This is a genomic window from Pseudomonas putida, assembly GCA_041879295.1.
GTDB classification, from domain to species: domain Bacteria; phylum Pseudomonadota; class Gammaproteobacteria; order Pseudomonadales; family Pseudomonadaceae; genus Aquipseudomonas; species Aquipseudomonas putida_Y.
Genome location: CP047152.1, coordinates 3,437,617 through 3,495,287 on the forward strand (window position 1 = coordinate 3,437,617; position 57,671 = coordinate 3,495,287).

Annotated in this window: 44 protein-coding genes and 1 pseudogene (1 of these 45 running past the window's edge); 24 read left to right on the top strand and 21 right to left on the bottom strand. The window is 61.8% G+C overall.

Features of this window, described 5'->3' with window-relative positions; all coding sequences use genetic code 11:
• The first annotated feature begins 168 nt into the window (after positions 1-168).
• The 7 genes and pseudogenes from GST84_15780 (at position 169) to GST84_15810 (ending at position 9,551) form a co-directional block, all read left to right on the top strand.
• Complete coding sequence (locus GST84_15780) at positions 169-3,162, top strand: hypothetical protein (GenBank protein XGB13713.1); 2,994 nt, start codon at positions 169-171, stop codon at positions 3,160-3,162.
• Positions 3,162-4,055, top strand: coding sequence for a hypothetical protein (locus tag GST84_15785; protein XGB13714.1), 894 nt, complete (start codon positions 3,162-3,164; stop codon positions 4,053-4,055). The genes GST84_15780 and GST84_15785 overlap by 1 nt, the downstream gene beginning before the upstream one ends.
• A complete protein-coding gene (locus GST84_15790) occupies positions 4,052-7,042 on the top strand; it encodes a hypothetical protein (GenBank protein XGB13715.1) in 2,991 nt (996 codons plus the stop codon). Before GST84_15785 ends, GST84_15790 begins: the two co-directional genes overlap by 4 nt.
• A 4-nt stretch (positions 7,043-7,046) precedes the next feature.
• Positions 7,047-7,940 carry a hypothetical protein gene (locus tag GST84_15795; protein ID XGB13716.1) on the top strand — a complete coding sequence of 298 codons (894 nt, stop codon included), beginning with the start codon at positions 7,047-7,049 and terminating at the stop codon, positions 7,938-7,940.
• A gap of 32 nt (positions 7,941-7,972) precedes the next feature.
• Positions 7,973-8,401, top strand: a pseudogene (locus GST84_15800) (hypothetical protein).
• 2 nt (positions 8,402-8,403) lie between these two features.
• The gene (locus GST84_15805) at positions 8,404-9,297 is read left to right on the top strand and encodes a hypothetical protein (GenBank protein XGB13717.1); all 894 of its coding nucleotides are present in this window, start codon (positions 8,404-8,406) and stop codon (positions 9,295-9,297) included.
• Positions 9,294-9,551 (top strand): hypothetical protein, encoded by a 258-nt coding sequence (locus GST84_15810; protein XGB13718.1) that lies wholly within the window; start codon positions 9,294-9,296, stop codon positions 9,549-9,551. Before GST84_15805 ends, GST84_15810 begins: the two co-directional genes overlap by 4 nt.
• Before the next feature lie 132 nt (positions 9,552-9,683).
• On the opposite strand, the gene GST84_15815 is transcribed toward GST84_15810, so the two are convergent.
• Positions 9,684-10,454 (bottom strand): helix-turn-helix domain-containing protein, encoded by a 771-nt coding sequence (locus tag GST84_15815; protein XGB13719.1) that lies wholly within the window; start codon positions 10,452-10,454, stop codon positions 9,684-9,686.
• Positions 10,455-10,610: 156 nt separating this feature from the next.
• On the opposite strand from GST84_15815, the gene GST84_15820 reads away from it, so the two are divergent.
• The 5 genes from GST84_15820 (at position 10,611) to GST84_15840 (ending at position 16,761) form a co-directional block, all read left to right on the top strand.
• Positions 10,611-11,420, top strand: coding sequence for a shikimate dehydrogenase (locus tag GST84_15820; GenBank protein XGB13720.1), 810 nt, complete (start codon positions 10,611-10,613; stop codon positions 11,418-11,420).
• Between the two features lie 4 nt (positions 11,421-11,424).
• On the top strand, positions 11,425-13,158 hold the full coding sequence (locus GST84_15825) for an FAD-dependent oxidoreductase (GenBank protein ID XGB13721.1): 1,734 nt from the start codon (positions 11,425-11,427) through the stop codon (positions 13,156-13,158).
• Positions 13,143-13,463, top strand: a complete 321-nt coding sequence (locus GST84_15830; GenBank protein XGB13722.1) for an NIPSNAP family protein — start codon at positions 13,143-13,145, stop codon at positions 13,461-13,463. The genes GST84_15825 and GST84_15830 overlap by 16 nt, the downstream gene beginning before the upstream one ends.
• A gap of 41 nt (positions 13,464-13,504) precedes the next feature.
• Positions 13,505-15,193 (top strand): FAD-dependent oxidoreductase, encoded by a 1,689-nt coding sequence (locus GST84_15835; protein ID XGB13723.1) that lies wholly within the window; start codon positions 13,505-13,507, stop codon positions 15,191-15,193.
• Between the two features lie 242 nt (positions 15,194-15,435).
• Positions 15,436-16,761, top strand: coding sequence for an MFS transporter (locus GST84_15840; GenBank protein ID XGB13724.1), 1,326 nt, complete (start codon positions 15,436-15,438; stop codon positions 16,759-16,761).
• A gap of 148 nt (positions 16,762-16,909) precedes the next feature.
• On the opposite strand, the gene GST84_15845 is transcribed toward GST84_15840, so the two are convergent.
• The 3 genes from GST84_15845 to GST84_15855 all read right to left on the bottom strand — a co-directional run bounded on the left by GST84_15845 (position 16,910) and on the right by GST84_15855 (position 19,722).
• Positions 16,910-17,725, bottom strand: coding sequence for a TIM barrel protein (locus tag GST84_15845; protein XGB13725.1), 816 nt, complete (start codon positions 17,723-17,725; stop codon positions 16,910-16,912).
• Positions 17,726-17,754: 29 nt separating this feature from the next.
• Entirely contained in the window at positions 17,755-18,807 is a 1,053-nt protein-coding gene (locus GST84_15850; protein ID XGB13726.1) for a Gfo/Idh/MocA family oxidoreductase, read from the bottom strand.
• 138 nt (positions 18,808-18,945) lie between these two features.
• The gene (locus GST84_15855; GenBank protein XGB13727.1) at positions 18,946-19,722 is read right to left on the bottom strand and encodes a helix-turn-helix domain-containing protein; all 777 of its coding nucleotides are present in this window, start codon (positions 19,720-19,722) and stop codon (positions 18,946-18,948) included.
• A gap of 194 nt (positions 19,723-19,916) precedes the next feature.
• Between GST84_15855 and GST84_15860 the strand changes: the two genes are divergently transcribed.
• Positions 19,917-21,629 carry an FAD-dependent oxidoreductase gene (locus GST84_15860; GenBank protein XGB13728.1) on the top strand — a complete coding sequence of 571 codons (1,713 nt, stop codon included), beginning with the start codon at positions 19,917-19,919 and terminating at the stop codon, positions 21,627-21,629.
• 108 nt (positions 21,630-21,737) lie between these two features.
• Here GST84_15860 and GST84_15865 read toward each other — a convergent pair whose 3' ends face one another.
• The 4 genes from GST84_15865 to GST84_15880 form a co-directional block, all read right to left on the bottom strand.
• The gene (locus tag GST84_15865; protein ID XGB13729.1) at positions 21,738-24,644 is read right to left on the bottom strand and encodes a phosphohydrolase; all 2,907 of its coding nucleotides are present in this window, start codon (positions 24,642-24,644) and stop codon (positions 21,738-21,740) included.
• A gap of 152 nt (positions 24,645-24,796) precedes the next feature.
• Positions 24,797-26,290, bottom strand: a complete 1,494-nt coding sequence (locus GST84_15870; GenBank protein XGB13730.1) for an aldehyde dehydrogenase family protein — start codon at positions 26,288-26,290, stop codon at positions 24,797-24,799.
• Positions 26,291-26,487: 197 nt separating this feature from the next.
• Positions 26,488-27,870, bottom strand: a complete 1,383-nt coding sequence (locus GST84_15875) for an aspartate aminotransferase family protein (protein XGB13731.1) — start codon at positions 27,868-27,870, stop codon at positions 26,488-26,490.
• A 42-nt stretch (positions 27,871-27,912) separates the two neighbouring features.
• Positions 27,913-28,755 (bottom strand): LuxR family transcriptional regulator, encoded by an 843-nt coding sequence (locus GST84_15880; GenBank protein XGB13732.1) that lies wholly within the window; start codon positions 28,753-28,755, stop codon positions 27,913-27,915.
• Positions 28,756-29,037: 282 nt separating this feature from the next.
• On the opposite strand from GST84_15880, the gene GST84_15885 reads away from it, so the two are divergent.
• On the top strand, positions 29,038-30,420 hold the full coding sequence (locus GST84_15885) for an amino acid permease (protein ID XGB13733.1): 1,383 nt from the start codon (positions 29,038-29,040) through the stop codon (positions 30,418-30,420).
• Positions 30,421-30,655: 235 nt separating this feature from the next.
• Complete coding sequence (locus GST84_15890; GenBank protein XGB13734.1) at positions 30,656-32,029, top strand: 8-oxoguanine deaminase; 1,374 nt, start codon at positions 30,656-30,658, stop codon at positions 32,027-32,029.
• An 87-nt stretch (positions 32,030-32,116) separates the two neighbouring features.
• Here the strand turns inward: GST84_15890 and GST84_15895 are convergent, their stop codons facing one another.
• Positions 32,117-32,608: a GNAT family N-acetyltransferase gene (locus GST84_15895; GenBank protein ID XGB13735.1), complete on the bottom strand. Its 492-nt coding sequence runs from the start codon at positions 32,606-32,608 to the stop codon at positions 32,117-32,119.
• A 162-nt stretch (positions 32,609-32,770) separates the two neighbouring features.
• Between GST84_15895 and GST84_15900 the strand changes: the two genes are divergently transcribed.
• Complete coding sequence (locus GST84_15900; GenBank protein XGB13736.1) at positions 32,771-33,361, top strand: biliverdin-producing heme oxygenase; 591 nt, start codon at positions 32,771-32,773, stop codon at positions 33,359-33,361.
• 199 nt (positions 33,362-33,560) lie between these two features.
• Positions 33,561-33,935: a hypothetical protein gene (locus GST84_15905; GenBank protein XGB13737.1), complete on the top strand. Its 375-nt coding sequence runs from the start codon at positions 33,561-33,563 to the stop codon at positions 33,933-33,935.
• Positions 33,936-33,962: 27 nt separating this feature from the next.
• Here the strand turns inward: GST84_15905 and GST84_15910 are convergent, their stop codons facing one another.
• Complete coding sequence (locus tag GST84_15910; GenBank protein XGB13738.1) at positions 33,963-34,118, bottom strand: DUF2986 domain-containing protein; 156 nt, start codon at positions 34,116-34,118, stop codon at positions 33,963-33,965.
• 213 nt (positions 34,119-34,331) lie between these two features.
• Between GST84_15910 and cptA the strand changes: the two genes are divergently transcribed.
• Positions 34,332-36,086 (top strand): phosphoethanolamine transferase CptA, encoded by a 1,755-nt coding sequence (gene cptA, locus GST84_15915; protein ID XGB13739.1) that lies wholly within the window; start codon positions 34,332-34,334, stop codon positions 36,084-36,086.
• Between the two features lie 12 nt (positions 36,087-36,098).
• On the opposite strand, the gene GST84_15920 is transcribed toward cptA, so the two are convergent.
• Genes GST84_15920 through GST84_15935 form a run of 4 tightly spaced genes read right to left on the bottom strand, consistent with a single transcriptional unit; the run spans position 36,099 to position 39,503 of the window.
• Positions 36,099-36,629, bottom strand: coding sequence for a hypothetical protein (locus tag GST84_15920; protein XGB13740.1), 531 nt, complete (start codon positions 36,627-36,629; stop codon positions 36,099-36,101).
• A gap of 11 nt (positions 36,630-36,640) precedes the next feature.
• On the bottom strand, positions 36,641-38,281 hold the full coding sequence (locus GST84_15925; GenBank protein ID XGB13741.1) for an MCE family protein: 1,641 nt from the start codon (positions 38,279-38,281) through the stop codon (positions 36,641-36,643).
• Entirely contained in the window at positions 38,281-38,910 is a 630-nt protein-coding gene (locus GST84_15930) for a paraquat-inducible protein A (GenBank protein XGB13742.1), read from the bottom strand. Before GST84_15930 ends, GST84_15925 begins: the two co-directional genes overlap by 1 nt.
• Positions 38,907-39,503 (bottom strand): paraquat-inducible protein A, encoded by a 597-nt coding sequence (locus GST84_15935; GenBank protein ID XGB13743.1) that lies wholly within the window; start codon positions 39,501-39,503, stop codon positions 38,907-38,909. Before GST84_15935 ends, GST84_15930 begins: the two co-directional genes overlap by 4 nt.
• A gap of 150 nt (positions 39,504-39,653) precedes the next feature.
• On the opposite strand from GST84_15935, the gene GST84_15940 reads away from it, so the two are divergent.
• Entirely contained in the window at positions 39,654-40,124 is a 471-nt protein-coding gene (locus tag GST84_15940; protein ID XGB13744.1) for a hypothetical protein, read from the top strand.
• 44 nt (positions 40,125-40,168) lie between these two features.
• On the opposite strand, the gene GST84_15945 is transcribed toward GST84_15940, so the two are convergent.
• Complete coding sequence (locus GST84_15945) at positions 40,169-41,080, bottom strand: LysR family transcriptional regulator (GenBank protein XGB13745.1); 912 nt, start codon at positions 41,078-41,080, stop codon at positions 40,169-40,171.
• A gap of 150 nt (positions 41,081-41,230) precedes the next feature.
• Positions 41,231-41,416, bottom strand: a complete 186-nt coding sequence (locus GST84_15950; protein XGB13746.1) for a hypothetical protein — start codon at positions 41,414-41,416, stop codon at positions 41,231-41,233.
• A 161-nt stretch (positions 41,417-41,577) separates the two neighbouring features.
• Here GST84_15950 and GST84_15955 point away from each other — a divergent pair, with 161 nt between their 5' ends.
• Together GST84_15955 and GST84_15960 are read left to right on the top strand one after the other, a co-directional pair.
• Positions 41,578-41,964, top strand: coding sequence for a VOC family protein (locus tag GST84_15955; GenBank protein XGB15784.1), 387 nt, complete (start codon positions 41,578-41,580; stop codon positions 41,962-41,964).
• Positions 41,965-42,005: 41 nt separating this feature from the next.
• The gene (locus tag GST84_15960) at positions 42,006-42,575 is read left to right on the top strand and encodes a hypothetical protein (protein ID XGB13747.1); all 570 of its coding nucleotides are present in this window, start codon (positions 42,006-42,008) and stop codon (positions 42,573-42,575) included.
• 51 nt (positions 42,576-42,626) lie between these two features.
• Here the strand turns inward: GST84_15960 and GST84_15965 are convergent, their stop codons facing one another.
• The 3 genes from GST84_15965 to GST84_15975 all read right to left on the bottom strand — a co-directional run bounded on the left by GST84_15965 (position 42,627) and on the right by GST84_15975 (position 45,985).
• A complete protein-coding gene (locus GST84_15965) occupies positions 42,627-44,306 on the bottom strand; it encodes an MFS transporter (GenBank protein ID XGB13748.1) in 1,680 nt (559 codons plus the stop codon).
• A 257-nt stretch (positions 44,307-44,563) separates the two neighbouring features.
• Positions 44,564-44,983: a VOC family protein gene (locus GST84_15970; protein ID XGB13749.1), complete on the bottom strand. Its 420-nt coding sequence runs from the start codon at positions 44,981-44,983 to the stop codon at positions 44,564-44,566.
• A 75-nt stretch (positions 44,984-45,058) separates the two neighbouring features.
• Complete coding sequence (locus tag GST84_15975) at positions 45,059-45,985, bottom strand: alpha/beta fold hydrolase (GenBank protein ID XGB13750.1); 927 nt, start codon at positions 45,983-45,985, stop codon at positions 45,059-45,061.
• Positions 45,986-46,258: 273 nt separating this feature from the next.
• Between GST84_15975 and GST84_15980 the strand changes: the two genes are divergently transcribed.
• Positions 46,259-51,058: a hypothetical protein gene (locus GST84_15980; protein XGB15785.1), complete on the top strand. Its 4,800-nt coding sequence runs from the start codon at positions 46,259-46,261 to the stop codon at positions 51,056-51,058.
• A gap of 7 nt (positions 51,059-51,065) precedes the next feature.
• On the opposite strand, the gene GST84_15985 is transcribed toward GST84_15980, so the two are convergent.
• Positions 51,066-53,570 carry a UvrD-helicase domain-containing protein gene (locus tag GST84_15985; protein ID XGB13751.1) on the bottom strand — a complete coding sequence of 835 codons (2,505 nt, stop codon included), beginning with the start codon at positions 53,568-53,570 and terminating at the stop codon, positions 51,066-51,068.
• A 186-nt stretch (positions 53,571-53,756) separates the two neighbouring features.
• On the opposite strand from GST84_15985, the gene GST84_15990 reads away from it, so the two are divergent.
• On the top strand, positions 53,757-54,455 hold the full coding sequence (locus GST84_15990) for a hypothetical protein (protein XGB13752.1): 699 nt from the start codon (positions 53,757-53,759) through the stop codon (positions 54,453-54,455).
• Between the two features lie 206 nt (positions 54,456-54,661).
• The gene (locus GST84_15995) at positions 54,662-57,433 is read left to right on the top strand and encodes an amino acid adenylation domain-containing protein (protein ID XGB13753.1); all 2,772 of its coding nucleotides are present in this window, start codon (positions 54,662-54,664) and stop codon (positions 57,431-57,433) included.
• A gap of 35 nt (positions 57,434-57,468) precedes the next feature.
• Here GST84_15995 and GST84_16000 read toward each other — a convergent pair whose 3' ends face one another.
• Positions 57,469-57,671, bottom strand: the end of a protein-coding gene (locus tag GST84_16000; protein ID XGB13754.1) for an isochorismatase family protein. It continues 274 nt past the right edge of the window; the window shows 203 of its 477 coding nt (coding positions 275-477); its start codon lies beyond the right edge, outside the window; its stop codon occupies positions 57,469-57,471.

Here is a 57,671-nt window from a genome sequence, read left to right on the forward strand (position 1 = left end):
TTGATCACCCGCTCATCTCAGCAAATAAGTAGGAAACTTCTTACAGCATAGATTCGAGCCTGAAATCCAGCACAGTATGAATAACGGTATTTCAGTCTTGTCAGTACTGAAAGTTGCCGCAGTGCGTCTCTGGTTCGAAAAGACTGTCTCTCTGAGCAAGGAGCTCGCATGACCAATGCCTCCGTCAGCCGCGCCACCTCCGGCCCTGCCTGCAGCGCACGCATACCCATCCTGCCAGTGCGCTACGCCATCGTGCCCCGCACCGCCGACGCCCCCGCCTGCCGCTATGCCGATGCAGGCTTCAACCTGGAACAAGGCTTCCCCACGCTGCAGCACTCGGCCTATACCCTCCGCGCTTTGCGCCCAGGTTATGTCTACGTGTTCATGAAAGGCCCTCAGGGCGAAAAGCTGGTCATTCATGAGCACGTCGGCGCGGGCCTCTACAAGGAGCTGCGCTACCAAGGGCTGGAGGACTACCACCGGCGTGAGCGCTACCTGTCCGGCCAGAGCATGGGCTGGGTGTGGGCCGACACCTGTCAGGACTCCGCCAAGGAAGTGTGGATCGGCTACAGCCCGCACCTGTGGACCAACGCCATCACCGCCCGTATCACCGGTTCGCCAGCCCTGCGCAAACGGCACATGCGCCAGCTGGACATGGCCGAGCTGGTGAGCGGCAACCAGGCGCCGTCCACCCAGCCCCATATGTTGCCAGTGAGTGCCCTGCAAACCTGGGTCGAAGACTTCAAACCGACAGAGCGGCGCATGCCGCTGACCTGGAGCAGCGACCCGGTCACCGAAACTTTGCCCATCGGCAACCTCACTGCCATCGCCCGCCACTACCCCTGGACCCAACCGAAAGTGCCGGTGGTGGTGGCGCTCGCCGACGCGGAAGGCATGGCCCTGGACCTGAGCCTGTCGGTCTCGGCCTACCAGCATCAACTGCGCGACCTGATGCCGGCCGAGCAACTGGAACACACAAAACCCGCCCAGCCTCCCGAGCAGGAGCGCGTGCCGGCATGCTACCGGCTGGATGCCGAACAGCTCAGCCGGCAGAGCCGCGACTTTCACCATCGCAACCTGGTCGCCATGCTGCTGAACAAGACGTTGGAAAGCCTGTACCCGGCGGATGCCCCCTCACCAGAACTGGCCGCGTTCAGGCTGGGCACATCACGCCGGGGGCCCGCCCTGTCGCCGGCCGAGTCACATTTCCAGGCCCTCACCCATGAAGACTATTCCCCCAATGGCGCGCGCCTGGCACAGCGCCTCGATGTCGACAAATACCGGCGCTTCCTCGCCGAACGCGACGCACTGGAACGACGGATTGCCGCCCTGCGCAACCTGGCCTTGCAAGCCAGCAACGATCATGACACCTGGCTGGCGACGGCCGAATCCCAACACATCGATAACCCCTACAGCCTGGCAGCCACCTTGGCCTGTTACGACCGCGACGAACGCACCTCCGCCCGCGGTCTGGAAATCTCACTGGCGTTGCTGATTCACCCAATGGGCCAGCCGACACCCGGCACCGAAGATCATGACCGACGCTTCAAACGCCTGGAGCAATGGCTGGACCAGCACGACAGCCCGCTTTACACCGCCTTGGCACCGTTCAACCCGTTCAAGGACAAAGCCGATTCGATCGGCACCTTGTTCGGCGCCAGCGACAACGTGATCGAAGGGCTGGCCGGTCGCTTCCCGGCCATGGCAGACATCACTGACCTCACCGCCCAGTCGGTCAATACCGTGGTGCTCAAGCGCCTGCGCGGGCAGACCCGCTGGGATGCCAGCCATGGCTTGCGGCGGCAAGTGTTGTTGGCTGCGCGTGAGGCCAATGCCGAGAAAGCACTGGGGTTGTTGGCGGCACGCTATCGAATCACCGAGCAGGCCATTACGGAAAATCCCTTTAGCCAGGAGGTACAGCGGTATTTGAAGAGCGGCATGGCGCAGGTCGAAGAGATGAAAGCGTTGCGCATATCAGGAAGCCGCACGGTGTCCATCGAGCTGACCACCACTGCACGGGTGAAACCCAACTTCCTTGGGTTGCTCACTTCCGGGGGTGGGGGTGGTTTAAACGCGGGGATGCTGTGGTTCAACATCTTATCGCTCAAGACGGCCTACAACAGCCTGCAGAAGAGCGATGCACCGGAATACACCATGGGGTTCGCTTCATCTGTTTTCGGGGTGATTGGTGCAGCGGCGGCGACATTGGTCAGCGTACGGGCAACGCAAAAGGCCGTCATGCTGAGATTAAGTGCCACAGCGCCGGGCATGGCCTTTGGTAACGGTCTAATCAAGCTCCTAGGAAGCAATTTGTTCGCAAGGTTGTCCGGTTACCCGGCTATTTTCCTAGGATTCGCCTCTGACTATAAAAAATCCCAAAGACAGAAGATGCACGGTAATACTGCCGCTTCTGATTTAACTTTCTATGGCGGGGGCGCGGTCGCAATAGGCTCTGTCTTGGTATTAGAAGGTGGATTAGCTATTGCAGGCGCCACAACACTTATCCCTTTTGCAGGGTGGACTGCAGCTGCAGTAGTCCTATTAGGCGCTGCGATCATAGCTGGAGGCATCTACCTCCATGCGAAAGCCAACGAACACCTTCACAACCCTATAGAGCTATGGGCCAGTCGAAGTATATTTGGGAACCGTCTCAATGACGGTGAAAGCCGACCAGACATAATTTTAGATACCGACAAGAAACTTCCAACCTTCGTCAACATTAACGACGAAATCAACGCTTGGCATCAGGTATTTTACTCACCCTCGCTGCTTTCAAAAAAAGAGACAAAACTATTTGACCTAGGGCATCTGGACAGCAAATGGACTGACTTAAACACATGGACTACTCCAAACTGGACTGCCATCACACACAATCAAGTTTCTAGCATCCCCCCTACTGCTGAATTTACAGTCCTCCTACGGGGATTTCTATTGGGCCAGAGCGAATGGAAAGCCAGCCTTAGTAGTCAACTCGAGAACAATGGCATATCTGTATTCCCAGCCACACCAGACTGCTATGAAATTAGGGGCGGACTGATACTCCACTTCAAGAATCAAATTCGAAACCACCGCCATATTAAACTGAACATCAAATATCTGCCAAATCTAGGCTTAGACGAACAAGCAGGCTCCTCCCAGATTTTCAAACTTGGGGAACAATAATGGCCATTTCATGGATTTTCACACCTTCCGCACGCTCTCAGTTCACTCCACATATCTCAAGCCAACTATTAACCATAAACAAACATCACTTATCGCTCGTAAACCCATGGGTATCCGACTCCGTATTCATGGGAAAACTATATACCGCCATGACATTAGGGTTAGCAGCCTATATCTACCCGGATATCATAGATACGGATTTTAGAAAGTCGGCGCTAGCGGACCTTCACTCACTCGCACAATACATTGTTGCACCACTGATATTTACACCATTCATCGCCTACAGGATATTCTTCATAAAAAATCTGTCAAACATCTACCTCAATCGCGCAACTGGAAAAATTATATACCAACGCAACAAAAAACTTATCTCATTCGATTGGACCAATATCAAGGGAGGGGTATTTAAGCGCACAGAGTTTGGCGGTTCATCCTCCAGTACTAGTTATGCACTTGCCTTTGCCCCGCCTAGGAAGGACGGTAGCCTTCACAAAAAAGACTGCCTGTGGGTCGACAGCAACGAACCCACCGAACCCGGCGTCAAGCATGTCGCCGAAGTATGGGAATACCTCCGCCACTTCATGGACCACGGCCCGGACAAACTCCCCCCGCCCGGTGAACCCAACTGGTGGCACAAGCCACTGCACGCCATCTGCCTGACCCCGGCCGAAGCCTGGCGCCACTATGCCCCCTGGCGAACCGGCGAGCCCGGTGAAATGCAGGGCAAAAAGAACTGGCAATTGCCGTTCTGGGCCCTGCTGTTCCCCTACAACCTCTCCGTAGCCATCTGTTGGTACGGCATCTGCCGCCTGTTCAACGTCCGAGCAGCGCCACCGCCACCCGAAGCATTTGAGGAGGCCCCAGCTCATTCAACCCAAAGGAAGCGTACATGAGCGACGCCTCCGTCAGCAGCGCCACCTCCGGCCCTGCCTGCAGCGCACGCATACCCATCCTGCCAGTGCGCTACGCCATCGTGCCCCGCACCGCCGACGCCCCCGCCTGCCGCTATGCCGATGCAGGCTTCAACCTGGAACAAGGCTTCCCCACGCTGCAGCACTCGGCCTATACCCTCCGCGCTTTGCGCCCAGGTTATGTCTACGTGTTCATGAAAGGCCCTCAGGGCGAAAAGCTGGTCATTCATGAGCACGTCGGCGCGGGCCTCTACAAGGAGCTGCGCTACCAAGGGCTGGAGGACTACCACCGGCGTGAGCGCTACCTGTCCGGCCAGAGCATGGGCTGGGTGTGGGCCGACACCTGTCAGGACTCCGCCAAGGAAGTGTGGATCGGCTACAGCCCGCACCTGTGGACCAACGCCATCACCGCCCGTATCACCGGTTCGCCAGCCCTGCGCAAACGGCACATGCGCCAGCTGGACATGGCCGAGCTGGTGAGCGGCAACCAGGCGCCGTCCACCCAGCCCCATGTGTTGCCAGTGAGTGCCCTGCAAACCTGGGTCGAAGACTTCAAACCGACAGAGCGGCGCATGCCGCTGACCTGGAGCAGCGACCCGGTCACCGAAACTTTGCCCATCGGCAACCTCACTGCCATCGCCCGCCACTACCCCTGGACCCAACCGAAAGTGCCGGTGGTGGTGGCGCTCGCCGACGCGGAAGGCATGGCCCTGGACCTGAGCCTGTCGGTCTCGGCCTACCAGCATCAACTGCGCGACCTGATGCCGGCCGAGCAACTGGAACACACAAAACCCGCCCAGCCTCCCGAGCAGGAGCGCGTGCCGGCATGCTACCGGCTGGATGCCGAACAGCTCAGCCGGCAGAGCCGCGACTTTCACCATCGCAACCTGGTCGCCATGCTGCTGAACAAGACGTTGGAAAGCCTGTACCCGGCGGATGCACCTTCACCGGAACTGGCCGCGTTCAGGCTGGGCACGTCACGCCGGGGGCCTGCCCTGTCGCCGGCCGAGTCCCATTTCCAGGCCCTCACCCATGAAGATTACTCCCCCAATGGCGCGCGCCTGGCACAGCGCCTCGATGTCGACAAATACCGGCGCTTCCTCGCCGAACGCGACGCACTGGAACGACGGATTGCCGCCCTGCGCAACCTGGCCTTGCAAGCCAGCAACGATCATGACGCCTGGCTGGCGACGGCCGAATCCCAACACATCGATAACCCCTACAGCCTCGCTGCGGCACTGGCCTGTTACGACCGCGACGAACGCACCTCCGCCCGCGGTCTGGAAATCTCACTGGCGTTGCTGATTCACCCAATGGGCCAGCCGACACCCGGCACCGAAGATCATGACCGACGCTTCAAACGCCTGGAGCAATGGCTGGACCAGAACGACAGCCCGCTTTACACCGCCTTGGCGCCGTTCAACCCGTTCAAGGACAAAGCCGATTCGATCGGCACCTTGTTCGGCGCCAGCGACAACGTGATCGAAGGGCTGGCCGGTCGCTTCCCGGCCATGGCAGACATCACTGACCTCACCGCCCAGTCGGTCAATACCGTGGTGCTCAAGCGCCTGCGCGGGCAGACCCGCTGGGATGCCAGCCATGGCTTGCGGCGGCAAGTGTTGTTGGCTGCGCGTGAGGCCAATGCCGAGAAAGCACTGGGGTTGTTGGCGGCACGCTATCGCATCACCGAGCAGGCCATTACGGAAAATCCCTTTAGCCAGGAGGTACAGCGGTATTTGAAGAGCGGCATGGCGCAGGTCGAAGAGATGAAAGCGTTGCGCATATCAGGAAGCCGCACGGTGTCCATCGAGCTGACCACCACTGCGCGTGTTAAACCTAGCTTTCTCGGGCTGCTCACCTCGGGCGGTGGTGGTGGTTTAAACGCGGGGATGCTGTGGTTCAACGTGATCTCGCTGAAGACGGCGTACAGCAACCTGCAGAAGAGCGATGCACCGGAATACACCCTGGGGTTCGCTTCATCTGTTTTCGGGGTAATCGGTGCAGCGGCGGCGACATTGGTCAGCGTGCGGGCGACGCAAAAGGCCATGATGTTGAAGTGGATCTCAACGGCGCCAGGCATGGCCTTTGGTAACGGCATCATCAACTTTCTGACGAGTAATCTTTTCGCGCGGGCATCAGGCTACCCGGCGATAATAATTGGGTTTTCCTCAGATATTTTTAAGGCAGTACGTCAATGGCAGAACGGCAATCTTATTTCAGGCTTATATACAGCGGCCGCCAGCGCGACTACTGCTTTAGGTTCGATTCTTGTTCTAGAAGGAAGCCTTGCCATCGCAGGCACGACAGTCCTCATTCCCTTTGCAGGCTGGACAGCAGCTGGAATCGCCCTGATCGGAGCAACTTTGATCGGTGGAGGTCTATTCCTCTACTCAAAAGCTCACTCCCGCCTTCATAGCCCTTTAGAATTATGGGCCAGCAGAAGCATCTTCGGGACAAGGGAAAACGATGGAGAAATACGGGAGAATATAAAGTTAGACTTTGATAAAAAATTGCCACCCTTTCGCCACATCCACGAAGAAATCAAGTCATGGCAGATTGAATTTTTCTCACCGAAAGCATTGTTGACACCGTACTCTGAGCAGCTCGGCTTAGGCGCCCTAACGACACATTTGGATATAAATAACAAATGGCCAACACCTGACTGGGCAACAATTATCCATACCCAGGCCACTAAACAAAACGCAACACTCGAGCTAACTATACTTCTACCAGAATTCGTATTAGGTCAAAGCGAATGGTCAGGGAGTTTAGTGAGCCAGAATCTCGACAGGCAGACAACCCCACTCCAAATAACCCCTGACTGCCATATCACCCAAGCAGGTTTATTACTTCATTACAAAACTGATGCTAGACAAATCAGGTCTGCCACGCTAACGATTACTTACTATGCCAACCAAGGACTGGATGACGACACTCCTTCTACTACCACTATTCATCTGGAACGCTAAACCTATGGCGACTATCTGGCTTTTTAATCAAGCCCACAATTCAGGATTCAAGCCAAAAATTTCCGGACAACTTATACAAACAACCAGTTCACACTTAAGCCTGCGCAACCCTTGGGTGTCCGATTCTGTATTCATGGGAAAAATCTACACTGCCATGTTTCTATTTACCTGGATATTATCATGTTACAATCTCATTAATGAAAATATAGACTACTCAATCAACGGCGGCGACATTTTCGTTGCCATCCTGATCTCACTCCCCTTTATTTTTACCCCATTCTTAGCCTACAGAATACTTTTCATAAAAAACTTATCGAACATATATTTAAATCGACACACAAAGAAAATCTACTATAAGCGATTCAAAAAACTCATAATATTTGACTGGAGCCAAGTCGCAGGCGGTCTTTTCAGTCGCACAGAATTCAGTGGTTCCTCCTTCACTACCAGCTATGCCCTCGCCTTCGCTCCCCGCCGCGAAGACGGCAGCCTGCATCAAAAAGACTGCCTCTGGGTCGACAGCAACGAACCCACCGAACCCGGCGTCAAGCATGTCGCCGAAGTATGGGAATACCTCCGCCACTTCATGGACCACGGCCCGGACAAACTCCCCCCGCCCGGTGAACCCAACTGGTGGCACAAGCCACTGCACGCCATCTGCCTGACCCCGGCCGAAGCCTGGCGCCACTATGCCCCCTGGCGAACCGGCGAGCCCGGTGAAATGCAGGGCAAAAAGAACTGGCAATTGCCGTTCTGGGCCCTGCTGTTTCCCTACAACCTCTCCGTCGCCATCTGCTGGTATGGCATCTGCCGCCTGTTCAACGTCCGAGCAGCGCCACCGCCACCCGAAGCATTTGAGGAGGCCCCAGCTCATTCAACCCAAAGGAAGCGTACATGAGCGACGCCTCCCCCAGCAGCGCTACCTCCGGGATTAGGGCTTGGCACAATGAACATTACGGGCCCAAGCTACTATCCGCCGAGCAGGCCCTATCCCTCGGCATAACTAAAGCCGACACCCGATGGCATCAGAATAACCACTGGTCGCCGCCAAATTGGACAGCTATCACACATAACGAAGTAGCCACCCCCCAACCAACCGTAGAGTTCACAGTGCTGCTGCCTGCATTCAGGCTAGGCGTAAGTGAATGGTCAGGAAGTTTGAGCTCCGTCCGTGACAACCACGGAATTGACGTTTTCCCAATCAGCCCGACCGGCCACCTCGTAGATGCTGGCTTAGTTCTAAATTTCAAAAACACCCTCGCCAACCAAAATCATGTCTCACTTCATCTAACCTACAACGCCAATCAAGGCTTGGACGAAGACAATGAGACCCTGTCAATTTTTCGTCTGGAGCGCTGACCATGGCAACCATCTGGATATTCAACTCAATGTCAGACTCTGGACACAAGCCCTCTATCACAGGGCAACTATTAAGCTTATCCGACACCATTTTATGCTTAAGGAATCCATGGGTCACAGACTCTGTCTTCATGGGAAAGCTGTATTGCGCGATAACTGTTCTGTCAATTGCCGGCTTTTACCCATATTTACTATCCAGGGATATATGGCGCATGTACGAAACCGCTCCATTATTAGCGACTGGATTCTTGCTTATGCCTTTCACTTTCCTACCTTTCCTCATTTATCGAATATATTTCATAAAACGCTTATCAAGCTTCTGCTTCAATCGGGCGACCCAAAAAATCTACTATCAACGTTTAAGCAAGATACTGGTCTTTGAGTGGAGCAATACCGGCGGTGGTATTTTTAAGCGTACGGAATACGGCGGCTCATCATTCAGCACCATCTATGCCCTCGCCTTCGCCCCCCGCCGGGTAGACGGCAGCCTGCACCAAAAAGACTGCCTCTGGGTCGACAGCAACGAACCCACCGAGCCCGGCGTCAAGCATGTGGCCGAAGTGTGGGAATACCTGCGCCACTTCATGGACCACGGCCCGAACAAACTCCCCCCGCCCGGTGAACCCAACTGGTGGCACAAGCCACTGCACGCCATCTGCCTGACCCCGGCAGAAGCCTGGCGCCACTATGCCCCCTGGCGAACCGGCGAGCCCGGTGAAATGCAGGGTAAAAAGAACTGGCAATTGCCGTTCTGGGCCGTGCTGTTTCCCTACAACCTCTCCGTCGCCCTCTGCTGGTATGGCATCTGCCGGCTGTTCAACGTCCGAGCAGCGCCACCGCCACCCGAAGCATTTGAGGAAGCCCCCATTCAACCCGGCAAAAAGAAGCGCAAATGAAACCCATCGTACTGGTAGGCCATCGTCATAGCTGCCCGCTCCATGGCGAAGGCACTGTGGAAACCGGCGCAAATGCAACATTCGTGGATGGCAAGGCCGTCGCTCGTGTGGGCGATCGCATCAGTTGTGGCGCCGTTATCGAAACCGGCGCTGCCTGCACAATCATCGAGGGCCACCCCGCAGCAAGGGAGGGTGACACTACCAGTCATGGAGGGACTTTGATCGAGGGGGACCAGGGTTGGCTCATTGATTGAAAGCCACTATCGGTCACTGAGCCGGATACTGAAGCCTGTCAGTCATCCGGTTGGGGTCGTCCAGCGGCTGCTTCGCGGGTGCCCCGTTCTCACACGCATGGCGCCATGCCCGCAAACTGCGCCATATCTGCGTCAATCCAGCACTGGCCGAAGCAACGCCTGTGCCTCGTAAAGGGTCGGCAAATACCGCAACCGTATCTCATCAATACTCAACCGCGAAGCATGAGTCGTGATGGTCAGCGTGGCTTTCAACTGACCGGCCCGTCCCAGCAATGGCACCCCCAGCACCCGCATACCGATTTCATACTCCTGATCAACGATACAGAACCCCTGCCCCTTCACGCGCAACAGCTCAGCGTCCAGCTGCGCCCGGTCTGTCAATGTGTAAGGCGTCAACGCCCGCAGCGGGTGACGGGCAAAGTATTCGTCTCGCTCCCCCTCATCCAGCCAGGCCAGCCAGACCCGCCCGCTGGCCGTGCAATACATGGGTACCCGGGAGCCCGGCCTGATCGACAAAGACGCCACATGGCTATACCGGCTACGCACCAGATGGATGATCTCATCGCCATCGCGGGTACCCACCGATACGTGCTCCTGGGTCTGGCGCGCCACCTGTTCAACAATCGGCCGCAGCATGCGCGGCAGTTGCGCCGAGTCCACATAAGCCTGGCCGATACGCAAGGCCTTGGGGGTCAGCCAGTACTCACGGCTGTCAGTTTCGGCAAAGCCTTCATGCACCAAGGTCAGCAGAAACCGCCGCACCGCACTGGGCGTAAGGCCAGATAACCTGGCCGCCTGCGGCACACTCAGGCGCGGCTGCTCGGCGCTGAACAGTTGCATCAGCGCCAGGCCTTTCTGCAAGCCCGCGATCAGGTCACGGGGATGGATGACAGGTGTGTTCATGCATTCGACTCGCTACCAGAGGAACAAAAACAGCCGATTACTGCGATAACCGGATCATGACTGCGATTATCGCATTAAGTGGCCGATTGACGCATTGTTGCCCGCGCCCCTCTGCCTCACCCTTACCTCCATAACAACGCCAATAAGGAGGTCAGCATGATTCGAGGGTCCACTGAACTGGTCGCCATCGTCGGTTCGCCCATCGCCCAGGTGAAGTCCCCGGAAAATTTCAACACCTGGTTCAACCATAACAACTGCAACCTCGCCATGCTGCCCATCGACCTGCACGAGGCGGCGCTGGACAGCTTTGCGGATACCCTGCGAGGCTGGCAGAACCTACGCGGTTGCGTGGTCACCGTGCCTTACAAGCAGGCGCTGGCCAACCGCGTGGACGGCCTGAGCGAGCGCGCAGCTGCCCTGGGTTCGGTCAATGTGATACGCCGCGAGCGCGACGGACGCCTGCTGGGCGACAACGTGGACGGCGCCGGCTTCCTCGGCGCTGCGCACAAGCATGGCTTCAAACCGGCGGGCAAACGGGCACTGGTGATCGGTTGCGGCGGTGTTGGCAGTGCCATTGCCTATGCACTGGCTGAGGCAGGGATCGCCAGCATTACCCTCAGCGACCCCACCACAGCACGCATGGGTGCTGTATGCGAACTGCTCGGCAACGGCTTCCCCGGGCTCACGGTCAGCACACAGTTCAGTGGGCTGGAAGACTTCGACCTGGTGGCCAACGCGTCCCCGGTCGGCATGGGTACCCGCGCAGAGCTACCGTTGTCCGCCGCCCTGCTGGCCACCCTGCTGCCAGACACCCTGGTCGCCGACGTGGTCACCTCACCCGAGATAACCCCGCTGCTGAACCGCGCGCGGCAAGTAGGTTGCAAGGTCCAGACTGGCCCTGAAATGGCCTTCGCCCAACTGGGCCATCTTGGCGCCTTCATGGGCGTCACGCCGTCGGAGATCTGAGGCTATGACGACTCTGGAGCACACACGCAACAGCTTCGACCTGGTTGTGCTGGGCAGCGGTGCCGGTGGTTTCGCCGCTGCCGCCACAGCATCCCGCCGGGGGCTAAAGGTGCTGGTGGTGGAAAAGGCCGAACGCTTTGGCGGCACCTCGGCGATTTCTGGCGGCGCGGTGTGGCTGTATGGCACCGACCAGGCCCGTGACGCCGGCGCCAAGGATTCTCCCGAGGCAATGCGCACCTACCTCAAGCAGGTCATCGGCGACGGCTACGACCCCGCCTTGGGCGATGCCTTCATCGAGCATGGTCACCAAGCGCTGCGCTGGCTGGAGCAGAACACCGAACTGCGTTATGCCCTGCGCCCACTCTCACCCGACTATTACCCGGATGCACCCGGCGCCACTCAGTTCGGTCGGGCGCTGGAAATGGTCGAATACGACGGCAAACACCTGGGCACACGCTTCAAGGACCTGCAGATGCCACCGCCCGGCATGCTGCTGTTCGGCGGCATGATGGTCAACCGGGTGGATATCCAGCATTTCCTCAGCATTCGCCGCTCACCCAGGTCGCTGTGGCATTGCCTGAAGCTGATGGCGCGTTACGCGCGCGACCGCCTGCAGCACCCACGCGGCACCCGGCTTACCACTGGCAACGCATTGATCGCCCGCCTGGCCACCAGCGCCTTCGCCCACGGCACGCAGTTGTGGTTACGCAGCGAGGCCGTGGAGCTGATCGCCGAGCACGGCGTGATCACGGGCGTGGTCGTACAGCGCGAGGGCCGCCGTGAGCGGGTAATGGCCCGTGGTGGCGTGGTGTGCGCCATGGGCGGATTCGCAGCAGGCGCAATGGCCGCCAGCTACCGCCCTGCTCAAAAGGCGCCGCACCTGACCATGTCACCACCGGCAAACGACGGAGCCGCCCTGCGCCTTGCCCAGGCCGTGGCAGCAGCCGAGGGCGAGAGCCTGGCGGCCAACTTCTTCTGGGCACCGGTTTCCGAACTACGTCATGCCGATGGTGAACGTGAGCGCTTCCCGCACCTGGTCACCGACCGCGCCAAGCCGGGCGTAATTGCGGTAGACCAAGCCGGGCGGCGCTTCGTCAACGAGTCCGACTCCTACCACCACTTCGTGCACACCATGTTCGCCAACGGCATTGCCAGCTGCTGGCTGGTCTGCGATGCCGAGGCAATGAACCGGTACGGGCTTGGCCTGGCGCGGCCCAAGCCCGTCAACAACCAGGCGTTGATCGACGCAGGCTACCTGTATCGGGCCACCACATCGCAGGCACTGGCCCTGGCCATCGGCGTCGATCCACAGGTGTTTGCGCACACACTTGCACAGTTCAACAGCGATGCCGGCAATGGCATCGACCGCGCATTTGGCAAAGGCGGCAACAGTTACAACCGCTACATGGGCGACCCGCAACATGCGCCCAACCCATGCTTGGCCCCCCTGACCAAGGGGCCGTTCTATGCCATCCGCATTCACACCGGCGACCTCGGTTCAGCCCGTGGTCTGGTGACCAACGCCGATGCCAACGTGCTGAACCGCAGCGGTTTGCCCATTCCCGGGCTGTATGCGGTCGGCAACGACATGAACTCACTGATGAAGGGCACCTACCCCGGCCCCGGCATCACCCTGGGCCCTGCCCTCACCTTCGGCTGGCTTGCTGCCAACCACATCACCGCGCGCCTGCAGGCGCCGGCTACCCATACGGAGAACCCGGCATGTACTACGAACTGAGAACCTACACCCTCGACCCCTTGAAAATGGCCGACTGGCTGGCCCTGTACCAAAGCCACGCACTCGAGGTGCAGAGCGAACACCTGGGCAACCTGGTGGGCTTTTTCACCAGCGAGTTCGGCGACGTCAACCAAGTGGTGCACATCTGGGGCTATGCCAGCCTCGACGACCGCATGGCGCGCCGCGCAGCCATGGCGGCAGACTCGCGCTGGGCGGAATTCTCGCGACGCAACCGCGAGCTAGGCGCGGTACTGCGCCTGCAATCGCGGCTGCTGCGCCCGACCGGTTTCTCACCGCTGCAGTAAGCCACACACCACCTCTTCCAACAGCCGAGCGGACCCCTTCCATGCCCCCCCTTGAATGTGACGTACTCGTCATCGGCTCCGGCGCCTCAGGCCTGGCTGCCGCCGTAACCGCCGCGCATCATGGCCTGACAGTGGTCGTCGCGGAAAAAGCCAGCCAGCTGGGCGGCACCAGCGCCTGGTCGGGGGGCTGGTTGTGGATACCGCGCAACCCTCTGGCCATCGCCGAAGGCATCGTCGAAGCCGACGATGCCCCGGAGCGCTATTTGCGTGCGCAAACCCACACCCGCGAGTTGGACCCGCGTCAACGCGCCTTCCTGCGCCATGGTCCGGAAATGGTGGCGTTCTTCCAGCAACACACTGCCGTGCAGTTCCAGTGCGGTAGCCGTATGCCCGACATGCGTGAAGGCGATGGCAGTGCACGCGGCGGTCGCTCGCTGTGTGCATTACCTTACGACGGGCGACGGCTAGGGCCTTGGCTGCACAAGTTGCGCCCGCCGCTGGACATCGTCAGCCTGGCCGGCATGGGCATTGCCGGAGGTGCCGACATGGCTGCCTTCTTCAACACCACACGCTCGCCAAAGGCAGCGCTGCATGTTGGCAAGCGCCTGTTGCGCCATGGCCGAGACCTGCTGCTGCACCGTCGCGGCCTACATCTGGTCAATGGCAACGCGCTGGTAGCGCGCCTGCTGCGCAGCGCCCTTGATCGTGGCGTGACATTGCTGACCGAGAAAGCGGCCAGCCGACTGTTGTTGTGCGAAGAACGGGTCAACGGCGCGCTGTTTGCCGACGGCCAAACGATCTACGCACGGCGTGGTGTGGTGCTGGCGTGCGGTGGTTTCCCACATGATCGCCAGCGTATCTCGCAACTGATGCCGCACGCGCCGGACGGTGACCAGCATTACTCCGCTGCGCCCAGGGAGAATAGCGGTGACGGTTTGCGCCTGGGCGAACAGGCGGGTGGCCAGGTGTCTGCGGCAGGCGCCCACGGGGGCGCCTGGGCGCCGGTATCGCAGGTACCGCGCGGCAATGGCCATTTCGGCCATTTTCCACACCTGATCGACCGCGCGAAGCCCGGTTTCATCGCCGTGCGCCGCGATGGTCGGCGCTTCGTCAACGAAGCCGATTGCTACCACGACTTCATGAACGCGCTTTTCGCCGCCACGCCGCAGGCTGAGCAGCCGGAGGCCTGGCTGATCTGCGACCATGCTGCGCAACGACGCTATGGCATGGGTTGGGCCAAGCCCTTTCCCTTCCCTACCCGCTTCTATCAGCGCAGTGGCTATTTGCACAGCGGCGCTACCCTGGCGCAACTGGCGCAGCGCTGCGGGATCGACGCCGAGCAGTTGCAGCGCACGGTGGAGGGCTTCAACCATCATGCGGCACAAGGTGAAGACCCAACCTTTCTACGTGGCGCATCGGCCTACAACCGGGCCCAAGGCGACCCGCAGCAGGCACCTAACCCGTCGCTTCGGCCGTTGCTGAAGGGGCCGTTCCATGCGGTGAAACTGCTGCCAGGCAGCCTTGGCACCTTCGCCGGCCTGGACACAGACGCCTCAGCCCGCGTACTGGACCACGAAGGGCAGCCGATACCCGGGTTGTTTGCAGTGGGTAACGACATGCACAGCGTGATGGGTGGGTACTACCCGAGCGGCGGCATTACCCTTGGGCCAGGGATGACCTTCGGGTATCTGGCCGGTAGAGCGTTGAGCGGGGGCTGTGCACATCATTGATGTCGGTTTTGCGCGCATCAGGCAACCAAGGCCAAAGCCTTCTACCCTTCAGTGACGTGAATACCTGCCGCGCCCGCCGGCCAACGCAACCGTTCGATAACCGAACAGTAGCCCGTCTCTCGAATTGACGCTGCCGTCTTCACTGCTCACCATGCACCGGCCTTGCGTGCCCCCCCTGCCTGGGAAACGATCACGCACCCGTAGCACCGCAGCTGAATACAATTTCAAGAAACGAGCAGTCTATGAACCACTCCAAGATCCCCCCCGCCGCGCCCCGGATGTCCCAGGGCTCGATCGGCGACAAGCTCCGCGGCGCCTTCGGCGTCGGCAAGACCCGTTGGGGCATGCTCGCCCTGGTGTTCTTCGCCACCACCCTGAACTACATCGACCGCGCCGCCCTCGGCATCATGCAGCCCGTGCTGGCCAAGGAAATGAGCTGGACGGCGATGGACTACGCCAACATCAATTTCTGGTTCCAGGTCGGCTATGCCATCGGCTTTCTGCTGCAAGGCCGACTGATCGACAAGGTCGGGGTCAAACGGGCCTTCTTCTTCGCTGTACTGCTGTGGAGCCTGGCCACGGGTGCCCACGGCCTGGCCACCTCGGCGGCAGGTTTCATGGTTTGCCGCTTCATCCTCGGCCTGACCGAGGCCGCCAACTACCCAGCCTGCGTCAAGACCGTGCGCCTGTGGTTCCCGGCGGGTGAGCGGGCCATTGCAACGGGGCTGTTCAACGCCGGTACCAATGTTGGCGCCATGGTCACCCCTGCGCTGTTGCCGCTGATCCTGGCTGTGTGGGGCTGGCAGGCTGCGTTCATCGCCATGGGCAGCCTGGGCCTGGTGTGGGTCGTGCTGTGGGTATTGAAGTACTACAACCCTGAAGACCACCCCCGCGTGCGTCAGAGCGAGGTGCAGTACATCCAGCAGGATGATGAGCCCGAGCCGACCCGCGTGCCGTTCAGCCGTATCCTGCGCCTGCGTGGCACCTGGGCTTTTGCAGTGGCCTATGCGATGACCGCGCCAGTGTTCTGGTTCTACCTGTACTGGCTGCCGCCGTTCCTGAACCAGCAATACAGCCTCGGCATCAACGTGACCCAGATGGGCATCCCGTTGATCATCATCTGGCTGACGGCAGACTTCGGCAGCATCGGGGGTGGCATCCTGTCGTCGTGGCTGATCGGCCGTGGCGTGCGTGCCACGACAGCGCGGCTGGTGTCCATGCTGATCTTTGCCTGCACCATGCTCAGCGTCATCTTTGCCGCCAACGCCAGTGGGCTGTGGGTCGCGGTGGCGGCCATCTCGATCGCGGTAGGCGCGCACCAGGCGTGGACGGCGAATATCTGGAGCCTGGTGATGGACTACACACCCAAGCACCTGGTGAGCACCGTATTCGGCTTCGGCAGCATGTGTGCGGCAATTGGCGGGATGTTCATGACGCAGATTGTCGGCAGCGTGCTGACCGCTACCAACAACAACTATGCCGTGCTGTTTACCATGATCCCCGCCATGTACTTCCTGGCGTTGGTGTGGATGTATGTCATGGCACCGCGCAAGGTCGAGAGCGCCTGAGAGCGCTAGTCACTTACCTCTACGGGGCCCTTGCGGGCCCTTTTTTTGGCTTGGAGTTTCTTGAGAAGCGGACAACGACAATGCAGCGTTCGGTGTGGGTTCACTCGCGAACGTGGCGTAGCCGGTGCCATGCGCCACGTTCGCTCGATCAGACCGCGGCCAACACCGCCTGGGCTTTCTCCAGCGCCATGCGTGCGCGCTGTTCGCCGCTGATGCCCTGCTCCAGCAATTGCCGCGTGGGGATTTCCAGGCTCAGCGGCACGCTAGGCGGCAAGGCGCGCAACAGGCCAACCAGATCGGCATCGCCATCACCCGGGAAGCGTCGCTCGTTACGCGCCTGGCGCAGGATCTCGTCCATGTCGGCCGGTACCGGACCAGCAACGTCACACAGTTGGGCATAGCGCATGCGCTGCGGCTTCAGCTGCGCCAGGTCGTCCAGTGAAGAGCCGGAGCGGTTGAAGTGGAAGGCATCTACCAGTACGCAGCCATTGGCACGGTCGGCGTTGGCCACGACCCGCATGGCCTGGCGCAGGTCACGTACGTCGGTCCAGGGCATGAACTCCAGGTGAGGGTGAATGCCGTATTGCACCGCCAGCTCGCACAATGCGGCAAAGCGTTCGGTCAGGCGCGCTTCGTCGGGGTCGTTGCCCGCTACCAGCAATTCAGTGCCACCCAACCCGGCGCCCACCGCCAGGATCGCTTCGAAGTCGGCCACACAGGTGGCCGGTTCAAGGCGCAGGATCTCCAGGTCGAGCACCTTGATACCCGTGTCGCGCAGGCGCGCCTGGGTTTGCCGGCGCAGTTCGGCATCGGCTACCAGCGGGAAATGCCGCTCCTGTTCGGTGGCGGGTACCAGCCGTAGGCCGACATGGCTGTAACCCGCTCGGGCGGCGGCCTCGACCATGTCCGGTGGAGACAGCTCGAGCACCGTCAGGGCCGCGAGGGAAAAAATTCGATCAGTCATTTATCATCACCAGCAATAGTAAGGTTGTATCAGCCAATGTGCTCGGGCGCGCAAGCCCGACCGCTTTGGGCTGCCTGCCTTATCGCTTCGATCAGCGCCAGTGTGCGCCCCCCGTCAGCAGCGTCGATCAGCGGCACCTGTTCACCCCGGGCAACCCGCACAAAATGCTGCAATTGCAGGGTCAATGCCTCGCCGGCGGGGATGCTTTCCGAGCTTTGCAACAGGGGCGTATGCCAGCCCGAGCCTGCCTCGGCGTAATGCCAGCGCTTGAGCTGGGGAATGCTCAGTGCTCCTTGGGTACCGGCCAGCAGATAGCACGGCTGGCCATCCTGGCGCGGGTACACAGGGCTTTCGCCACTGTCCAGCTCCCAGCTCCACGGAGCAGCCACCGCGTCAGACCCGGTCAGGCTGCCCAGGGCACCGTTGGCAAACTGCAACAGCACTGCGGCGCTGTCTTCGTTGGCAAAACCGCGTACATCGTTGCGGGTGAAGGCTTGCACCTGCACCACCTCGCCGCACAGGTAACGCAACAGGTCAAGGTCGTGGATCAGGTTGGTCAGCAAGAAGCCGGCCCCTGGCTCGCGACGCCAGGGCGTTTCGAAATAGCTGTCAGGCTTTTGCAGCTGCCACAGCGCAGTGACGTTGATCAACCGGCCCAGTTTGCCTTCGTTGATCACCTGGTGCGCCTTGGCGATCAGCGGATTGTGTCGGCGATGGTGACCTACAAGCACCGGCACACCCCGGCGGTTTGAAGCTTCCACCAGTGCACGCACTTCATCCAGGTGCACCCCCACCGGTTTTTCCACCAGCACCGGCACCCCAGCCTCGACACAATCCAGGGCGGTGGCGACATGCAGGTTGTTGGGGTTGGCGACAATCACTGCCTCGGGGCGAACTCGCTCCAACATTTGCCGGTGGTCGGCAAAGCAAGGCACGCCGCAGTCGGCGGCGAAGGCCTCGGCCTGCGGGCCGGGGTCGGCTACCGCACACAGTTGGGCTTGCGGCACATTGCGCAAGTGCTGGTAGTGCTGCCGGCCCATGATGCCGGCGCCAATCAAGGCAATACGAAGGGGTGCGTTCAACAGCCTGTCCTCTTGTCATTGTTGTTATGAAATTCTGAAACCAGGTTCCAAAATTCACACTCGACAATTTAGAACCAAGTTCAGCTTTTCAGAAGAACGGGCGCAAAAGACTGTGCGGTAATCGACCGGAATATCCCCTCAGGCAAACAGCTCGCTGGCTGGGCTGGCCGCCGACAGCTCTTCTGCCGCCGCCAGCAATAGCGGTGCCAGCGCTGTAAGGCGGCTCTGTGCCAGCCGCGCGCTGGGCCCGGCGATGCTCAGCACGCCGATCACCTCGTCACTTTGCGGGCGGCGTATCACTGCGGCCAGGGCTGAGGTGCCGATGGCGGAGGTCTCCTCGACCCAGGCATAGCCAAGCTCGCGGGCGCGGTGCAGGTAGGCGAGCAATTCATCGGTGGAGCGTGGCGCGTTCGGGCCGAACTGGTCGGGGTCGGCAATACCTTGGCGCAACACCATCTGCAGCGCCTGCTCATCGTCCAGGCTGGCCAGCCAGGCATGCCCGGAGGCGGTATAGAACAGCGGCGCGTCGCGCCCCATATCCGGGTCGTAGCGCAGCCCGGAGCGGGCCCCCTGGGACTTGGCGATCCAGGTTTGCCGGGCACCGTCGATCACCCCAAGGCGCACGAGTTCGCCGCTGTCCTGGGCCAGGCGGTCAAGAATCGGCTGGATGATGTCGGCACCGCTGCTGGCGAGGTAACGAAAGCCCAGCGCTACCAGCTTGGCCGACAGCTGATAGCGGCTGCTTTCCCGGTTCTGGCGCACGTAGCCCAGCCGCACCAGCTCAGTGAGCATGCGGTGGGCAGCGCTTTTGGGAATGTCCAGGCGCTCGGCCAGGGTTTGTAACGGCAGCCCTTGGGGTTCACCGGTAAGGCTTTCTACAAGACTGAAGGCGCGTTCGATCTGACTACCAGCCATGTCACAGGTCCCTGATTTTTTTGCGGATTCTAGAAGATGATTCCACATCGTCGCCAGCCAGCGCAGCTCGGGCCACCTCGAATGTCCGATGATCGCCCAGTTCTTGCCTGACATGCCCGACCTGACCTTGCAGGACCACCCGCCGCCGATAAAAATGTGGAACATTGTTCCAATAAAAACACAGGAAACCCGCAATGTCTTCCGCTCCTCTCGAAACCGCATGCGATGTACTGGTCATAGGTTCTGGCGCCGCCGGGCTGGCGGCGGCCGTCACGGCTGCCTGGCATGGGCAGAAGGTGATCGTGGCGGAGAAAGAACGGGTGTTTGGCGGTGCCACCGCCTGGTCCGGCGGCTGGGCCTGGGTGCCACGCAACCCGCTGGCGCGCAGGGCCGGCATCGAGGAAGACATCGAGCAACCGCGGACTTATCTGCGCCATGAGCTGGGGGCAAACTACAATGCCGAGCGCGTCGATGCCTTCCTTGAGGCGTGCCCGCACATGGTGGCGTTTTTCGAGAAGTACACGGCGTTGCAGTTTGCCGACGGCAACGGCATCCCGGACATGCATGGCGATACGCCGGGGGCAGCTCTTGGCGGCCACCAGGTGATCGCCGCGCCCTACGATGCCCGCGAGGTTGGCGCCCTGCTGCCACGCTTGCGCAAGACTATGCGCGAAACCTCGTTCATGGGCATGCCGATCATGGCCGGTACCGACCTTGCCGCCTTCCTTAACATGACCCGCTCGCCCAAAGCCCTGCTGCACGTGTGCAAGCGCTTTGGCCGCCACCTGTACCACCTGGCCCGCCATGGTCGGGCCATGCACCTGGTCAACGGTGTGGCGCTGGTGGCGCGCCTGGCTAAATCCGCACAGGACCTGGGTGTGCACCTGCAAGCGTCGGCGCCGGTCAAACGCCTGCTGATCGAGGATGGCCAGGTACGCGGGGCGTGGGTCGCTACGCCACAGGGCGAGCAGCTGATCCGCGCCAAGGCCGTGGTGCTGGCGGCAGGTGGTTTCCCCAATGACAACGCCCGGCGCCAGCAACTGTTCCCGCGCGACGCCAGCGGCCACGATAACCTGGCGCTGCCGCCCAAGGGGTGTTCTGGTGATGGCCTGCGCCTGGGCGAATCCGCCGGCGGTGTGGTTGCCACCGACCTGAAGTCGCCGGTGGCCTGGGCACCGGTTTCACAGGTGCCGTATCGCGACGGCAGCGTCGGCCACTTCCCGCACATTATCGAGCGCGGCAAACCGGGCGTTATCGGCGTGCTGGCCAACGGCAAGCGTTTCGTCAACGAAGCGCATGGCTATTACGACTATGTGTCGGCCATGGTCGCTGCAGTGCCGCAAGGTCAGGAGGTGTGCTCGTGGCTGGTTTGCGATCATCGCTTCTTGCGCCGCTATGGCCTGGGGCATGCCCGCCCGGCACCGCTGCCGGTAGGCCCGCATGTGCGCAACGGCTACCTGAAACGCGGTGCCACGCTCGAGCAGCTCGCCCAGGCCTGCGGCATTGACCCGTCCGGGCTGCGGGCCACGGTCACTGACTTCAATAGCCATGCCCGCAGCGGCCAGGACCCGGCGTTTGGCCGTGGTTCCACGCCGTTCAACCGCAAGCAGGGCGACCCACGGCACAAGGGCCCTAACCCGTGCGTAGCGCCCATCGAACACGGGCCGTTTTATGCGGTGAAAGTAAAGCCCGGCTGCTTTGGCACCTTTGCCGGGTTGCGCACCGACGGCAATGCCCGTGTGCTGGATGAGGCCGGGCAACCGATCGCAGGTCTGTACGCAGCAGGTACCGACATGGCCAGCGTGTTTGGTGGCTGGTACCCGTCGGGCGGTATCAACCTGGGGCCGGCACTGACTTTTGGCTACGTCGCCGGGCGGCACATTGCCGGGGTGCAGGGGTATGAGTGAGCTGACCCACAATAACCGGGTGGTCGGCGCTCTGCAGGAGGACGCAGGGAAAGGCCGTGGCGCTTGAATCGAGCGCCACGCGGTCTGATTTTTCAGCGCTGTCGTCCCTCAGCTCACTGGTCTCGCTGCGCTGCGCTCCTGAATCTGCGCCAGCCAGTAGGCCACATCCACCTCGTCGATCTGCTCGGTGCGCAGGAAGCGCTCGGCATATTGGCGGTATACCCCGCTGCTGAGGAACAGTTGTAGCAGTTGCCCGTCGACGTGCCCCTCGCGGGCCATGGCCACCAGGATCTTCACCGATTCGGACAGCGTCTTCGGGGGTTTGTAAGGCCGGTCTGCTGCCGTCAGTGCTTCGAAGATGTCGGCAATCGCCATCACCCGCTCGGCGATGCCCAGGTCCTGCCCGCCCAGGCGGCGCGGATAGCCGCTGCCGTTCATCTTTTCGTGGTGGTTGCCGGCGATGTCGGGTACCCGCTTGAGGTGGCGCGGGAGCGGCAGCGCACTGAGCATGATGATGGTCTGCACGATGTGTTCGTTGATCTTGAAGCGTTCTTCGTCAGTCAGCGTGCCACGGCGGATCGACAGATTGTACAGCTCGCCGTAGTTGCTGGCGTGGCCTGGCAGATGCATGTCGAACCCCCAGATATTCCGCGGGTCGTCCTTGACCACCGGCGGCGTGCGGGTGCCCCAGGGCACGCAGTGTTCGGGGCGGTCGGCCAGCAATGGCTCCTCTGTCGGTAGTGCAGGCTGCGGCACGCCGACAAGGCGTTCCGCTTCATCCCGGGAGATGCCCAGGCGGTTATCGAAATGGCGCAACCAGCGACGCTTGCCGATCACCTGCAAGCGCTGGATATCGGTGTCCTGCATGAACTCGCCGCCGATGTTGGCCTGGGCGACGAAAGCGAAGTCGTCCTGCAGCTCGGCCTGGCTTCGGCTCAGTGCGGCTTTCAGTGCCTGCTGGTCGACGCCGCTGGCCAGGCCTTGCCAATAAGCCAGCTCCGCATCGCGCCACAGCACTTCGAAACGCATGCGTACTTCGTGAATGCGGTTGTACAGGGTCTCCAGCTTGGTCGCCTTGTCCACCACGTACTCGGGGCTGGTGACCTTGCCACAATCGTGCAGCCAGGCTGCCACACGGAACTCGTATCGCTCTGCCTCGGTCATGCTGAAGCTGGCGAACGGGCCGTTGTCGGCTGCCACTGCCTGGTCCAGCAGCATCTGCGCCAGTTGAGGCACCCGCTCGCAGTGGCCACCGGTATAGGGGCTCTTGGCGTCGATGGCGTCTGCCAACAGCTTGATCATGGCGTCCAGCAGGCGTTGCTGGGCTTCGACCAACTGCCGGGTCTCGATAGCCACTGCAGCCACACCGGACAACTCCCCGACAAAGCGCCGGAATGCCTCGCCTACCCGCTCAGGCGCCTGCTCTTCGTCCATTTGCAGGACCAGGATGCCCAACAGTGCCTGGCTACGGTCATTCAGCACGACGGCCAGACTGCGCTCATGCAGGCCGAGGGCCCGGGTCACTGCTGTAGCCAAGTGCTGCCGTGCGCCTTCATCCACTGCCAGTTCGCTTGGGTATTGCTCACCGCGGCACGAGGCGGCCAGGCGCAGCAAAGCCTGTTCGGCGTCGTACAGGTACACCACGCCGGCGTCGCCCGCGGCAGCTTCCACCAGATGGCTCAGCACGCCATCGAGCATGCACTCCAGGTTTCGCTCACGGCTGAGCGTAAGGGTAATCGCCTGATAGTGGCGAATCGTACCGGCCATTCGGCTCAACACGCGGCTCAGTTCACGCACCTCGGAAACCCGCGAGTGCACGCCCACCTCACGGCTGAAATCAAAGCTTGCCAAGCCTTGAACCTGCTCGCGCAACAGCCGCAGCGGGCGGCCAATACGCCGGCCAAGCACACCGCCGAGCACCAGCAACACAGCCATCAGCGCCACGGTCCAGAGCAACTGCTCGAACAAGACTTTGCGTGCCCCTACCAGCAGTTCGTGACCAGGTACGGCAATCAGCACTTGCAAGTCGTGCCCGGCCAGAGTGGTCAGCTGCACGCGAATGCCATACCAGGTCTGGCCGTCCACCTGATAAGGCTGGGGCTGGTTGCCCGTCGGCATGTCAGCGTATAGCCGCGCCAGGCTGGGAGCGCCCAGCTCGGCGATACGCGACAGGCGCACGCCTTGCCCTTCATGCACGATTGCCCGCTGCGGGTCCGGATAAGCCACAACATCGCCCCGGTCATCGACCACAACGATCTCGGTACCCGGGGTCATGCGCAGGTCCTGAATCTCACTGGCCAAGTCGTTGACCGAAACGTCCAGGCCGATCACGGCCCCACCGTCGACGCTACGTTGGGCCATGGTCAAGCCGACCTCACGGGTGGTGAAGAACACATAAGGGCGGGTCAGCACTGTAGCGGGCTGTACCGTGGCTTCAGTGAACCAGGGGCGCAGGCGTGGATCGTAGCGATAGTCAGGTTTGGCCTGGGCCTGCAACAGCTTCAGCGCCCGATCATAAAAGCGCCACTCGCCCTGCACCTTGGCGCCCTCGCCATGGCTGACGCTCTGCACCAGAAATGCCGTGCCCGGTGGGGCCGCGAAACGCTGCATCAGTTGCGGGTCACGCAGGCGACGCACCAACAGGAACTCGCCGCTGGGGTAACCCAGATAGGCGGCGCTGAGCATGCGGTTGGCGTCCAGCATTTCCACCAGCTGTGGCAGCCGATCCAGACGCTGTGCCTGGGTGTGAAGCGTCGTGTTGTGGGCAAGCAGACGGATGCTGCTTTGCGCCGGCTCGATCAGGCGCCTGGCGCGCTCATCGATGGTCTTGGCAACCTGCTGGGCGGCATCGCCAGCAGCAGCCACGAGGGTCTGGCGAATACCGCGATAGCCCTGCCAGGCCAGGGCAGCGCCGAGCAGCAGCATGCCCAGCACGATGGCCAGCGCCACCAGCCACTGCAGTGAAATACCACGTCCTGTATTGCCAACAACACGCCCCGTCGACACGCAGCCCATCCCAGGTACTCCATGTGCGGCACATTGCCTTGGCTGATTTCTGCAGCAGTGTAGAGTGCGCGTGAGCTTTCTGCCGGGCCGGCAACACGTTTACAGACGAGCGTGCAAGGCTTTGTACCGCGACATAGGCGACGTGGGCCATGATCAGGGCATCAGCCGCGCAACTGGTACCAGGTGGTCTTGAGCTGCGAATACTTGTCGAACGAATGCAGTGACAGATCGCGGCCAAACCCCGACTGCTTGCCCCCACCGAACGGCACCGTCACATCCAGCGCATCGACCGTGTTCACCGATACGGTACCGGCTTTCAACGCCCGCGCTACCCGGTGCACCTGGTTGAAGTCGTCGCTCCAAACCGAAGCTGCCAGGCCATAGATGCTGTCGTTGGCAAGGCGCACCGCTTCTTCTTCCGTGTCGAAGGCGCTGACCGCCAGCACTGGGCCGAATACCTCCTCCCGCGCCAGGCTCATGCGGCCCTCGACACCGGCAAAAATGGTCGGTTCGATGTAGTTGTCCGAACCTTCGATGTTCAGGCGTCGGCCGCCACACACCAATTGCGCGCCCTCTTGCCCGGCACGCACGATGGCGGCCTCAATGCGGCCGGTCTGTTCGGCATCGACAATGGCCCCGGCGCGGCTCGCCGGATCCAGCGGGTTACCGGGCAGCCACTGGCGAGCCTTGACCTGCAGGCGCTCGATGAACTCATCGTGAATGGCACGCTGCACGTACAGCCGCGAGTTGGCCGAACACACTTCGCCCTGGTTGAAGAAAATGCCAAAAGCGGCTTTCTCCGCAGCCAGGTCCAGGTCCTGGCAGTTGTCGAACACCAGGTTCGGGCTCTTGCCGCCGCACTCGAGCCAAACCTGCTTGAGGTTGGACTGCGCCGAGTACTGCATGAAGTACTTGCCCACCTGGGTGGAGCCTGTGAACACCAGGCAGTCCACATCCGGGTGCAGGCCCAGCGCCTGCCCGGCCTGCTCGCCCAGGCCTGGCACCACGTTCAGTACGCCTTCCGGCAACCCCGCTTCCAGCGCCAGTTGGGCCAGGCGCAGGGCCGAGAACGGTGATTGCTCGGCGGGCTTGAGTACCACGCTGTTACCGGCAGCCAGCGCCGGGGCCAGCTTCCAGGCGGCCATGTCGAGCGGGAAGTTCCATGGCACCACGGCAGCGACCACGCCGAGGGCTTCGCGGGTGATGGTGGCCAGCGCATTGGCAGCAGTGGGCGCCACCTGGTCATACAGCTTGTCCAGCGCCTCGCCGTACCAGGCGAACACATGGGCAGAACCCGGCACGTCGATGTTGTAGGCGTCCATCACCGGCTTGCCCATGTTCAGCGAGTCCAGCAAGGCCAGTTCTTCACGATGGGCCATGATCAGCTCGGCCAGGCGCAGCAGTACTTTCTTGCGCTCGCCCGGCGCCATGCGCGGCCAGGGGCCGTGTTCGAAGGCCCGACGGGCGCTGGCGACGGCCAGGTCGACCTCGGCCTGGCCGCAGGCGGCTACCTGTGCCATCAGGTTGTTGGCGGCGGGGTTGATGGCTGCGAAGGTGGCGCCATCCTGTGCATTGACGGGTTTGCCATTGATCAGCGCTTTGGATGGCAGGTACAGGTCCGAGGCGCGTTGTTGCCAGAATTCGAGGGTGTACATTTGTACTCCAGGCGACCGCGGTGGCGATCATTTTTTGCGGAAGTAACAGGTACCACACAGTCCGCAAGCGCGCCGCGCCTCCTCTGTGGGAGCGGACGTGCCCGCGAATCAGGCGACACGGAGGATGGCACCGGCTTCGCCGGTGTTCGCGGGCATGCCCGCTCCCACAGGGGAAACCGGTTGCCCTTGGCAACGGCTTAGAGCTTGCCGACCAACCGAGCGGTGCGGTCCACGGCAATGCGGGTTTTCTCTACCAGCTCATCCAGCTCGCTGTGGTTGGCGATCAAGGCCGGGGCCATGATCATTCGGCCCAAGGTCGAGCGTATGATCACCCCTTCCTCGAAACCAAAGGTGCGGCACTGCCAGGCCAAGTCGTTCTCGTTGGCAAAGCGCTTGCGCGTCGGCTTGTGCTCGGCGAACTGCAGCGCCGCCACCAGCCCGGCCCCTTGCACCTGGCCGATCAATGGGTGATCGGCAAACACTTCCCGCAGAATGCGCTGCAGGTACGGCCCCGTGTCGTCCTTCACCTGGCGCACGATGCCTTCGTCACGCAGCGCCTTCAGGTTGGCGATGGCCACTGCCGCCGCCACCGGGTGGCCGGAATAGGTCAGGCCGTGGGCAAAGACCCCGCCGCGCTCTACCAATGCCTCGGCTATGCGTTTGCTCAGCACCAGGCCCCCCATGGGCACATAGCCGCTGGTCAGGCCCTTGGCAATCGACAGGGTGTCGGGCTCGAAGCCGAAGTATTCATGGGCGAACCATTCGCCGGTGCGACCAAAGCCACCGATCACCTCATCGGCGCACAGCAGCACGTCGTACTGGCGGCAGATACGCTGGATTTCCGGCCAGTAGCTTTCAGGCGGGAAGATCATGCCGCCCGCCCCCTGGAAGGGTTCGGCAATGAAGCCGGCAACGTTTTCGGCACCCAGCTCGAGGATCTTTTCCTCCAGTTGCAGGGCGCAGCGGCGGCCGAACTCGGCCGGGGTCAGTTCACCGCCCTCGGCGTACCAGTAGGGTTCGTCGATGTGTGCCACATCCGGAATCAACCCGCCCATGTCGTGCATGAACTTCATGCCGCCCAGCGCCGTGGCCGCCAGGGTCGAGCCGTGGTAGCCGTTCCAGCGGCCGATCATGATTTTCTTGCTTGGCTGGTCAACCACCTGCCAGTAGCGGCGTACGGTGCGGATCAGTACCTCGTTGGCCTCGGAGCCAGAGTTGGTGTAGATCGCGTGGCTGTAGTGCCCCGGCAGCAGGCTGAACAGCAACTCGGACAGTTCGATCACCGCCGGGTGGGTGGTGTGGAAGAACATGTTGTAGTAGGCCAACTGATCCATCTGCGTGGCCGCAGCGGCCGTCAGGTCACGGCGGCCATAACCGAGCTGGGTGCACCACAGGCCGGACATGCCATCCAGGTAGCGCTTGCCCTCACTGTCCCACAGGTGCAGGCGTTCGCCACCGACGATCACCCGCGGCCCTTCGGCGTTCAGCGCCTTCTGGTCGAGGAAGGCATGAATGTGGTGGGCTGCATCGGCTGCCTGGTAGTCACGGGTCTGGCGTTGCGGGGCGAAAGGCGCGTTCATTGTTGGTTTTCCTTTGCGGTGGGGTTGCAGGGCGGCTGGCGTTCAGCGCAGCTTGCCCATGTAGCTTTCCAGCGGGTCCTTGCCCAGCACGCCCTGGGCATTGGCCAGTGCATCGATGAACAGGGAGAACAGTTCGGACTGGGTGCCGATGTCGAGCTTGGCGTAGACGTTCTTGCGGTGCGACTTGATGGTGTCCTCCGACACGCCCAGCCGCTCGGCCAGCGACTTGGTCGAGTGGCCACGCAGGATCAGCTGGGCGATACGGCATTCACGCTCGGTCAACAGCGAGCTGCCGAAGTTGTTCAGGGCGGCATGGATACGTTGCTCGAGGATGTTCTCGAAGCGGCCTGCGCGGCTGTCCAGCCCGGCAAAATGCTTGCCGAGTACCGCCAGCACCCAAGGCGTGATGAGCCCGAACCGCGTGCGGCTTTGCCCATCCAGCTTGTCGGTGAAGGCCAGCGACACCGCCAGGCTTTGCCCGGGCGCCACCTGCAGGATGTAGTTGAGTTCATCCTCCAGGTGCGAGTGGCGATAGAACGATTGGTAGTACTCGCTGACCTCGAAGTGATCGGGTGCCACTTCGAACAGGCCGTAGCAGCCGGATTCGACCTGTTCCACGCAAGCACCGTAGAACGGGTCGAGCAGGTAGAAGCCCGACAGGTAGCGGCTGACATTGCCCTCGGGCTGCCAAGGCGCCTTGTCATCCTGCTCGAACAGCGCACAGGGCATGCCGTCGTGCGGGTACAGGTACACCGTGGTCGCCTGGATCGGCCGGATCACACCCAGTGCCGCAAACAGGCTGGCGGCAAAGCCCGGCCGGCCGATCGCCTCGGTGACCTTGGCCTGGTGCTCGAACCATTGTTCTGAAAGCAGTTGATTAGTCACTGTGGGCCTGCCGTTTCTTTTCAGTGGCACCGCCGCCAGTGCGGTGCGTCGTTGAGCAGATACTCCCACGGCGCTGCTGGCACCGGAATCACCCTTTGGGGTGAGCCGGGCAAGGGCAGTGGCCGCTCACCCCAAAGGGTGATTCCGGGTACCTGCAGGGTGTGGGAGCATCGACCTGCCCCAGCGCTGCGAGCTTTCCGCTCGACCTCCTTGCACAACACCCAACGGTTGCGAGCCCGCTCGCCTGCCGCGGTGTCCTGCATCCCTTTTCAGGAGTTAGCAATGCATACAACAACAAGTACAGCCCATAGCCCCGCCCCGCATGCACCCTCGCAACCCGGCACCAGCACAGGCCGCTTCCGCAAGTCCATGAGCATGACCGCCCTGGTGCTATTTGGCCTGGCCTACATGGTGCCCCTGGCCGTATTCACCACCTACGGGCTGGTCACCCAGATGACCAAAGGGCACCTGCCCACCGCCTACCTGCTCACGCTCGCCGCCATGCTGCTGACCGCTTACAGTTACGGCCGCATGGTCCAGGCCCATCCCTACTCCGGCTCGGTCTACACCTACACGCGCAAGGCCTTCGGCAGCCATATCGGCTTCATCACCGGTTGGACACTGCTGCTCGACTACATCTTCCTGCCGCTGCTCAGCTACCTGCTGATCGGCATCTACATGTCGGAATACTTCCCGACCATCCATGCCTGGGTGTGGGTGGCGGGCTCCATTGCCCTGGTCACCTTCCTCAACCTGATCGGCATCGAATCGATCACCCGGGTCAACTGGATACTGGTAGTGGTGCAACTGGTGTTCATCATCGTCTTCGTCGCCCTGTCCATTCTCAAGCTCAGCGGACAGGCGGAGCCGGTGTCGCTGCTGGCCCCCTTCCACCACGAAGGCTTCAGCGTGCCGTTGATCCTGACCGGCGCCGCCGTACTGTGCCTGTCGTTCCTCGGTTTCGATGCGGTATCGACCATGGCTGAGGAAACCAGCAACCCGACCTACCGCATTCCCGTGGCGATTCTTGCGGTGTCGTTGATCGGCGGGCTGCTGTTTCTGGTGGTGTCTTACTGCGCACAGATGGTGTTCCCCGACTGGGGCAGCTTCGCCGACCCGGATTCGGCCTCGGTGGACGTGATGCGCCGGGTGGGCGGCGAGCTGCTGGTAACCGCCTTCACCGCGACCTACGTGGCCGGCTGCTTTGCCTCGGCCATGGTGTCCCAAGCCAGCGTGTCGCGCGTACTGTTCGCCATGGGCCGTGACGGCGCATTGCCGCGGGCATTCGGCCAGCTGGTGACGAAAAAGCGCGTGCCGGCCACTGCCATCCTGGTGGTCAGCCTGCTGTCGCTGATCGCCCTGGTGATCACCCTGGATACCGTGGCCAACATGATCAGCTTTGGTGCACTGTTCGCCTTCTCGGCGGTGAACCTGGCGGTGGTCAAGCACTACCTGGTCGACCAGAAACTGCGCGGTTGCCGCAACGGCCTGCTGTACGGCGTAATTCCCGGGCTGGGCTTTATCAGCACGCTGTGGCTATGGAGCAGCCTGACCAGCCTGTCGTTCACCATCGGTCTGTGCTGGATGGGCATGGGCCTGTTGGTGCTACTGGGGCTGACCCGCGCGTTGCGCGTGAAGCTGCCAGAGCTGCAGATGGCCGAGTGACACCTGAAGACTTGCGCGCCTTTGCCTCGCGGGAACCGGTGCTGGAACGCAAGGCCGGGCGCCGAGGCGGTGCGCGCATTCATGGGTTTAACCTGTGCCGGCCGCTTCGCGGTCTTACCTGCTGAGAGGCCGGCACTGGTGCTCCGGGCTGTATACAATCAGCAAAAAGCTTGCTTACAATACCTAGCGCCTATGACATCGGTAATCGCCGATGCGTATTGCGCAGGCTTGCACCATGTCATCTACAAACCCTGTAAAAACGCTACTCGTCAAAAACGCCGCGCTGCTGGTCACCATGGACGGCGAGCGCCGCGAGATCAAGAACGGCGGCCTGTTCATCGAAGACAACCTGATCAGGCAAGTCGGCCCCAGCGATACCCTCCCGCAGCACGCCGACGTGGTTCTGGAGATGGCCGGCAAAGTGGTCATCCCAGGGCTGGTCAACACCCACCACCACATGTACCAGAGCCTCACCCGCGTGGTACCGGCAGCTCAGGACGGCGAGCTGTTCAACTGGTTGACCAACCTGTACCCGATCTGGGCGCGCCTGACCCCCGAGATGATCGCGGTGTCGACCCAGACCGCCATGGCCGAGCTGATTCTCTCCGGCTGCACCACCTCCAGCGACCACCTGTATATCTACCCCAACGGTTGCAAGCTCGACGACAGCATCCACGCGGCTGCCGAGATCGGCATGCGCTTCCACGCCGCGCGCGGCAGCATGAGCGTGGGCCAGAGCCAAGGCGGCCTGCCACCTGACTCGGTGGTGGAAAAGGAAGCCGACATCCTCAAGGAGTCGCAACGTCTGATTGAGGACTACCACGATGCCAGCCACGGCTCGATGCGCCGCATTGTGGTCGCGCCATGCTCGCCGTTCTCGGTCAGCCGCGATCTGATGCGCGAAGCTGCCGTGCTGGCGCGCCAGTATGGGGTGTCGCTGCACACCCACCTGGCCGAGAACGTCAACGACATCGCCTACAGCCGCGAGAAGTTCGGCATGACCCCTGCCGAGTACGCCGAAGACCTTGGCTGGGTCGGCCACGATGTATGGCATGCCCACTGCGTGCAGCTCGACCAGCACGGCATCGAGCTGTTCGCCCGCACCGGCACCGGCGTGGCCCACTGCCCATGCTCGAACATGCGACTGGCCTCGGGCATCGCCCCGGTGCGCAAGATGCGCGACCATGGCGTACCGGTGGGCCTTGGGGTCGACGGCTCGGCCTCCAACGACGGCGCCAGCATGATCGGCGAAGTGCGCCAGGCCCTGCTACTGCAACGGGTGGGCTTCGGCCCTGACGCGATGACTGCACGCGAAGCACTGGAGATTGCCACCCTGGGTGGTGCGAAAGTGCTCAACCGCAATGATATCGGCGCCCTGGCCCCTGGCATGGTCGCCGATTTCGTCGCCTTCGACCTGGGCCATGTGGCGTATGCCGGCGGCCACCACGACCCATTGGCAGCACTGGTGTTCTGCACCCCGACCCAGGTGCATACCAGCGTGATCAACGGCCGCATCGTGGTGAAAGACGGCCAGCTGACCACTGTCGACCTGCCGCGCGTACTGGAGCGCCACAACCAGCTGGCACATCAGTTGGTCAGTGGCACTTGATGCCAGGCATCAGCTCGGCATCGCTGGGTTGAATGAAGGTAGTGCGCAGCCCTTTTGGGCTGCGCTGTCACGCAGCGAGATGTCCACTCAAAGGTCCATGACCATCTCATGCCAGGCCATGCCGCCGTGTTCCGACGGTGACGGTTTCACGTACTGGTAGCCCAGTTTCTGGTACAGGGCCACATGCTGCTCCTTGCACATCAGGTGAATGGCCTGCTTGCCCGCCGCGTGCATGCGTCCAATGAATTCGTTCATCAACACTTTGGCGTAGCCTTTGCCCTGGTGGGCCGGGTCTACAACCACCGACATGATCACCACGTTCGCTGCCGCCGGGTCATGGCCGACCAGCTCTTTGAATGCCTCGTCGGACATCACGACCTCGTGGGCGCAACCACTGTTGATGAAACCAACGATCTCGCCGTCACTTTCCAGCACCAGGAAGCCTTGTGGGTACTGCGTGATACGCGTGCGGATTTTCTCCAGCGTGGCTGCCTCATCCCCTTCATAGGCGCCAATTTCGATGGCGTAGCAACGCTCGGCATCTGCGGGGACGGGGGTGCGAAACTGGAGGGCGCTCATGGCAAGTATCCTTGGCAATGGTAAAGGCAGCCGCCATGATAAATGAGCATCGTCCTTGCGCTCCATCATTGCGAACTCGCCCAGGTCGGGCGTGTGATGCTTGCTGCTTGCCAAGGACGGCAAGCATCATGGGAGCCTTGCTCTATTGCCACGGATACGCCGATGACCGCTGTAACTTCCCCCACCACCGAACCAAGCCGCTGCAAACGCCTGAAAGCGGCCAGCAGCAGGGATCATGACAGCGTTGATCAACTGGTGATGGCAGCGCGGCCTTTCGAGAACCGCGCGCGCTATGGACGCTTCCTGCAGGTGCAGCACCGCTTTCATGGCAGCCTGCTGGCGTTGTATCAGGATGAACAGCTCAACCAGCAACTGCCTGGGCTGGCGGCGCTGTCGCGTTTCGCGGCGGTAGAGGCCGACCTGCTCGACCTGGGCCTGCCACTGCCAACGTCCCCCCAACCGGTCTGCGTCAGCTCGGCCCAGGCCCTGGGATGGCTGTATTGCAGTGAAGGTTCGAACCTGGGGGCGGCGTTTTTGTTCAGGCACACACAACGTCTTGGGCTGGATGGCGACAAGGGCGCCCGCCACCTGGCCCCCCATCCGGATGGCCGAGCGCTGCATTGGCGCGAGTTTGTCGCCAGGCTGGACAGCCTGGTGCTGGAGGAACAGGAAGAAGCAGAGGTGGTGGCAGGGGCAATTGCTGCGTTCGACAGTTATCGGGGGCATCTGCGTGAGGTATTTGCAGGCAGTTGACTGAGCGCAATGGCACCTGTTGCGGGTACTGCCCAGCACCAACCACCCCGGCAAAGTTCTTCAAGTTGTTGCTGCAGCGAACTTTTTCTTGATTCCCTGTCTATGTGTGAGGCGCAGAAAGGTAGCGGAACGCGAGACAAGGTTCGCCCCACACCTGCTGGCCAGATGGCTCAATTGTTATCAGAGGTTGGCTACGCTCATGAAAATACATGTCGCAAGGTTGGTGCTGCTCGGCCTGTTCTCGTTCGCGGCGGTGGGCACGGCATCGGCAACACAAATGAAAGCCACCGAGGCAGTTGCACCGGCCGTTCAATCACCGTTGCAACCAGCCGGCAACCCTTGGTCCAGGGTGGCCAGTGCAGCCGTTGAACAGCCGGCCACGCTGCTGGCGCATGATGACGATCGCTGGCATGGCCACCGAAGCGACTGGCGCCGCGAACAGTGGCGCCGTGAACAAGCCCGGCGGGACTGGGAGCGGCGGCGCGACTGGGAACGGCGCCGAGATTGGGAGCGCCGCCATGAGCGCGCCATGCGCCAGCGTCATCATGACGAGCATCGCTACTACCGCCGTTGAAGCCCAGGCGAGCGTGCAGGCGCGGTGTCAGTCGGCCAGCTGGTGAGCATCGCCCGCCGCCTCTGCCTCCATCTTCAAGCGGTCAGCCTTGCAGATGTACCTGGGCTTGCGCGGCGCCAGTTTGGCACTGGCCTTCTTGGCATGCGCCTGCAACAGTTGCTTGATCTTCTTACGACGGTTCATGGTCCACGGGGCCTGTCAGTACGGTTTAGCTGCCGCCATCATACCTCGGCAGCCTGGGGAAAACGCGGGCAAAGGCCAAGTTCATGCCTGCTACGGCCGCAGCAAGACACATGATTCGCCGCGTTGACGTTATTTTCACAGTCCGCAGATTAGCGTCACGCCCTTTCCGGCCACGAGCACAACCGCTGGCCGCCAAGGTACGACGAGGCATACGTGTCACACACTACATCCCCCGCCGCGCACAAGCGCGTGGACTGGGCCGGCTTGGGCTGGCTCTTGCTGTTCTTCTGGTATTTCTCCGGCGTAACCCAGGCGTTACTGCTGTTCAGCGGGACTACCGGCTTCGCCGGTTTTCGCGATGCGCTATTTCTCAGCAGCCTGTGGCTGGCACCCGTCCTGTTGCTGCCGCGCTTCACCCGCGCCACCGCGGCAATCATCGGCCTGGTGCTGTGGGCTGCATCGCTGGTGGGCCTGAGCTACTTCGGCATTTATCGCCAGGAGTTTTCACAAAGCGTCATCTTTGTGATGTTCGAGTCCAACACCGCCGAGGCCGGTGAGTACTTCAGCCAATACTTCAGCGTGGGGCTGGGCCTGGCACTGGTGCTATACACGCTGGTTGCGGTACTGCTTTGGCGGCGCGTGCGCCCGGTCAGCCTGCCGCTGCGCAGCCGCCTGCCGGTGGTCGTGCTATTGCTGGTGGCCAACCTGGTGTGGCCGTTCTACAAGCAGATGGTCACCCAGGAACGCAACTTCGCCGATGCGCTCGAAAAAGTGCAGCAGCGCATGGAACCGGCCGTACCTTGGCAGTTGCTGGTCGGCTACCGCCAGTATCGCCAACAGCTGGACAACATGCAGAAGCTGCTGGCCCAGAATGCCGCATTGCCACCGCTGCAAAACCTGCGTGACAGCAGTGGCAAGGCGCCACGCACCCTGGTACTGGTGCTGGGCGAGTCGACTACCCGCGAGCACATGCACCTGTATGGCTATAACCGCGACACCACGCCCAACCTCGACGCGCTGGCCGCCAGTGACAAGGGCCTGACCGTGTTCCGCGACGTAGTATCGCCGCGCCCCTACACCATCGAAGTGATGCAGCAGATCCTCACGTTCGGCGACGAGCAGAACCCGGACCGCTTCCTCAGCGCCCCATCGCTGATCAACCTGATGAAACAGGCAGGCTACAAGACCTTCTGGATCACCAACCAGCAGACCATGACCAAGCGCAACACCATGCTTACCACCTTCTCGCAGCAGACGGACGCGCCGGTGTACCTGAACAACCAGCGCAACCAGAATGCCAGCCAGTACGATGACGTGGTGCTGGCACCGTTCGAGAAAGCCCTGCAAGACCCTGCGCCCAACAAATTCATCATCGTGCACTTGCTGGGCACGCACATGGACTACCGCTACCGCTACCCGGACGACTACGCGCACTTCAACGACAGGCAGGGCGTGCCAGGCACGCTGACGGCGGACCAGGTAGAAACCTATAACTTCTATGACAACGCGGTGCGCTACAACGACTATGTGGTGTCGACCCTGATCAAGCGTTATTCGGCAGGCAACCCCAATGGGTTCCTGATGTACCTGTCCGATCATGGTGAAGACGTGTACAGCTCCGGTGACCACGACCGCCTGGGGCGCAACGAAGGCGCACCAACCCGGCCGATGTATACCATTCCGTTCCTGCTGTGGACCTCGCCTAGCTGGCAGGCCGACCACCCGCGTGACTTGCAGGCAATGGCCAACCGCCCGTACAGCAGCTCACACCTGATTCACACCCTGTCTGACCTGGCCGGGTTGAGTTATGACCTCTATGAACCGGCCAAGAGCCTGGTCAGCCCACAGTTCTTGGTAGCGCCACGCTGGATCGGCGACCCATACCGCAAGGATGGCTTGCGCGAGTTCGATCAGCTACCGCGGGACAAGGCCGACGGGGTGCAGGAAACAGCCAGCACCCGGCAGTAATGAGGCCACGGGTCATGCAGGGCAGCTTCCCTGCCGGGCACTCCCCCGCACCGCCTCGGCCAACTTGCGCAGGTTGGCCTGGTGCGCAATCACCAGGCTGGTGATGCTGTTGTCCGCGGCAGTCTGCACCGACGTACGGCAGGTCAACTCGGCCTGCCCTTCCTGCTTGAGGCGCCACACGGCCTCCAGCGAGGCGTAGCGCCCTGGTACCGTGTCGAAGCGCTGCACATCCACCCGCAGCGACGCCTTGCCACCGCCCGCCGGGCCGCCCAACTGGTCCTGCAGGGCGCTGCGGAATTCATCCACCAGGTTGGCGCCCCACCATTCCGTCTCCAGGATGGCCAGGCCGCTCTGCCCTTGCCGCACCACCAACTGTGGGCGGTCGACCTGGGGCGGCACAGCCACCCTGACTACCTGTATGCGCTGGCCGCTGCCACGCACCGGTTCGCTCGGTACCAGCGTGTGGTAGTTGTTCGGCGTACTGCTGCAGCCCCCGAGCCACACCAGCAGGCTGGCCACACATACATTGCGCAGTCGTTGCATCGGCTGTCTCCTCAGGGTTCAAGGTCTGCGGCCCCGGCCGCTTTCGGCCGGCCACGAATCAGCGACTCGGGGTGGCGGCCCAGGTAATCGGCAAGGTCACGTAGCGAACGCGACATGCGCTCCAGCTCGTCCAGTGTTTCGCTCATTCGCTGGCGCTGTGGCGAGTCTTCGGAAATGGCCGAGTTGGCCGTACGCAGGGTCTTGTGCACCTCGTCCAGCGCCACGTTCACGTCCGGCAGTGTCTGGCCATTGAACTGCCTGAGGCTGGCGCGCAGCTCACGCAGGCTGCCGTCCAGGTTACCGGCGATGCTTTCCAGCGGCAGCTTGGCAATGCGCTCCACTACCCGCTGCAACTGTTCCTGCAACTGCTCAAGGCTGCCGGGCAGCGTCGGGATCGTGATGGGATTGGCAGCCATGTCGAAGGTCACCTTGGGTGCATCCGGGTAGAAATCCAGCGAAATAAACATCTGCCCGGTGATCAGGTTGCCGCTACGCGCCTGGGCCCGCAGCCCATGTTCGACAAAAGTGCCAATCAGTTTCCGCGCACCTTCCAGATCGCCCTCGGTGTGCTTGAACACTGCCAGCATCTTGCGGTGCACCGGCCCCAGCCGCTGGGGGTAGATCACCGCATCGACCACTACCGGAAAGGTCTGCCGCGCAGCATCGTAGTCAAGCTGGATCGAGGTGACCCGGCCAAACTCCACACCCTTGAACTCCACTGGCGCCCCCACCGACAGGCCACGCATGGCCTGGTCGAAGCGCAACTGCAGGTACTGCGCCTGGCCATGCGGAGGCGACAGCGCCATGTCGCGGTCGGCGAATAGCTGGAAGCGGGCCTGGTCGGCAGCAGGCTCGGCTTGCGCCGCAAAATCGGGCGAGCCGAAGGCCAGCCCGCCCACCAGAATCGACGACAGCGATTCGGTATCGACCTTCAGGCCATTGGCTCCGATCTGCATGTCGATGCCACTGGCATTCCAGAAGCGCGTGTCAGCAGTGACGAACGTGTCGTAGGGCGCCTGCACGAATACGCCAATCTCTACCCCCTTGCCATCGTCCTGGAGCGCAAAGGACACCACTTCGCCAACCGGGATCTTGCGGTAGTAGATCGAAGAGCCGATATCCAGCGAGCCCAGGTCGCTGGCGACAAGAACAAAACGCTTGCCCTTTTCGTCATAGGTGATCGGCGGAGGCAGCTCCAGGCCGACAAAGGACTTTTCCGGCACTTTCGACTCGCCGGAATCGGCCCCGATGAAACTGCCCGAAAGCAACGTGTCCACCCCGGAAACCCCGCCGACACCGATGCGCGGTCGCACCACCCAGAAGCGCGCCCCTTGGGTAGCAAACGAACGGGCATCGTTGGAAAGCTGAACCTTGGCCACCACACTCTTCTTGTCGTCGGCCAAGTCCACCGTGGTCACTTCGCCGATCACCACGCTGCGGTATTTTACCTGGGTCTTGTGCGCCACCAATCCCTCGCCGCTGTGGAAAGAAATGGTGATCACCGGCCCTTGCTGCATCCAGTTGCGCACCACCAGCGAAGCGCCGATCAGGATCGCCAGGATCGGCACGATCCATACCAGCGACACACTCCAACGTCGGGTGCGCACTTCAACCTGCCCAGGGCCCTCGCGCTTGTCAGTCTGTTGCCCCATCAATGCGGCCTCCCCTCGTTGGCATGGCTATCCCAGATCAAGCGTGGATCAAAGCTCATCGCAGAGAACATGGTCAGCACCACCACCATGCCAAAAAACAAGATGCCCACGCGCGGCTCGATGGTGCCCAGCCCGCGCAGTTGCACCAGCGCAGCCACCAACGCCACTACCATCACATCGAGCATGGACCAGTAACCGATCAGCTCGACGAAGCGATACAACTGCGAACGCTGCCGGCAGGCCCAGGAAGAACCACGCTGGGCAGTGAACAGCAGCAGGCCAAGGGACAAGAACTTGATGGCAGGCACACCCACGCTGGCGATGAAGATGATCAGCGCGATGTCCCAGGCCCCGGCTTCCCAGAACTCCAGCACGCCACCGCCAATGGTGCTGTCTGTACCACTGCCGAGCATTTCGGTGTGCATCACCGGCAGCAGGTTGGCGGGGATGTAGAAAACCAGGGCTGCCAGCAGAAACGCCCAGCCACGGCTGATGGCATTGGCCTTGCGCCGGTGAATGACGGCGCCGCAACGGTCGCAGGTGTGCGCGCCACTGCGCGTGTCGCAGGCCTGGCCACAGCCATGGCACAGACACAAGCCAAGGTCGTGCGCATTGGCTGGAGTAGTCATACCTGTTCCCACAAGTCGCGGATGTCCTTGCCGGCAATGTGGATGATCAACATGCTAAGCGCAGCCAGGGCCAGCAGGCCGATACCGGGGATCACATCGAGCAGCCCCGCCAGCTTGATCACCGCCACCATCGCCCCCAGCAGACACACCTCCAGCATGCTCCAGGGCCGCAGGCTTTCCAGGCCACGCATGCACAAGGCGAAACCGGGGGCACGCTGGCCGGCAAGGGCAAAACTCAACACCCAGCACAACAAGGCAATTTGCAGCAGCGGCGCAAAAATGATCGATAGCGCCATGACCAGGGCGATGAAGGTGATACTGCCGTGACTGAGGATCTGCACGGCGTCCCACAACGTGGCCGAGTGGGTCAGCCCCTGCATGCCGATGGTCATGACCGGGTAATAGTTGGCGAATACCAGCAGGACGCCGCCCGTCACACTCAATGCCAGCCGCTGCTCAATGGTCAGTGACCTGTGCCGGTACAGCACGCCGCCACAGCGCTGGCAAAGGGCACGTTGATGTTTGAGCAGTGGTGCCCGGTGGTACACCGTGTCGCAATACTCGCAGATGATCAGATCTTGCGTCTGGCTCATGTCTTGCCCACAGGAAGCCTTGCATCAGGCCAAGAGGCTAATCGGAACGGCGTCTGATATCCGGTGTAGCCTATCTGGGCAAAACTTCCATCACCGCGTCAAAGGCGAACTATCCTGTGGGGCGGGCTTTTCGCCCGGTGGAGGTGTGCCATGCGTACGTTCACGTGGAGTTACCTGTTGCTGCTGTGCGCAGCATCGGCCGCCCAGGCGCAGTCGGTGGTGCCGCTCAAGGGTCAGAGCAGCCAGCAGATGCAACTGGATATCAACGATTGCAATACCGTCGCCACCAATGCCGCAAACGGCACGGCGACGTCCAGCGACCCACATGTCGGTGGCCGGGTTCGCGGTGCAACTGCGGGTGCGGCCGCCGGTGCTGTAGGCGCGCAGGTGCGCGGCAACCAGCATGACGCGCTGTATGACCGGGTGGGTGACGATGCCAAGCAGCAATACCGGCAGAACCGTGCCGGCGAAGCAGCCGCCGCCGGGGCCGCGGTCGGTGGCATGCGCCAGCGTCAGGACCGGCGCCAGGACAGGCGCGGCCAGGACGAGGCAAAAACCCAGGCCCATGCCAGTGCCTACAGCGGTTGCCTGCAGGGGCGCGGCTATCAGGTCAACCCCTGAGCAATGCCACGCCATGCGCCTCCTGCCGGGGAAGCATGGCGTGCTCAGTTCAGGAACTTCGCCAGCTCTTCCCGACAAAATTCCACGAACAACTGCGCCGGTTTGGTCAGCTGGACTCGCTTCAACCGCGCCGCAGCCAGCCCCGACAGCGCCACCGGCTCGGCAATGTCGAGCATTGCCAGGCGCTGGCCGTCATAGGTGTATTCCGAGTGCGGGCGGGTTACCAGCAACGAAAAACCGAAACCCTGACCCACCATTCCACGCACCATCTCAATTGATGGCGAACTGAAGACAATGTTCGGTGCCAGGCCCATATCGTTGAACAGGCTGACGAAGTATGTGCGGCTAGGGGCCACGTCCAGCAGGATCATCGGTTCCGGGCACAGGTCGCGCAGCGAGACCTGGGCCTGGCCGGCAAAGCGGTGGTTCTCTGGTAGCAGCACATAGGGCTTCTGCGGCGGCATCAGAGGTTCGGCCTCAATGGTGCCGTCCAGGTCGTGGTCATAGAGAAACGCCAGGTCGAAGGTACCGGCGGTCAGGCCCTGGATCAGGTCCTGCTGTTCACCGTCACGCAGGCGAATGTCCACACCCGGGTAACGCTGGCGAAAACCGGCTATCAGGCGAGGCAGGTACAGCGGTGCCACGGTTTCGAAACAGCCGATGTCGATTTGCCCGGCGACGGTATCGTTGTCGGCCAGGGCGTTCTGTTCGAACTCATGGGCCATCTGCAGCAGCGACTTGGTCTTGGCGTAGAAGCGTTTGCCGCTGGGCGTCAATGACACGCCCTGGGCGTGGTGGCGGATGAATAGCTGTACACCGAAACTTTCCTCCAGACTCTTGATAGCCGTGGAGATGGACGGCTGGGCGATATACAGCTGGCGTGACGCTTCGGCCACACTGCCCGCTTCCACGGTGGTGACGAAGTACTTCAGTTGTCGCAAGGTATAAGCAGCCACAGGGTACCTCTCTGACGCTGGTCTGGGCAGACTGGGATCGTGCCTCACACTTTACCCTTGGCTATAGCTGAGCGGGCGCTGAGCGCTGAAGGATTTACCTATACCTTGAACAGTTTTTTTGTATGGGCCGGGTTGCCCCGGCCCGGTGCATCACTCAAACCCGGGGTTCGCCCGAATGCAGTCGTCACCAATCTGCTTGTACCCCGACTCACAGGGCATTCCGCAAACTGGAGCCGCGCCGCGCTTACGCCGGGACAGCGTTGCAGGCGGCTCAGTGGTATCTGCCTGATCCTCATCATCGACGTCTGGCAGGTCTTTCATCGGTTCTTCTTGCATGCATTTCACTCCTTGGTGGGTTGCTAAGGCCAGGCCAACGATAGGTCGTGCGTGCGCTGTCGCGCAGCTGGAAACAGGTCCCAGAGGCACTGCAGCCACTGGTCAAAAACGCCCGAGCGTCTTTACTGATAGTCATCGGCCCAGGCAAGCGGTGTGCGCTAATGAAGATCGTGGTCACCAGCATCCTCGTCGACGACCAGGCCAAGGCCCTGGCTTTCTACCACTACGTACTCGGTTTCGAGCCCAGACACGACATCCCCATGGGCCGGCACCGCTGGCTGACTCTGACTTCGCCCAACGACCCCAATGGCGTCGAACTGCTGCTGGAACCCGACGCGCATCCGGCAGCCAAGGTGTACAAGGCCGCGCTCAAGCAGGATGGCATCCCCGCCACCTCGTTCGGCGTGCGTGACATCCAGGCCGAATACATGCGGCTATGTGCAGCAGGTGTGAAGTTCATCCGGCCACCTACCCCAATGGGGCCGGTTACCGTGGCGGTGTTCGATGATACGTGCGGCAACCTGATCCAGATTGCCCAGAAGCACTAGCCGGTTGCCCTTACCCCACTGCGCACCCACAAGGAAAAAAGATGCGCCACGAATTCAGCGAAGTGCTCAACGACCTGGTCGACTACTTTCTGCTCGGCGATATCCAGTTGCTCGAGCGCTTCAAGCAAGACCATCAACTGCCCGACGACCTGGCCCATGCGTTCACCCACGGTGACAGCGGCGACCAGGCTGTGCGCGAAGGTGTCGTGTTGCCGCTGGCCGGTGTCGACAACCTGCCCTACCGCATCCTGTTCACCCTCGATAACCACACACCGGCCCTGCGCGAGGCCGGCAGCCGTCTGAAGCACCGGCGCAATGGCTATGTACTGCGGGTCGAGCACGGTGCGCTGATGCTGTACACCTGGCGCATCCTGCAGCACTTCACGCCCAAGACCCTGGGTGACCTGATGGCGCGTTACCAGGTGACAGGGCGGCCGATCATCGAACTGGACAATGGCTGGTACGACGTGGAGGTGCTGGCGGGGGCACTGGTGCGCGACGGGTTGTACGAGCCGGCGTTCGAGTTCGTGTTGAAGAAGCGCTGGAGCCGGGGTGAGGCGACAGCTGTGGATACCGGGTACGCATTCGGGCTACGTGGCTACTTCGACTGATTGATCGCCTGTGCTTGCCCGCGAAGGAGCCAGCACAGGCAAACTCGACCTTCAGGTGTGATTGATATCCCGATCCTTGGTCTCAGGCAGGAAGAAGATCCCCAGCACTGCCGTCATCAGGGCAATCACGACCGGGTACCACAAGCCGTAGTAGATATCTCCGGTCGCTGCCACCATGGCAAACGCCACGGTCGGCAGGAAGCCGCCGAACCAGCCATTACCGATGTGGTAAGGCAGCGACATTGAGGTGTAGCGGATACGCGCCGGGAACAGCTCCACCAGCCAGGCGGCAATCGGGCCGTAGACCATGGTCACGTAGATCACCAGAATGGTCAGCAGTAACAGCACCATCGGGTAGTGGATCTTCGCCGGGTCGGCCTTTTCTGGGTAGCCCGCCTCTTTCAACGCACCACTCAAGGCTGCGGTAAACGCTTCGCTCTGCACCTTGAAGTCCGCCGCAGCCAGGCTGCTGCCGTCAAAACTCGGCAGTACTCGCTCACCTATGCGGATCTGCGCCACGCTGCCGGGTTCAGCCGCTTCGTTGGTATAGGGAATGGCGCGCTTGGCCAGCAGGCTCTTGGCAATGTCGCAGGAGGTGGTGAATTTGGCCTTGCCCACCGGGTCGAACTGAAATGCGCACTGATCTGGGTCGGCCACCACCACTACCGGGTTCTGCTCCTGGGCAACGAACACATCCGGGTTGCCGTACTCGGTCAGGGCCTTGAAGATCGGGAAGTAGGTCAGCGCGGCGATGATGCAGCCGGCCATGATGATCTTCTTGCGGCCAATCCGGTCGGACAGGCTACCGAAAATGATGAAGAACGGCGTGCCGATCAGCAGCGAGCCGGCAATCAGCAGGTTGGCAGTCTGCGGATCGATCTTGAGCATCTGCAACAGGAAGAACAACGCGTAGAACTGCCCCGTGTACCACACCACGGCCTGGCCGGCGGTACCACCGAGCAGCGACATGATCACCACCTTGAGGTTGTCCCAGCGGGCAAACGACTCAGTCAGCGGGGCCTTGGATGCTTTGCCTTCGGCCTTCATCTTCATGAACACCGGCGACTCGTTGAGCTGCATGCGGATGTACACCGAAATCGCCAGCAACAGGATCGACAGCAGGAACGGCACCCTCCAGCCCCAGGCTTCGAACACTTCCGTCCCCATGGCCGTGCGGCATGCCATGATCACCAGCAAAGACAGAAACAGCCCCAACGTGGCAGTGGTCTGGATCCAGGCGGTGAAAAAGCCGCGTCGGCCCTTGGGTGCATGTTCAGCCACATACGTGGCCGCGCCGCCGTATTCGCCACCCAAGGCCAGGCCTTGCAGCAAACGCAAGGTAATCAGGATGATCGGCGCAGCCACGCCGATCGCACTGTAGCTTGGTAGCAGGCCCACCAGTGCCGTAGACAGGCCCATGATGACTATGGTGATTAGGAAGGTGTGCTTGCGCCCGATCATGTCGCCCAGGCGGCCGAACACGATGGCTCCGAACGGCCGTACGGCGAAGCCGGCAGCAAAGGCCAGCAAGGCAAAGATGAATGAGGTGGTTTCATTGACGCCTGCAAAGAAATGCCTGGCGATGATCGCGGCGAGTGAGCCATACAGGTAGAAGTCGTACCACTCGAATACCGTACCAAGGGACGAGGCGAAGATGACCTTGCGCTCCTCCTTGGTGATACCGCGTTGGGGCGCGCTGCTGCCCGTGGATGCGCTGTCGAGAACCGCCATGGGTTGCCTCCGTCATGTTGTCATGCAGGCCGGAGCACCCCACAACCACTTCACCGTCGCACCCAGGCCCTTGAGCTTGCTTTGTTTGCGCGAAGCACGACGAGGCGGGCCGCCTCGGATCGCAGCAAGGTAAATGAAGCATAATCGGGATTGCCTGAATATCCACCCGCCAGGCCCTGCACACGAAGGCGGCCTGGACGACACGGCAGCACCGAGTATTGGGCGATATCTGGTCCGCGATTCTGGCGAGGGCGGTTTCACCCGCCAGACGTTACCGGCCCCTTCAACTCGACCTGATTACCATCCGGGTCATAGCAGTACAGCGAAAGCCCCTCGCCTTCGGCACCATAACGCTTCTCGGCAGGCTCCACCTTTACCCCGGCGGCTTCCAGATAGGCCGTCAACGCGGCCTCGTCGAACGGCTCGATGCGCAGGCAGAAATGGTGCAGGTTGCGCCCCTCCACCCCCGGTGCAGCCCCACCTGGCTGCCCCAGCGGCCCGTCCAGGGTCACCAGGTCGATCATCGCCGCGCCCGTGGCCAAATGCACCATGCCCAGGTCTTCGCGCACGCGGCTGACCGTGCAGCCGAGCAGCTCGGTGTAAAAGGCAACACTGCGCGGCAGGTCGCGGACCCGCAACACAAGGTGGTCGATTTGCTTGATGGTGAACGGTCGCATGCCAGGCTCCTTGTGGCGTGTTTGCAAAAGCGTGCGCCACCATAGCGCAGGTTCACGCGGCGTGACCAGAATCAGCTATTCGTTCACCAAGCGTTGCAGTACACCCCCTTCATGGCGCGTCAGGATACGCAGCAGTTGGTCGACCAGCGCCCGGTCTGGCGCATCCAGGTGGAAGTGGTGCCCGCCTGGGTGCCAGGAGACTTTCGCGTGGCTGGGCAAGGCGGCCTGACGCCGGGTAAAGGCCTCGCCGGTGAACGCCCCCTGGCGGCCGAACAGCAGGTACAACGGGCAGCGGATCTGGCTGAGCAGGTCGCATGCTTCGCGCTCGGTCAGTGGCATGGGCTCGGGCAATACCAGGCGCGGGTCGTGGCGCCAGCAATAGCCATCGCCCAGCTGAAGCAGGTCGCGCAGCGCCAGCAGCCGAGCGGCATCTTCCGACAGTTCGGTGTCCAGACGCTCGCGGCGTTGTGCCAAAGCGGTGTCCAGGTCGTCGAAGCGACCGACATCGGGCTCGGCAAAACCCGGCAACTGGCTGCGCTGTACCATGCGCTTGAGCCGGTAGGCCCGCGCCAGGTGCTGCACGCGGTCATCCTCGGCCACCGTGAACGGTGCACCCATGCCGTCGAGGAAGGTCATGCTGGCAATGCCACTGGTCATGGCCGCCAGCAGCGACGCTATACCGGTGCCCATACCATGGGCCAGCACATGAAATTGCGCCAGGCCCAGGCTGTCGGTCACCGCCAACATGTCTTCGGCATGCTCCCACAGGTAATAGCCACTGTCGTGGCGACGATGGCCAGAACGGCCATGGCCGATCAGGTCGGGGGCCACCACGAAGCAGCCGTCCAGCATCGGTGCCAGGCGCTCGAACGAGGCAGCGTTATCTAGCCAGCCATGCAAGGCCAATATGGGAATACCGTCTTCTTGCCCCCAGGTGCGGACCGCTATTTCAATACCATCGAGGTCTAGCAGGTGGTCTTTCGGACTGCACAGCGAACGCATTGCAATTCTCCTTGGCTGAGGCCTGCACCATGACCTGTCCCACCCTCTCGCAGATCCTCCCTCGCTGCCAGCCCCTCACCGACCCGCACATGCGCAGGACCGACCGCTGCCAAACAACTATCTACCGCACACCGACGCCTTGATCAGCGTGGACTATCTCACTCCACAAAAGAGATGGTTACCATGACAACCCCGACACCGTTGCATCAAAGCCAGATAACCCGATCGTTACCGAAATGGAGCAAGGCGCTCCAACCCACGCATACACGCAAAGTGGTGCAGAGCCTGTACAAGGAGTATCTCGATGAAGATGGCAGCCCTTACGCGTGGTATGCCACTGCCGATGAGCCAACGCGCGAGCAGTTGCACAACGCGTTGCAAACCCGTAACAAACGGCTGGCGCAAGTCAAGCAGGCGCTGGGCGAGTTCAAGGACATCATTGCGTTCTGCGGCCCTCTGCTGACCGAGCGGTTGGGGGTGAATGTGCCCGTAGACAGGGCGCAGTATGTGTTCCAGCCCTTTGAGTCAGAGGCCAACATCTGGGTCGGCGTTCCCGATGTGGAAACACCTTTGGTCCCGGACGTGGATGCGGATGTGCTGGCTACTCGCCCGGCAGGCCAGCCGCAAACACGCAGCTTGCTGGAGGCTGCCCTGCACAACTTCGAGGGGCTGGACGAAGTCGGCCCCTACAGCAGGCTCACCAACGCCGCAGGCAGCGACACCCCCCTGGCAGGCCTGACGATGGCGGACTTCGTCAGGCATTGTCGGGCGCTGGACCTTGGCAAACGCTATCAAGACCATCTGCTTGCAACCCATGAAGGCGCCAATCGCGCTGAGATCCAGCGCCTGTCGATTGCAGCGAACCGTGAGACGTTGAGGGTCCAGGCATTGATCGCCAAGCTCAAAGGCCTGCTGAGCAAGGCCGGGCTCGATGCGCTTGCGCAACTGTGCGACGGCAGCCCTCACCCCACCTATGACAACGAGGCGTTGCATTGCTGGAACTTCAACCTCTTCGATGTCCCCGTCCACGAAGTACTGTTCATTGGGCCAGACAACCCTTACCGCCAGAACCCCTGCATCGTGTATATCCCTGGCGACAGAGAGCACCCGATAAGGGAGTTCGCTTCTCGTCAGGAAGCGGGCAAGCACCTGCGCAGTCGGCTATTGCAAAGCGAGTTTCGTCGAGCCTTGGTGCATTTCGCCTACAAGGACAGGCAAAAAGAACTCGCCGGAAAGCTGGAAATCGCGCTGTTCGAAGAGAATGAAGCGGGCATACGCAAACCCCGAATCATGCCAGTGATCCCTTTCACGCTCTCGCCAATCAGAATCGACCCTTGGGCGACCTTGTACAACGCACACCTTGCGCGCATGAAGGCCGACGCAAAAACCATTGCAGTCCCTACCGCCGAAGTCGACGCCAACGCCCGCCACGAGCGCCTGAAGTACTGGTTCGACCTGGGTATGAACGTGCTGAATGTCGCCGCGTTCTTCGTGCCGGGGCTGAACACGGTCATGCTAGGCGTTTTTGCTTACGACCTGATGAGCTCGGTTTTCACCGGGTTCGAGGCCTGGGAAGAAGGAGATACCCGTCAGGCACTGGCACAGCTGGAATCGTTGGCCATCAACGCGGGGGTGATTGCCGGCTTTGCAGCGGGCGCCAGGGTTGTCCAGGCCTCTGGCTTTGTAGATGCTTTGAAGAGTGTGTGGCATGAAGACAAGGAAGTGCTTTGGCACCCCGACATGAAACCCTATGCGAGCACGGTGGCTATTCCTGAGGGGGCTCAACCCGATTTGCTCGGCCATGTGCACGTCGACGGGAAGACCTACCTGAAGCTGGATGGGACCCTGTACGAGGTGTTTCAGGACGCTGATCAGCAGTGGCGCGTGCGCCACCCAGAGGATGCGCAGGCCTATGCCCCACGTTTGCTGCATCATGGTGATGCCCGCTGGCAACTGGCCCATGAACAGCCTCTGGAATGGGACCGCGAACAGCTCGCGCGCCGCCTCGGCAGCCATGGCGCAGGCCTGGACGACAGCGAACTGGACCATGCCATGCGCAGTACCGGTACCGATCCAGACGTACTGCGACGCGCCCAGGCAGCGGGCCTGCGTCCACCCGCCTTGTTGCTCGACACGCTGCAGCGGTTGCAACTGGACAATCAGACACAACAAATCATCAACTGTGTACGCCATGGGTTGCCGCTAGCTGCGTACAAGAACTTTGCCTTGCCCGAGTTGCTGCGCCTGCCGGGGTGGCCCGAGGGGAAGGTGCTGAAGGTTTACCAAGGGCCAGAGCCCTGGGGCGAATCGGTGCGCTACGGCCCTCCTGACACGCTGGGCCAAGTAGAAATCGAGGTTACCCGAACCGATCTGGACAATGGCCAGTTGAGCCAGACCGTGCTGGATCAGATGGATGAAGACGCCATTGAGCAGTTGCTCGGTGACACACCAACCGAGCACCGAGCGTCCGCACTGAACAACAAGCTCGCGCAACACCTGGAACAGCATCGCAAGGCGCTGTTCGAGAGCCTGCACCAAAGACGCCGTCCCACACGCCCGCCAATCGCACAAACCCTCGCCCGGCAGTTTCCCGGGCTACCGGACAGCGCGCTTGAAGAATTGCTTGCCAACATCAGCAACGCTGAACGGGAACGCCTGACCAACGGACGGGTGCCGCTGCGCATTGCCGAGGAAGCACGCCTTCTGCAAGCTCGAGCGCGGCTTGACCGCGCCCTCCTCGGCCTGTTCAGGCCCAGCCTGGCCAACGACGACAGCCTACGCATCAAACAGGCGCTGCAAGCCACGCACCCGCAGGCTGACCCGGCCCGGTTGCTGCAACTTGCCCTTGACGATCGCCAGCACTGCGCCTCACTGATCGGCCAACAACCCATCAACCCCAGGTTCCGCTCCCCTTTGCGGTTGGCCAACGGCCAGCTGGGCTATCCCCTGAGCGGCCGTGGCCTGCAAGGACGAGCCTTGCCGGCTGCACGTCGACTCCGGGCGCTCTACCCCGAACTCAGCAGAGAGCAAATCAGTGGGCTGCAAGCCGAACTGGCTCGAGGAGGCGACCTGGGTAGCGCGATCAACCAGCTGGAAGTCGAGCAGCGTACCCTCAACCGGGATCTCAACCGCTGGGTAAGCACCGCCCGCACCCTTGAAGAGCGCTTTGATCGCCAGCAATGCACCGAGCGACTGATGAGTGCTTCGCGCCGTGAAGGCGGCGTGCAAGCCGAAACACTGGTTCTGGACCGAATGCAACTCGAAGCGCTACCCGCTTTCACTGCACGCATGCCGCATATCCGCAATCTCAGGCTCGAGGGGCTGCAGATGCGGCACCTGGAGGGCAGCTTCCTGGCAAACTTCCCTAACCTGGAAACCCTGGAAATCGTCGGCAACCCGGACATCGATGCCGAAACATTGTTCGAGGCGCTCAGGTCAGCACCGCGGCTGCGCGAGCTGGGCCTGACTGACAATGGCTTGACCACCCTTTCACCCACCGCCCAACAGGCCATCGGGGCAATGCCCGGCCTGCGGCTACTGTGGCTCAGCCGCAACCGGCTGCAACTCGACACCAACAGTTTAGGCTTCCTGACGCGCTTGCCCCTGGACGCCCTCGGCCTGGGCCACAATCAAATCACCCTCGACGAAAGCCTTGCCGCCCAGTTTCAGGACATGATCCACCCCACTGTACTGCACCTGTCAGGCAACCCACTGCGACTGGCGCCCGACCTGCGCTTCATGGCGCGTCTTGTCCACCTGGAACTTGAGCGTTGCGAACTGCAGCAATGGCCCGACAGCCTGACAGTCCTGATGAGCCAGCCCCAGTACCAACTGCGCTATCTGAACCTTTCGTCCAACCGCATTCGTACCCTGCCAGACTTGCCTGGCGTGCTGCGTACCCCTTTTGCCCGCGATGTCGCCGCGCACTTGCCGGAGCGCCGCTGGCTGTTCAACTACAACACCCTGGAAGCCCAGACTCGTGCACGCCTGGGCAGCAGCGGCGTCAACGTATTCGAGCACGCAGAAGACGTGCCACTGTGGCAAGGCATTTTCCGTGGCGAGGCGAGCAGTGCCGAGGAGCAACTGTGGAGCGACCTGTTCGACCAAGGTGAAAACGCAGCGCTGCTGGGGGTACTCGAACGCCTTGCCCAATCGGCCGAAGCGCAGCGTGATGGCGAGGCCCTGAGGGCACGCGTCTGGAAGCTGTTGGATGACGCGGCCCACGACACGGCCCTGCGTGAACGCCTCGCCACCGTGGCCGGCGACTTCCCGCCAACCTGTGGTGACGCAGGTGCCGACGCGTTCAGTGCCCTGGAGATAGAAGTGCTGGCCCACGAAGCAGCAGCCGCCGCCGGTAGTCGACCGGCTGATCTACTGAGCCTGTATGGCAAGTTGTATCGACGCAGTCAGGTCAATCAACTGGCCGACCGCATCAGCTGGAGAAGGTCCTTGCGCAAACAGGCACTGCTCGATGGGGTCTTCGATGAAAACCTCCCCGCTTACGATGAGCTCGACGATCCCTCAGCCTTTCCAGACAGCGAACTTCAGACGGGGCTGGTGGACGATATCGAGGTACGCCTGGCCTTGCGCCAGTCCTTGGCCAGCGCGCTGGACTATCCTGAGCCGAGCCGAGGCATGCTGTACCGCCATACGGCCAGAATCAACGATACAGTCATCGAAAGGGTGCAAGCTGCGGTCCTTTCCCTGGACAGGGATGCCACCGCCCGGGAGCAATGGTTGAACCAGCAGCCGGGCTGGGCCGAGTACTTGAAACGAGAGCATGCGGCACAGTTCAGCCTGATCACCGACTTTTGGCGGCCGGGCCTTGATTATCTCTATTACTGCCTGGATGAAACCGCCGACCCGGTCACGTCCCTGGACAGCTCTGTGCTCCGAGCCTTGGCCACGGTCATGCCTGAAAGCCCTGTGGATGCTCAAGGCGTTCTGCGTCGCGTCGTGATCAACGAGCAGCAGTATCGCCAGGGCGTGGACGCGCTGACTGCCGAGCAGCAGCAGGTTGAAACGGGTCTGCTGACCAGTCTCACCCGCCAGACGCAAACAATCGGCCGCTAAACCCCACTCACTGCCCGCGCAGGTCTTCGAAGAAGGCCTGCTTGCCATCCACCTGGCTGGACGCCCTTGGAGCCGCTGCGGCGTCACCGCTGGCGGCCTCCACATGCCAATAGCAGTGCCGCACTGCGCGGGTCACCGCCACGTAGGCCAAGCGCTGCACTTCGTCCTTCTGTGCCGAATCGAACGGTTGGGTATCACCTGCCTTGCCCAGCCCGGCCTGGCGGTATACCTGGTTCTTGTAGGGTGAGCTGGTCAGGTACTGGCAGTCACCCAGCATGAACACCGCATCGGCCTGCAAACCCTTGGCACTGTGATAGGTCAGCTGACGCAGCCGGCGCTGGTCGGCCGGCAGCGCCGCGTCGGCGTGCAACACGCTTTGCAGATGCTCGTTCATCAAGGCCCTGTCGCTGCCCTTGCGGTAGAGCATCATGACCGTCTCTCCCCGCTGGTAGTGCTCGACAAGCGTTTCGCCCAATGCAGCCTCGTCACGGTCGAACACCTTGACCGGCGAGCTGGGCAACTCGGCCGCCGGGCCACTGGCGCGCGCTTTCTTGCCGGCAATCGCCGGGGTGCCCTTGACCAGGTGTTCGGCCGCGTCGATCACCTGCTGCTGGCATCGGTAGTTGTCGACCAGCATCACCCGCGTGTTGGCCGGCGACGGGAATGCCTTGGTGAACTCCATGAAATACTTGGGCGAGCTGCCACGCCAGCCGTAGATCGATTGCCAGTCGTCCCCCACGCACAGCAACGACGAATGCTGGGCATGGCGCCCGGTGTGCATGGCCGGGCCGCGGCGCCGTATTTCAGCGAGGCTGGCACGCAACCAGCTGACGATCTGCGGCGACACGTCCTGGAACTCGTCGATCATCAGGTGCGCCAGCGGCCGCAGCAACGGATCGGGCAGCAGGTGCAGGTTTTCCGGGTTGTTCTCGCCAAACAGGGCGAACATGCGGTTGTAGCTCATCACCGGTGGCGACTGGTCCAGCAGGTGCGCTTCCAGGGCTTTCCAGTAAAGTGCCAGGGCCTCGAAGAACAGTGCATCGCTATCGCCAGACGGGAAGCTCATCGCCGCCACCGCTTTGTTCACCTCCAACCCAAGGTTTTCGATGAAATTGGCCGCACTGACGAACGCATCCAGCAGCGGCGCCGGGGCCAGTTCACCCTTGACCTTGTACTCAAAGCCAGGGCCGGCCACAGCATCGCCCGCCAACGATGCCGCCAGGCGCCTGGCCATGGCGTAGTTGTCGAGCCAGATCAGCGGCCTGTCGCAGAACGCCTGCAGCAGCGTGCGCTTGACCGCCCACTCGGCACGCACCGTCAGCTTGGCGCCGGGGCGCTGGTACTGCGCACTTTGTGCGGGATCGAAACCCAGCACCACCAAAGGCCCCTGGCCTTCCAGGCGGCCATGCACATAAAAGCGGCTGCCACGGATGTCGACCGTTTCGCGGCTGGGCTCGATGCCCTTGATCGGCCAGACGCCAGCGGCGAACCACAGGTCCTCGATCACGTCGCACAGTTCTTCGTCGCGCTGGGCCGCCAATTGGGTCACCTGTGCGCGCTTCTGCACATCGGGGTTGTTCGGGTCCAGCGGCTTCAGTTGCAAGGCTTCGCTGCGCAACTGGCTGACCAGTTCGGCAAAACGCGGGCTCTCGCCCAGCAAGCTGCTGTAGCACTGGTTCAGTTGCTGGCGCTGGGCATCGTTCAGGCGCAGGTCGAACGGGTTGCTGTCGGCCTCGGCCTCACGCCCGGCAGGCATCTCGTGGCCCAGTGTTTCAAATGCACGCACCTGGCCGAAGCCCGGCAGGCTGCGCACCAGCGGCAGGATGCGCGAATGGAACGTGCGCACCAGCTCGCGGGCCTGCACAGGCTGCAGGTTGATCTGCCACAGGGCGAACACCTGCAACAGCCGCTTGATGAAGTCTTTGCGCGATTCGCGGGTGAAGGTGACCACGGTCATCGCATCCAGCTCGTAACCCAGGTAATGACGCAGCAGCAGGATGCGCAGCACCAGCGAAGTGGACTTGCCTGCCCCGGCGCCGGCCACCACGCAGGTAGACGGGGTGTCACTGAAGATCAGCTTCCATTGCGCGGGGCTGGGCTGGGCTTCGGCAGGCAGGCGCTGGGCGACATCGGCCTTGAAGCGCTTTTTCAACTCGGCCGTCAACGGCAGGCGCCAGTCGTCGAACAAGTTGTCATCCTGGCCTGGCACGGCGGCGCTGTCGGGGCGCGTATCGCGGATCACCAGCACCTGACGCCCAGCCTCATAGCCCTCCACCCGACCACGCTCGAACCCTTCACGCACGCCATCGGCATGGCCAGTGCGCTGGCCTGTGGCGTGGCCGAGGAACCACGAGTCGCGGTGCTGGGCTTGCAGGCGGGTCAGGCCACGGCCCAGCAGACGGGCGGCCAGCCGGCGAAACCAGGGCAACTGGGCAGGAGGGGTAAGGTCGGCGGGGGCCAGGGGTTGCTCGTGGGCCACGGTCACTCCGTTGAAAATCAAAACAGCAGGCATGTTCGCCGCATCGACGAAAAATCGCCAGCGAATGCTTGCAGATCAGTGGATTAGGCGATGAAGCGAATAAAGCGCAGCAGGAAAAAACATCTACCAAATAGATTATTTTAAGCCGATATTTACGCTTATTTTCGATGTTTCTTTAGCGCATCATGGCGCCATTCCACTGATTCAAGGAGCACGACCATGCTGCAACTGCGACCCTTCGAAAGCCTCGGCCACGCTAACCATGGCTGGCTCGACGCCCACCACCATTTCTCGTTTGCCGAGTACTACGACCCGGCACGCATGCACTGGGGTAACCTGCGGGTTTGGAACGACGACCTGATCGCGGCCGGCAGCGGCTTCCCGCCGCACCCGCACCGCGACATGGAAATCATCACTTATGTGCGTGAAGGCGCGATCAGCCACCAGGACAGCCTGGGCAACAAGGGCCGCACCGAAGCCGGTGATGTTCAGGTAATGAGCGCCGGTACCGGCATCGTGCACAGCGAGTACAACCTGGAGGACATCGACACACGTATTTTCCAGATCTGGATTGTGCCGGAGCGCACCGGTGAAGCACCGCAGTGGGGTAGCCGGCCGTTTCCCAAAGGCGAGCGCGGCGAAGGCTTCGTGACCCTGGCCAGCGGCCGCACCGGTGACGAGGACAGCCTGCAGATCCGTACCGATGCCCGCCTGGTGGCTGCCACCCTGCAGGCAGGTGAAACCGCCGAGTACCGCTTCGATGCCGCACGCCGGGGTTACCTGGTGCCGGCCAAGGGGCTGGTGGAAGTCAACGGGCTGCGGGCCAAGGCGCGCGATGGCGTGGCGATCGAGCAGGAAGCGGTGCTGCGGGTGACCGCCATCGAGGACAGCGAGATCGTGCTCGTGGACGTGGCCTGAACATCCGGCCAGGGATAATCCATATCGCAGTGCAAGGCTGCCCCCATAGACCAACCCGGTTTAGCAGGGTTTTGTGGGGGCTGGCTTGCGGCCCTGGACCGCCCCGGCTATCGCAAGGTAGCCATCAAACATTGGCGCCATCAGCCAGCCTGCACTAGCGTTGTGCTACCAGCCAGCCCAACGTTCCTGCGGAGCACTCGATCATCATGCCGGACCTGCGCCCGAATCCAACGCTGTGCCTGGAGTACCGTGCCGAACAACCCATTCACCACGCCTTCATCAAGCAGGCCGACCGCTGCCCGGCGGCCATTGCCATCATTGGCCAGCACACAATCTGCAGCTATTCCCAACTGGAGCAGATCAGCGCGGGCATTGCCGCGTTTCTGGTTAAAAACGCCGCCAGCGGTACCGATCGTGTAGTCATCGTCACCCACCGCAGCGCCGCCCTGGTGTACGCCATGCTCGGCTGCCTGCGTGCCGGCCTGGCCTTCACTGTGGCTGACGCCGCTTACCCTGCCGCGCGTATCGAGCAAATCGTCAGCACCCTGAAGCCTGCGGTGGTCCTGCGCTGTGCCGAGGCAACCGTCGACGTCGGCCAACCCATGGTCGTCACGGTGCCTGAAGCCCCCGCTGAAGCGCTGCTGGCCTTCCCTCGCCAACCTGTCGCGCTGCCTGCTGTCAGCCCTGAGCAGGCGGCCTACATCACCTTCACCTCGGGCAGCACCGGTGAACCCAAGGGCATCGTTACCCACCACGCACCGCTGGTGCACTTCATCGACTGGCATGTGCGCCAGCACGGCTTTACCCAGGCCGACACCTTCTCGCTGCTTTCTGGCCTGGGCCACGACCCGGTATACCGGGACGTGTTCACGCCACTGTCGCTTGGCGCGACCATTGCCTGCCCGGCGCAGTCGACCCTGACCGACCCCTCACGGCTAGCCAGCTGGCTTCACCAGCACGGTGTGAGCGTGATCCATCTCACCCCGCCGCTGGGCAAGCTGATCGAAACTGGCGCACACCTGAACGGCCAGGTTCTCGACCACCTGCGCTACCTGTTCTGGGGTGGCGATGCACTCAGCCCGACGCAGTACCAGCAGGTCCGCGCCATCGCACCGAATGCCATCAATGTGAACTTCTACGGCACCACCGAAACCCCACAGGCCATGGCTTTCCACACCCTCGACCCGGAAATGGATAATGCCCGGGTGCCCCTGGGCAAAGGCATTGCCGATGCACAATTGCTGGTGATAAACCCAGACAACCAGCTGGTCAGCGAGGGCGAGACAGGCGAAATCCTGATCCGCAGCCCCTATCTGTCACGGGGTTACTGGGGCGACCCAGGGCTGACCGAAGCCAAATTCATCGCCAACCCGTTCACCGCTGACGCGGCCGACCGCTGTTATCGCACGGGCGATCTAGGCACCTACCTGGCCGATGGCAGCGCCAGTTTTCTGGGGCGCGCTGACAGCCAGGTGAAGATCCGTGGGCATCGCATCGAGCTGGCGGAAATCGAGAACGCCATCTGCCGTCACCCGCACATAGGGCAATGCGTGGTCCTGGCCAACCACGACAGTGCATCGACCCGGCTGGTTGCCTATTGCGTCGCACAGCAGCCCACCCGAGCTGACGAACTGCGCCAGACGCTCGCCGGCCAGCTGCCTGACTACATGGTACCGGCGCTGTTCGTGTTCCTTGATACCCTGCCGCTCACCCCCAACGGCAAGGTCGACAAACGCGCGCTGCCTGCTGCATTTGACGACAGTATCAACCTACCCTTGTCACCCCTGGCCGAAAAGCTGAGTACAGCCTGGGCACGCATCCTCCAGGTGCCGCGCCTGGACGCCAGGTTGAGCTTTGTCGAGCTGGGCGGCGACTCGCTGTCGTTTGTGCAGGCCTCGCGCGTGCTCGAGGCGCTCATCGGCCACCTGCCTGAACGTTGGGAAACCCTGCCGGTGTGCCAGCTGGCCGAGCTGAGTACGCCGCCCAAGGGCACGTGGCGGGTAATGGAAATGCCGGTGTTCATACGCATGCTCGCCATCATCCTGATTGTGGTCGGCCACCTGGGCGAGTTCGACCACTGGATGATCGTCGGCGAAACCTCGGTGCTGTTCCTGGTCTCTGGCATCGCCCTGGCGCGCTTTCAGCTCAAGGCCATCGAAACGCGCGGTGATGCACGCACGCTGCTCACGTCACTGGCAGCCATCGTGGTGCCAACACTGCTGTACACCGCATTGATCCAGCTGGTATTCGACCGCCTGCACTGGCAATCGCTGCTGCTGGTTTCCAACTGGTTCCCCGCCAGCGAGGTCAGCCTGTTCAACTATTGGTACATCGAAGTGTTGGTGCAGATGATCGTGATCATTAGCCTGGTGCTGTCGATCAGGCGCGTGCGCCAGGTGCTGCTTGCCGACCCGTTTCGCTGGCTGATCATCGCTGCCTGTGCACTGGTGGCGCTGGATGTGTTCCTCAACCAGTTCGTATTCGATGCCAGTGCCCTGCTCAACCGGGTTCCTCAGCACTTCCTGGCGGTGATGGTGCTGGGCATGGCCGTGCACCATGCCGATACGGCCTCACGCAAATGGGTGGCCAGTGTGGTGGCCGTGCTGGTGGTGGGTGAGCTGGACCTGATGGCGGTTGCCCATGTTGGCTGGCAAGCCTTGACACACTATGTCGACATCGCCCTGCCAGCGATACTGGCGCTTGTCTGGTTCCGCTCGGTGCCAGTGCCCGCCCTGGTTGCACGGGCAGGTACGGTGATCGCTTCGTCAACCTTGTATATTTACTTGACGCATTTCCAATTCGAATCGGTAGCGGAGCATGTTTTCAGGCACCCGCTGTTCGAGGTGGCCCTGGCACTCGCTGGTGGTGTACTGGTGAGCTATTGCTGGAACACCCTGTTGCGTCTGCTGTTTACCCGCAGGCGCAAGCAGCACCAGGCGCCGGAAGCCGATCCAGCTGAACGCGTCACCTCTGCCTGAGCGAAGATGAGCCGCCACCCCATGCGCTACTCTTGTCAGGCCAGTTCGGCCAGCACCTCGGCCGAGGTGGTGACCTGCCGGAAGTGGTGCTTCCACAGGTCGGTACCCAACTTGCCCGAGCGGTCCAGCGATGACCCTATTGTCATGTCTGTCACCAGCGTGGGCATCAGCCCTGCGTCGAACAGGGCAAAGCCTGCGGCCAGCACGCAGGTTTCGGTCTGCAACCCGCACACCAGCA

What these genes read in the sequence shown, in the direction of transcription:
- GST84_15780 (XGB13713.1), top strand. Translation starts at nt 169, where the DNA reads ATGACCAATGCCTCCGTCAGCCGCGCCACCTCCGGCCCTGCCTGCAGC.
- GST84_15785 (XGB13714.1), top strand. Translation starts at nt 3,162, where the DNA reads ATGGCCATTTCATGGATTTTCACACCTTCCGCACGCTCTCAGTTCACT.
- GST84_15790 (XGB13715.1), top strand. Translation starts at nt 4,052, where the DNA reads ATGAGCGACGCCTCCGTCAGCAGCGCCACCTCCGGCCCTGCCTGCAGC.
- GST84_15795 (XGB13716.1), top strand. Translation starts at nt 7,047, where the DNA reads ATGGCGACTATCTGGCTTTTTAATCAAGCCCACAATTCAGGATTCAAG.
- GST84_15805 (XGB13717.1), top strand. Translation starts at nt 8,404, where the DNA reads ATGGCAACCATCTGGATATTCAACTCAATGTCAGACTCTGGACACAAG.
- GST84_15810 (XGB13718.1), top strand. Translation starts at nt 9,294, where the DNA reads ATGAAACCCATCGTACTGGTAGGCCATCGTCATAGCTGCCCGCTCCAT.
- GST84_15815 (XGB13719.1), bottom strand. Translation starts at nt 10,454, where the DNA reads ATGAACACACCTGTCATCCATCCCCGTGACCTGATCGCGGGCTTGCAG.
- GST84_15820 (XGB13720.1), top strand. Translation starts at nt 10,611, where the DNA reads ATGATTCGAGGGTCCACTGAACTGGTCGCCATCGTCGGTTCGCCCATC.
- GST84_15825 (XGB13721.1), top strand. Translation starts at nt 11,425, where the DNA reads ATGACGACTCTGGAGCACACACGCAACAGCTTCGACCTGGTTGTGCTG.
- GST84_15830 (XGB13722.1), top strand. Translation starts at nt 13,143, where the DNA reads ATGTACTACGAACTGAGAACCTACACCCTCGACCCCTTGAAAATGGCC.
- GST84_15835 (XGB13723.1), top strand. Translation starts at nt 13,505, where the DNA reads ATGCCCCCCCTTGAATGTGACGTACTCGTCATCGGCTCCGGCGCCTCA.
- GST84_15840 (XGB13724.1), top strand. Translation starts at nt 15,436, where the DNA reads ATGAACCACTCCAAGATCCCCCCCGCCGCGCCCCGGATGTCCCAGGGC.
- GST84_15845 (XGB13725.1), bottom strand. Translation starts at nt 17,725, where the DNA reads ATGACTGATCGAATTTTTTCCCTCGCGGCCCTGACGGTGCTCGAGCTG.
- GST84_15855 (XGB13727.1), bottom strand. Translation starts at nt 19,722, where the DNA reads ATGGCTGGTAGTCAGATCGAACGCGCCTTCAGTCTTGTAGAAAGCCTT.
- GST84_15860 (XGB13728.1), top strand. Translation starts at nt 19,917, where the DNA reads ATGTCTTCCGCTCCTCTCGAAACCGCATGCGATGTACTGGTCATAGGT.
- GST84_15865 (XGB13729.1), bottom strand. Translation starts at nt 24,644, where the DNA reads ATGGGCTGCGTGTCGACGGGGCGTGTTGTTGGCAATACAGGACGTGGT.
- GST84_15870 (XGB13730.1), bottom strand. Translation starts at nt 26,290, where the DNA reads ATGTACACCCTCGAATTCTGGCAACAACGCGCCTCGGACCTGTACCTG.
- GST84_15875 (XGB13731.1), bottom strand. Translation starts at nt 27,870, where the DNA reads ATGAACGCGCCTTTCGCCCCGCAACGCCAGACCCGTGACTACCAGGCA.
- GST84_15885 (XGB13733.1), top strand. Translation starts at nt 29,038, where the DNA reads ATGCATACAACAACAAGTACAGCCCATAGCCCCGCCCCGCATGCACCC.
- GST84_15890 (XGB13734.1), top strand. Translation starts at nt 30,656, where the DNA reads ATGTCATCTACAAACCCTGTAAAAACGCTACTCGTCAAAAACGCCGCG.
- GST84_15895 (XGB13735.1), bottom strand. Translation starts at nt 32,608, where the DNA reads ATGAGCGCCCTCCAGTTTCGCACCCCCGTCCCCGCAGATGCCGAGCGT.
- GST84_15900 (XGB13736.1), top strand. Translation starts at nt 32,771, where the DNA reads ATGACCGCTGTAACTTCCCCCACCACCGAACCAAGCCGCTGCAAACGC.
- GST84_15905 (XGB13737.1), top strand. Translation starts at nt 33,561, where the DNA reads ATGAAAATACATGTCGCAAGGTTGGTGCTGCTCGGCCTGTTCTCGTTC.
- GST84_15910 (XGB13738.1), bottom strand. Translation starts at nt 34,118, where the DNA reads ATGAACCGTCGTAAGAAGATCAAGCAACTGTTGCAGGCGCATGCCAAG.
- GST84_15920 (XGB13740.1), bottom strand. Translation starts at nt 36,629, where the DNA reads ATGCAACGACTGCGCAATGTATGTGTGGCCAGCCTGCTGGTGTGGCTC.
- GST84_15925 (XGB13741.1), bottom strand. Translation starts at nt 38,281, where the DNA reads ATGGGGCAACAGACTGACAAGCGCGAGGGCCCTGGGCAGGTTGAAGTG.
- GST84_15930 (XGB13742.1), bottom strand. Translation starts at nt 38,910, where the DNA reads ATGACTACTCCAGCCAATGCGCACGACCTTGGCTTGTGTCTGTGCCAT.
- GST84_15935 (XGB13743.1), bottom strand. Translation starts at nt 39,503, where the DNA reads ATGAGCCAGACGCAAGATCTGATCATCTGCGAGTATTGCGACACGGTG.
- GST84_15940 (XGB13744.1), top strand. Translation starts at nt 39,654, where the DNA reads ATGCGTACGTTCACGTGGAGTTACCTGTTGCTGCTGTGCGCAGCATCG.
- GST84_15950 (XGB13746.1), bottom strand. Translation starts at nt 41,416, where the DNA reads ATGCAAGAAGAACCGATGAAAGACCTGCCAGACGTCGATGATGAGGAT.
- GST84_15955 (XGB15784.1), top strand. Translation starts at nt 41,578, where the DNA reads ATGAAGATCGTGGTCACCAGCATCCTCGTCGACGACCAGGCCAAGGCC.
- GST84_15960 (XGB13747.1), top strand. Translation starts at nt 42,006, where the DNA reads ATGCGCCACGAATTCAGCGAAGTGCTCAACGACCTGGTCGACTACTTT.
- GST84_15965 (XGB13748.1), bottom strand. Translation starts at nt 44,306, where the DNA reads ATGGCGGTTCTCGACAGCGCATCCACGGGCAGCAGCGCGCCCCAACGC.
- GST84_15970 (XGB13749.1), bottom strand. Translation starts at nt 44,983, where the DNA reads ATGCGACCGTTCACCATCAAGCAAATCGACCACCTTGTGTTGCGGGTC.
- GST84_15975 (XGB13750.1), bottom strand. Translation starts at nt 45,985, where the DNA reads ATGCGTTCGCTGTGCAGTCCGAAAGACCACCTGCTAGACCTCGATGGT.
- GST84_15985 (XGB13751.1), bottom strand. Translation starts at nt 53,570, where the DNA reads ATGCCTGCTGTTTTGATTTTCAACGGAGTGACCGTGGCCCACGAGCAA.
- GST84_15990 (XGB13752.1), top strand. Translation starts at nt 53,757, where the DNA reads ATGCTGCAACTGCGACCCTTCGAAAGCCTCGGCCACGCTAACCATGGC.
- GST84_15995 (XGB13753.1), top strand. Translation starts at nt 54,662, where the DNA reads ATGCCGGACCTGCGCCCGAATCCAACGCTGTGCCTGGAGTACCGTGCC.